This window comes from Nostoc sp. CHAB 5836, from assembly GCF_020829445.1.
In the GTDB taxonomy this organism is placed as follows: Bacteria; Cyanobacteriota; Cyanobacteriia; order Cyanobacteriales; family Nostocaceae; genus Nostoc.
The window spans coordinates 1-57,671 of sequence record NZ_JAIVFV010000015.1; the positions used below are offsets into that span (position 1 = coordinate 1).

Here is a 57,671-nt window from a genome sequence, read left to right on the forward strand (position 1 = left end):
ATGCACGTCAATGCGTTTTAAAAGTCAAAACCGAAACTGAACAACAGCTTCAGTATCTACAACGACAACTAAACGAACTTCAAAAAAATGAAGTTAGCCAACAGCAAATATCCATTACTCAAGCTGAGGTAGAAAAAGCACAGCAGGATGCCAATTTACAACTTGGACAAGTTATTAATCTCTTGCAAGAACTTAATCAACAAAATATCCCTGCTCAATTACGCATTCTAACTGAAAAATATCTGGCAACACAATCAAATATTTGGGAGCAGCCGCAAGAATTTTCAAATCAAGTCAATTATTGTGTTATTTCCATTAGTCAGCTTGAAACCTTAATTTCATCATTAGAACCTTTTGCTGTGTTGGAGATAATTCAACATTCTCTAAACGAGCATTTATCAAGCTTACAAGACAAGACTGAAACTTCTCTAGAACAACTTCAAAAGCTACAAACCAATCTACGCGAACTAGAACAAAAATCACAACCTCAGCCGGCAGAAAATTTAATAGAAGAACGAAATTGGTGGTTAACAGAATGGCAAGAAATACCCGATCAATTCAAACCAAAAAATTTTCAAGGCGACTTGTTTAATCTAGAGTTTTTACGCCATATTAATATTCAGTTTGAATCTTGGCAAGAGCAACTTCAAAAAGACGAAATTTATCTCAATAAATATCAGAATTTTGTTCAAGATTGGATAGGAAAACTAAGACAGCCAAATGAGCGCGACCGCGACGATTTAAGGCGCATTTATTTAGACAATGCTAACGTCGTTGGTATCACCTGTGTGCAAGCTGCAAACAGAGGTTTTTCTGAAGAATTCAAATCTTTTGATGTTGTCATTATTGATGAAGTTAGTAAGTGTACTCCACCAGAGTTACTAATCCCCGCATTGAAAGGCAAAAAGTTAGTCATGGTAGGCGATCATCGGCAACTACCACCCATGCTTGATACTAGCACCTTAGAAGAAGTTGCTCAAACAATTGGTAATACACGAGACGAACTACAATTTTTAGAAGAATCCCTGTTTAAAAGTCAGTTTGAATCTGCTGATGAAAGTATTAAACAAATGCTAACTACACAATATCGAATGCATCCATTTATTATGGGAGCAATCAATCAATTTTATGACGGTAAACTAGAATCTGGTATTTTGGAACCTGACACAAAACGCGCTCATCATTTAGCAGATGAAATCATCCAAGAATCTCAGCATCTTCTTTGGGTAAAAACGCCCATAGAGAATCAGTTTCTAGAGCAACGAAATGGAACTTCTTACTTTAATACTCCAGAAATTGATGCAATTGAACGTTTGTGTCAGCAGTTCGAGACTACTTGGGCTTCTAAGGTTGCTAGTGGTGAACCAAAAAAAGAAATTGCCGTAATTACATTTTATGGCGCTCAATTAAGAAAAATTGATGAACGTCTGCAATCTGAACTTTTCCCTTCACTAGAAATTCGTACTGGTACAGTAGACAGATTTCAAGGGATGGAAAGACCTGTTGTAATTGTCAGTATGGTTCGCAACAATAGCAAAGGAGATGTGGGATTTGCTAAGAAGCCAGAACGGGTTAACGTTGCATTTTCCCGCGCTCAAGAACTGCTGATAATTGTGGGTTGTCATAATTTATTTACCCATCAATCAGGTAAAGTCGGAAGTATGTATTCTGAAGTTTCAAATATTGTCAGTCTTCATGATGGTTTCGTTGATGTTTCTCGCCTCTTCAGCTAAATCTGTGGTGTGCTTACGCATACGCCGCAGGTATTGCGCGAATCGACAAAAAACCTAAATTTCATAAACCGTAACTTGGGCTAAGTATCTTAACGGAATTTGCTCTTGGAGATATAAGTATCGTATTTTCGCGGTCGATAAAGTAGCATTTGATAGCTAATATAAAAAAAGCACTGAGACAAAACAACGCTGAGTAATCAGTTAACTTCTTTATGCTTTACCGTCTAGCGTTAACCTCTAGCCTGGTGCTGGCAAGTGCATTAAGCGTGCAAGCATTCGCTCTACATCAAGCTGTGCTAGCTCAAAATGCAGATGTTCCTTTCAGTGGAACAGTTCCAGTTGAAGCTACGTTTTTCTCCAACCTTTATCTATTTTAAAAGGATTTAAAAATGATTCGTCGTTCTTTATTAACTGCTGCTTTAATCATTGTTGGTTCTGCTGCTGTCGCGCCCAAAACAATGGCACAAACGGCTGATGTTCCCTTTACAGCGAATGTCGGTGGTTTCTGCAACTTCGATCAAATTATTCCTGGTAAATTGGGACTCAACCAGCCGACTAACGCAACTGCACTAGCAGGAGGATATGCTGGAGGGCAATTTGCTAAGGTTTTTGTTAGCTGTAACCAAGGTGCCAGAGTGAGTATATCTAAGCCACAGCAGACCGATGGCCCTAGCTTTACACCCATTTTCTCTGCCGGACATATCAACTCATCTTTTGGTAGTACGAGTTCTCAGGGTGGTAATCCTGTGTTACTGCCCCCTGGTAGCGGTTTGCCTTTGGATATAGACATGATTGTAGATAAGGGCAGTCCCCTTCTTCCTGGAAGCTACAGCTATGTAACAACTTTGACTATCGTGCCATAGTCTAAAATTTTTCCAGTTTACCTTCAGATTGGTTGAGAAAAATAGTTGCTGAATATCTTGTTGCTAAAGACTAAATCTTCAAGCGGCAAGATATTTTTCTGATTACCCAGAGATCAAATAAGTATCTAGGCATAAATAAATTTAAAGTTTGTAGTAAGGACTTTAGTCCTGATAATCCCAATACGGTTCCGATAAGATAATTTGTCTATCGATAACGCTTGTCTTGACGTTGCAATGCAACGTCTCTACACACCATAACACCTCACCAATAACCTTAACCGAACCGTATTGCTGATAATCCTTGCTCTGAGCGATAAATCGCTCACTACAAACTAGGAGTAGAGACGTAGCACTCCTACGTCAAGACAAGGGTTCTGGATAACCCATATTTAATTTCTACCAGATGTCTATTTTATATTTAATTATGTCTACCTACTTAAGTCTGCTTTTGGGAACTATAAATCAGGAATTAAATTTACAATCCTGCCATATTTATAAATATGCTCAATAATAATTGGCGCTCTCTAGCTGCTGGCTTATTCGCCCTAGTTTTGTTTCCTGGTGCTGCTAAAGCACAAATGAGCGTTTCTCCTCTGGTAATTGAAGCCAAAGCGGAACGTGGACAAGCCCAAGGAATGATCACGATTTCCAATACCAGTAAGACCCCTTCTCGGATTCGGATTTATGCTCAACCTTTCACATATAGCCGTGACGCAGGGTTTCAAACCTTATCCTCTAGTCCTAGTGATCTGACAAAATATCTGCAATTCTCACCGCGTGAGTTGACTGTCAAACCAGGAGAGGTTCGGCGGGTACGCCTTATCAGTCGCTTGGCTCCTAATTTACCTGACGGGGAATATCGAGCGGTAGTGTTTAATGAAACTCTCAATGAATCCAAAGATGCGGCTGGTAATAACGTTACTTTGGTAGCACGAATTGGCGTGACCTTCTATGTCAGAAAAGGTAACCTTTCTCCCCAACTAGCAATTGATAGTGCCAGCTTTAACCCAGAGCAAAAACAAATTCAAATTTTAGTTCGCAATAACGGTCAAGCAACTGTTCTCCCTAGTTTAAATTGGACTTTACGTCAAGGGCAAACTGTTGTCAAAACTGGGCAGGTAGAGGCTAATGCTGTGGTGGCAAATAGCGATCGCAATTTCTTATTAAGTTACCCTAACAAAGACCAACCAGCCCTAAATCCTGGACAATATCAGCTAAGTGGTGAGTTGTTCTGGGGTGAAGACAATAATAAAAGTAAGTTACCCTTCAATCTAAATATTACTATTCCCACACAAACGGCTGCATCACAGAATAAATAGCTTGTGTAACAATTAGTAATTCGTAATACTCGCCTCCGGTGAGAAGCAAGCTAGGTAATTTGTAATTAATAAATTCAAATTCAATTTGGCATCTGTAGCCTGATTTTGGATAATTCTTATTGCTGTAAATTACAGCAGTAATATTACGTGAATTCGACGAACCTCTCCCTCCCAGCCTCCCTCTGGGAAACGGAAAGGGAGGAGCAACGAAAAATTCAGCTTTTGCTCCCCTCTCCGTGTCGGAGAGGGGTTGGGGGAGAGGTCAAATAATACTTGTCGAACTCACGTTAATATTGATAATTTTGCTTGGTACGTGGGAATTATATGTTTGTAGAGACGTTGCAATGCAACGTCTCTATTTTTATAAGAGATTTTAGTGGGAACTAAAAAACTTGTGCAACTTCGGTTATTAACTAGTAGAGGCAAATATCTGCTAGCTGCGATCGCTATTATCTATCAAATTATTATCACCCCAGCGAAAGCAGATACGCCTGAGATTTCAAATCCACAAACGCCTACTACCCAATTAGCTAAAAATTCCGAATTTAAAGTTTTTCCCGTAGGATTGAATGTCGGCAACCGCAATGTCAATCCTAGCGTTTTAGTGCGTGGTCAAGAAGATGGTTCCCAAGCAATTGATTTTGGAAATTGGCTGTTACCCTATGATGCTGTAATTCAAGGGTTGAAATTAAATGTTACCACTTTACCTGATGGTCAATTAGAAGTGCGATCGCCTGGTGTTGTAACTCGCATCGACCCAACAAAACTTCGCACCGATCCAGAATTAGGATTAGTCTTGACAATTCAAGATTTACAAACTCTCTTTGGCGTAACGGCAAAGTTTGATATCAATGAATACGCCATAGTTTTAGATGTTCCAGAACTAGATCAATCTAGTGGCAAACTAGCAGAAACGGAAACTCCAATTCAACTAGAAGGATTACCACACATTGCACCTCAAAATTTTAGTGTCACTGCAATTGAACAAAAGGTAAATGCTAGCGGTAGCGCTACCAGATCAACAAACTATAGAGGTGATTTCCTTGCTGTTGGTAGTGCTTTCGGTGGTTCGTGGTTCATCCGCACCGATCAACCCAATTTACAAAATTCGCAAACTTGGAATATTGCTGAAGCGCAGTTTCTTCGACAAACTAATTCAGCTGATTATTTTGTGGGTTCCCAGCCAACGTTTTGGCAAACTCAAGGAACAGGAGACTATTGGGGTTTTACATCCATTCAACGACAGGGGTTTGTACCACCTCAACCCTTTAGTGGTGGTTCTTCTGATCCTCGCCAACGTTTACAAGCAGATTCTATTGGACGCACAATTTCTGGTAAAGCTGAACCAGGTACATTAGTGCGGTTAGTGCAAGGTTTTGGCGATCGCATAATTGCCGAAATTTTAGTTGATTCTTCTGGCATTTACCGCTTTGAAAATATTAAAAGCCAAAATCAATTTTTGGGCAACAATTATCGCGTCTTATTGTATCCTCAAGGGCGACTCACCGCCCAACCAGAAATTCAAGAGGCTACTTTTTCTACAGTTCCAGGACAATTACCAGCAGGTGCTTCAGGATTAATCGTTTCTGGTGGGTTACGACGGGATTTTGTGGGAAATCAAAGTCTGTTGGGCAATTTTTCTGACTTTCGGGGCGGAATTGCTGGGCGTTGGGGTTTATCGGAAAATCTGACAGTAGGCTTAGGTGGAGTGTATGACGAATCGCCTAAAGCCTTAGCAGAATTATTTTGGCGTGCTAGAAATTTACCTTTGCAGGTAACAGTTTCAGCACTGACGGGTAATAAGTGGGATGTGAATACAGATATTCGCTATAATCCATCTTCAAGTTTGAGTGCTGCATTTACTAGCGATCGCTTGTCTAGCCGTTTTAATCTAGATTGGCGAGTTTTGCCTCAATTCACCTTATTCACTAGTACTGACACAGCTGATGCAACATCTGGCGGAATGCAAATTAACTTGAGTGGCAAAGATGCCTTTACCTTTGCCCGTGTCAGCTTTGATACTAAAAACCGCCTGCGCTGGAATTTGCTGCAACGTCTTGGGAGATTAGAATTAACGCAACGCGGTAACGAAATTGGTAGTTTGTCGGAACTGACTTACAACTTTTCTAAAAACCGCTTTTCTAATACTGGCAGCGCAGTGCTGTTAAATTATGAAACACAGAATCAAAATCGCAGCGACAACTTGCTAAGTGTGAGTTGGCGCTATCGTTCACAACAACAGGCGATTGATGGTAGCTATCAGTGGGAAGCACAGTTGGGTTATGGCATTGGTTCTCAAGGTAGCGGACTACTAGCCACATTATCAACAACGGTTTTACCCGGTTTGCTATTACGGGCGCGTTATCAAGGTGTATCGCCGAGTTCTGATGAAGCAACTTTCAGCATAGATTTAGCTTCTAGCCTGAATCTACAAGGGGGTATTAGTCCAGGCGATCGCCGTTCTAATTACTTCCGTACACAAGGCGGACTATCGATTAAGGCATTTTTTGACGGAAACAATAACGGCAAACAGGATGGAGGGGAAGAAGTTTATACAGATAGGTCTGATTTATTGTTGACTCTGAACAATAAACCGCTTAAGTCATTTTTACCACAAATCCAAGGCGACCGCACTTTAGTAAGAATGTCTCCTGGCATTTATCGCCTCGACCTCGATCCAGCCGGTTTACCCCCTGATTGGCAGGCTGCGGCTGAATCCTTAGCCGTTGATGTGATTGCTGGAAGTTATACCCCTGTAATGATTCCGCTAATTCGCTCTTACACGCGATCGGGAGTAGTCACAGATACTCAAGGCCAAGCGATCGCAGGCGCACGGGTAGAAGCTATACAACCAGATAGCGGAACTCGGCGTTTTTCTGTTACCAACGGTGCTGGAGTCTATTATTTAGAAGGCTTACCACAGGGTAAATACACTCTACAAATCAACGGTAAATCTGCTGGTAGCTTGAAATTAGAAGAGTCTTCAGAACCATTCCAAGAGCTTAATTTACAACAGCCGTCACCCCCCTAAGTACAATATTTCATAAATTCGTAGCGAATTCTCTGCGAACCTACCCTACGGGAAGGCGAACGCGAGTGCGTCTCCAAGAGTTGCGCCTATGCGCTTCCCTTTGCGCCCCTACCCTGCGGTTCGGCGAACGCGAGTGCGTCTCCAAGAGTTGCGCCTATGCGTTTAAATTTCAACCCTCAATTCGCCACGATTTTATGCTGCATCTGTACTAAGAGACTTCCAAAAAATAAATTCTCCCAAATTATTTGTACATTATCTGTACAAAGAGAATCTATGTTTATTTGTGGTTAATTATATTGATTGTCACAAGCAATAATTAAAATTTCAAGGGGAATACGGTAAAATCCAGAGGAACTTTTATTGTTACCAACGCGGGTTAAGGATGGAAGCAAATTTTCTGACGGCTGTTTTTCTGCCCCTAGCTCTATTTATTATCATGTTAGGCATGGGGTTAACCTTGACCCTAGAGGACTTTAAGCGAGTTGTAATCTATCCCAAAGCGGTGGTGATTGGCTTAGTCGCGCAGTTGATCGTGTTACCGATTGTGGGCTTTGGCATTGCGTCGGTGTTTCCTCTTGACCCACAATTAGCAGTAGGTGTGATGATTTTAGCAGCCTGTCCCGGTGGCGCTACTTCTAATATGATTACGTTTTTGGCTGGGGGTGATGTTGCTCTTTCTGTGACGCTAACAGCTATTAGTAGTTTCATTACGGTTTTTACGATTCCTCTGGTAGTAAATTGGTCAATGCAGAGATTTTTGGGAGAAGGAACAACGCTACAGTTACCTTTCTTAAACACTGTTTTGCAGATTGCGGTGATTACACTTTTACCCATAGCAATTGGGATGATAGCCAAGCGGTATGCACCCGGATTAGCAGATAAAGCAGATAAACCTGTGAACTGGCTGTCTTTATTTTTCCTGGCGGTGGTAATTACTGGAGTGCTGCTGCGAGAACGGAATAATTTTGTTTCTTATGTCATAGATGTGGGCTGGGCAACTCTAGCTTTGAATGTGGTTGCAATGGCTTTAGGTTTTGCGATCGCTACCTTAACCCGATTAGGAGAAAAACGTGTTACAGCAATTACAATAGAAGTAGGAATTCAAAATGGGACACTGGCGATCGCGATCGCTTCTACGCCTACGCTACTGAATAGTCCCACAATGGCCATTCCTGGGGCAATTTATGGTCTGCTAATGTTTGTGACTGGTGCTGGATTTGCTTGGTGGGCTAGTCGTCGTCAAGCCTTGTTGAAAGCATAAAAGTAGTTTGCCTCATGGGTTACAAGTATTTGTAGAAATTGAATTATCCAATCTTGTTATGTTGATGTTTCTCGCCTCATTTGAAAATTACTCTTTTTTAACTTAATATAGCGTTTCCTAGTCTGCTGAGGTACAGATATCTGCGTACCTCTGCGCTTTACTTTGCGTCCCTACCCTACGGGAAGGCGTTCGCGTAGCGTCTCGTAGAGAAGCGCCTATGCGTTTCAAAATATTATCTGTACCTCACGTAACTGGGAATTGCTATACTGTGCATAGCTGATTATCATTCAAATAGTGAATTAAATATTTATTGACCAGCTTTGAAAATTTCTTCTGCCGTCAAAATTAACTCAGGGAAACTAGGAGATATAATGCGATCGCTACCCAGAAACTGACTGACTTGGTATTCTCCATCAATTAGTTGATAAACTGAAATAGTGGGTTGTTTGGGATTACCAATAAACTTCCTAGCCGCCAATGCTGCATAGTCAACAATCCAATATTCGGCGATACCCATTTCTTCATAATCGGCAAGTTTCAGATAATAATCATCGCGCCAATTAGTACTGACAACCTCAATCACTAAAGGAATTGATGCACCCTTCGTAACAGTAGAAGATTTTTCCCAAAGCGGTTCATCAACCAAAGCAGCGTCATTTAGTATTAATACATCTGGGAAATAACCTGATTCTCTTTCCGGTGGTCTTACAATTGCTTGATTGGGAATAAAGTAGGGGAGATTTAATCGTCTAAACTCTAAAGTCAATTCAGCTGCCGAAAATCCTTTTATCCTTTCATGTTTCCCCGTAGGCTGTGACATTTCGACAATTTCCCCATTGTGCAATTCATAGCGTACCCCAGAGTTTTCAGGATACCAGGTGATAAATTCGTCAAAGGTAACTATTTTTGGTAAGGCTTGGGTCATAACAATTGATTACTGTGGGTTTGCTTTTATTCTAAAATTGCTGCACCTTCCTCGGTTTCTTCCTCCCCTGACAGCAACAGCGTCAAAGCCTCTTTTTTTTACGAACCACAGAGGCGCAGAGAACACAGAGAGAAGAGAAGAGAAGGAGGAAATGCTTAACCCAAGTGTATTGGATTATAGTCCGTTAAAACGCAATACGCTTGGGTTAAGGCTAAAACTCTTAGTAAAAGTCAGTTTTTTTAACGAACCGCCATCGCGTAGCGTCTCCCCCTGGGAGAAGGACGCAAAGAGAAGAAAGAAATGCTTAACTGAACTGTATTGCGTTAAAACGTACTTTAGCTATAAGAGAGGAACTTCAGTTCCGGGTGGTTTATGTCTAGAATGAAGTAGCCCTGGTGCGTCTATATGGAGGTTTCGTTGATGTTTCTCGCCTCTTCTGCTAAACCTATTGATGACAATCTCAAAAATTTGGTAGAAGAAATTGAAGCGCAAAGTTGTAGTTTATCAGTTTTAGCAGCGCGTCAATTTCGTTATAGTTTGCGTCAAACTCCGGTAGAAGTAAACATCAAGGAACCCCGCCAGTTTAACGTACTCGAAGAATTTATTATCCGCGCTGCTATTGAATTTCAACCTGCGCCAACAGAGGATGAATTAGCCTCTGTACTTGGGCTTGATTCTGTATTTATTAAAACTACTACTGCAACTCTTCGTTCCTTACAAACTCTATCAGCAGCATCGCCACTAACAGTTACTCCTGAAGGTCGCTCGTTTTATGAAAAAGGGTCTGTACCACAGCCACCATATCCTATACAAATTAATGCTATTACAGACCCTTTAAGCAACAAGATAACCTTTCAATCTGAATCCTTAAATGAGACAGCGATAGATTTGCCTGACTTGGCAGACTTTATAACTATTGATCATACAATTGCTGATATTGCTTCCTTACCCCTTGAGGAAATCCAAAAAAATATTCAAGCTTCAGGTTTAGCACTTCATGTTCCAGAAGAGGGAAAAATTGTCACTTCCTTTAAGATAGTGGCTTCCACTCAAAAAATTTGGAGAAAGATATCGCTTTTCATTATCTTCGATGCCCTTGAAGATAAATTGAGTATTCAAATAAGAAATGGAAAGCAAATTTTAGAGTCAGCATCAAATTGGTTAGAAGTGCTACACAATGAAGGTAAGATATCCTTGCAAACATTATGTAAATTGTCAACTGAAACCATAATTTTTGAACGTGAAGCCATTCTCAAGCAGAAAAATACTGAAATAGAAGCTAGGCTCGAAAAGATTCGCAAAAAGGCGTTAGAAGCTGCCACAGCAACCAATGTAAAAATAGATAATTCTACAGTGGTCGATGAAGTTATACAGTTACGCGATGGGCAAATTTCTCAAGCTTTTATAGAAGTTTTAAATTCCGCTAAAAGTCAGGTTATGATTTACTCTCCGTGGGTGAATCAGACGGTTGTCAATGAAAAATTTCTAACTCTGTTACAGAAATTAGCTAATCGCGGAGTCTGGATTTTAATTGGATATGGAATTGCACGGCGACAAGAAGATGAAGATAAACCAATTCCACCAGAAGTAGAGAAAAAGCTTCGAGCGATAAGAACACCTGATGGTTTACCATCTGTACAGGTTTTTTGGTTGGGAGATTCTCATGTTAAAGAAGTAATAGTTGATCAGAAAATGCATCTTTGTGGCTCTCATAACTGGTTATCCTATCGCGGCGATTACCTACCACGAGGTGAGTCAGTTTATAAAGTTACAATTCCTCATCAAGTCCAGGAAGCTTATGAATTTTTGGCTAATCGCTTCCAAAATCACGCTCAAAAGTTATGGAAAAATGCTCTAGAAAACCGCGATTATCAACTTGCTGTAGAGTCTTTATGTGTGTGGGGTGCGCTAGGTATGGAAGATATTGCACTCAAAGAGATACAGCAAAATAGTTGGTTTGAACTTCTGCCTGTATGGTTAAATATAGCAATACAGGCATTAAAGTCAAAAAATTTATCAGGTGATTCAGCAAGTTTTAAAACTGCACTTTCGTTGCTGAATCAGGTTTCTCTTGAAGATGCTTTTATCGAACCATTGCAGCAGGGATGGCAAAAAATTATCGGCGCGATCGCAATCAATAACCCCAAAACTGCTTTCAACTTACTTACTGATGAAGTCTGGGAACAGTTTCTACGTCTCAATATTGCCCAGAAGAGTGATTCACCTGATAATTTTGTCTCGCAATATACATAACTCAAGACCAGAAGCCCCCAGCATCAAACTCAAGGCTTTTACTATTAAGTTATTTATATTTATCTCTTCACACTGTCTTGTTATTAGGTAAGTACAGGACTTACGCAAAATCATGAAAAAACGAACCGCAAACGCGAGTGCGTCTCCCCTTGGGAGAAGGACGCAAAGGAATAAGGTTTCAGAGAGTTATTGCGTAAGTCCTAAAGTATAAATACCAATGTCATGAGAAAAAAGATAACTTCTAGAAAAAGTATGATAGCACTAACATTATATTTGAAATCTGCCATCCTGATTTGGTGTGAGTTGGCAATTCAACGATTCTTAACTTTTGATTGACTGAAAGATAGATCCAGGAAATCGTCTAATTCGATACAATTTATAGGCAGAGAGAGCCGAGGAGAAGAAAGTGGTCTTATTAAAAGGCTTTGAGATTGAGATGTATACTGGCACGCCTCAAGGTGAAATCGTCGGTCTCTCCGACAAAATTGCTGCGGCTTTGGATGGATTTATGCGGGAACCAGATAGCCGCAACGTTGAATACATAACCCAACCATCCCCTAATTACGAAAATTTATTGTGTGCTTTGCTGCGTCCCCGGCGGGTGTTGCGAAACTACCTGAATCGTTTGGGCGATTACACCCTGATACCGGGAAGTACTTTATCTTTGGGTGGGAGCGATCGCTTTCTCCGTTCCGATCCAGCAAACCCCTATCATGATTACATTGAGAATACCTACGGCACAAAAGTAGTCACCGCCAGCGTACACATCAATGTCGGTATCAGCGACCCAGAAGTATTAATGCGGGCGTGTCGGGTGATCCGTATGGAAGCACCTCTATTTCTCGCCCTCAGCGCTTCATCTCCCTTCCTGGATGGCAAAGCCACTGGCTATCACTCCACCCGTTGGGGCGTATTTCCGCAAACGCCTAGCCATGTGCCGTTATTTGCTAGCCACGCTGATCATATCCAGTGGGTAGAAAATCAACTCCTTACCGGAACTATGCAAAACGTGCGGCATTTGTGGGTATCAGTGCGACCAAATGGCGATCGCCGTCCTTATGACCTAAATCGGCTAGAATTACGAATTTGCGATTTAGTCACAGATCCCATTGCTTTGCTAGCCATTACTGCCTTATTAGAAGCGCGTTTGTTGCAATTAATCGAAAATCCCACCATCGATCCCTTAACCCAAAGTACCTTCTCTGGCGAAGAACTCGTCACCTTGACTGCTGAGAACGAAGCTGCTGCTGCTGCTGGTAGTCTCGATGCTCATTTGAGGCATTGGCAAGATGGTAGAAGCATTATAGCCAGAGATTGGATTGCCCAAATGTACCAAGATGTTTGGGCGATCGCTAAACAACAAGGCTTTAGTTGTTTCCTTTCCCCTTTGCACAAAATCCTCCGCGAAGGCAATGAAGCTCAACAGTGGCTGCAATTACACGCAGTCGGTTTTGATAGTCAGCGCGTCATCACCCAGGCGATCATCGCCACCCAAGAGCGCGAAATCGAACTCGAAGACAAATTGTGTTCGTCCCTGCTGGCTTAACTCAAGGAACATTGGGCATGGGGCATTGGGAAAACACATTAGACATCTGGTGAAATTAATTATGCGTTACCTGAAACCCTTGTAGAGACGTTGCAATGCAACGTCTCTAGATTCGTTTTCCGAGATGTCTATTATTTATTCTCACTTCTACTTCCTCATCTCCCCATTCCCCACTCCCCTCTTCAGACTAAGAGGGTGTTTATAAATTCGGCAAAAAACCTAATTTGTCATGCTGAACGGAGCGATAGTGCAGTGAAGCACCTCTGAACGGAGCTTCAAACCATAGATTCTTCGTTCCTCAGAATGACAGATTTTATTTATAAACACCCTCTAAGTAAGTTGGCGCGAAAAAATCAAAGTATGTTACGAAACGTAGATAGCCTTAAAATCTTTACTATTGACCAATGACAAAGGACAAATGACAGCCTTAGCCAGTTAACTTTAATTGCGCCGGCCTACTTAATGGCAGATTTTCTTGGAGACGCAAGCACTTAGCTTTTCTACACAAAACTTAATATTTTTTGATATTAGCCAAATATCCTCTCAGGCATTGCTCTGGGAGGGTTTGTACTTAGTTTTAAAAACCTAATCTATAGAGGATGCTTGATTCTTATTAAGAAAACCTATGAATAGCCTCTACCCTTTGGTAGATTTAACATTAACAATAGATTGTTTTATACAATACGTAAATTATACGGACAATGCCTCAGGTAGTTTTAGTTAACCCACAAATCCCTCCGAATACAGGTAATATTGCTCGTACTTGTGCAGCTACTGATACAGAGTTGCATTTGGTGGGCCCTTTGGGGTTTGAAATTAGCGATCGCTACCTTAAAAGAGCTGGCTTGGATTACTGGCCTTATGTCAAACTACACTATCACGAATCCCTAGAAGCCTTTAAAAACTTACGTCAGGAGCGGGGAGGCAGATGGTTGGGTTATACGGTTGGTGGAAATTGTAATTATGTAAGCTTTCAGTTTCAACCTGATGATTGGCTGCTGTTTGGTAGTGAAACCACGGGCTTACCACCAGAAATTCTGTCAGATTGCGATGCTACCCTGTATATTCCCATGAGCCAACCAGGGGTTCGCAGCTTGAATCTGTCGGTGAGTGTGGCAATTGGCTTATTTGAAACCCGTCGTCAGTTAGGCTACTTACAATAGTTCTCTATCCGGACAATCATACGTGTATTTACGTAGAAGATCTCCAGGAATCCATAAGACGATTTATTTTTGGCAGGAAAAACTTTCTTGGTTACTGCGATAATATGTAAAACAAGATACCTAAAATTAGGTTTATCCGTAAATTGTAGTGGAAGATACTTACAAATATGGGAAAGTTATTATAAGAAATTTGTATATAAAACTTGGGATATTGCCAAATTTGAATGATAGATTTTGATGAATTTCAAACATCCTAAAGGAGGGAACAAAATCGCTACAACCAAGTCATATTGGTCATTTGAGCCATTGTGGCTCCATGAATGCCAGAAAGCAGCCCAAAAGTAGCCGGTAGTTCATACGGTTGTTTTTTAGGGAATAATCAACGTAAAGTCTCGTGTTGAGAAGACGGATTGGGTAAAAATATCTTGAAGATATCTACAGTAGGGGGCATCATTTTTCCAGAAGTCGCAGCAATTTAATTCTCAACAGCGACTATCGACTTGGCAAATCCTTTGTCCAGTCCCCGCGATTGACGCAAGACAAGCGCGGATAATGGTAAAGAGTAAAACGTCCTAAGTGGTGTTAGGAGTGGTTCGGACAAGTAAACACAACAAACTCTAAGTTTTGTTAACACGTGTAAACTTGTCTAAATCAGAGAAGCAGGTTAATCTTGCGTAAGCATCTCTGGTGAATGTGATCTTGATCTATCGTTGGTTGTGATCTAAATCATTGACTAGTATCCAACAGAAAAATCGAGGTCAGTTAAGCGCTAGTGATCATAGGAGGTCGTCTTTGAAACGAGCATTAAAAAAGAGAGTAAAAGCTGTGTTGAACAATAACCCCAGCAGCGATGATGCCCCGGTGGAACTGCTAAATTTGATGAATCCAAAAGTTAACCGCCGGGTGCGGACAAAAGCCGCCATGATTGGCTTGGCAATCTCTATGGGAGCAACCAGCCTTTTGGTGACTCGACAAAGCGATCAAGCCCAAGCAGCAGTGCCTGTAGGCAGCCAAAAGGCAACCTCAGCGATTCCTGCTGTTCCTGACACTGAGGTGAAATTCGCCTCCATAAAGCTGGAGTCCCAAGCAGTCTCATCAGCGAGCGTGCCGGAAAATCCTGTGATCGTGGAACCAACGGCAGTCTCACAAGTGCCTGGGCTTGAAGCTAAATGGCAAGTTGCGGCAAATGGGATGTCTTTGCAACTTCCTGCATCCAATACATTTTCCCAAGCAACAGTCGGTTATAAAAATTCCACCAACCTGAAACCCCAAGTAGCACAGGGATTGAACAATACCTTAGCCAAAACTAGTTTCCCAACAGTCAATAATCTGTCTGACTATAGTGCTGATGGTGTTGGTAGTATAAATGCATCACTAACTGCCCAGCCACAAACAGTGGCAACATCTGGAGTAGTCAACAGTGAAATAAATGCACAACTTAAGGCGCAACAAGAGTTCGCACTAAATCGCTTACAAGAAAAATCGACACGTTTAAGAAAGAGTCTGGCACAGTCGCGCTCTGGGGAGACCAAAAATTTATCACAAGCTCATATAGAGTTGACGCAGCCGACAACTGTGGTTGAGAAGACTGTATTAGGCCAGTCAGAGACTTCTAACGATACAAGCAAAGCGAACCTGATATCGAAGTTAAAACAGAAGACACAGACGAGTGCATTAGTACCAGCTCAACCAACAGTTATTGCCTCCTCAACTCGAACCGCATACGAAGTTAAGCCTGGAGATACCCTAGCAGCGATCGCCAGCAGACACAATACTTCCGTATCAGAACTTGTGAAGGCAAATAACCTCAATAATCCAAATGAACTGCAAATTAGTCAAAAACTAATTATTCCTGCTGTTCAATTTGAGGCAACTGTAGCGAGTCAGCCCACTTTTATCGAGTCCAGCAAAACTCCAAAGGTAGCCACCTCCCCGATCAATATTGGTAGCGCTAACTCATATCTACCTAGTTCACAATCACCAACTATTGCCGACAAAAGTAGCATTGCCGTCCCTACAGCAGTAAATATTCAGATTCAGGCAAATAGTGCGACGGACTTAGAAACAGCCCTCCCCACAGCTAATTCTGATGGCGTCGGTGGTGACATTCCAGTGCCACAAGCCTTTGCCGAAATGCAACAGCCTAAAACACCAACAAATAGGGTAGCAACGGTAAACAACAATAATAATGACCGTTTGCGGGGCTTACAAGCGGAAATCCAAAGGTTGCAGCAGAAATATCGCGCTCAACAGTCTGGGAACTTAGTTGTGCCACCAGCAGCTACGGAAACTAATAATGCTGCGATCCTCACTCCTATTTCTACCCCTAATAATTTCACAGTACCTAACTCTGCTGCTCGACCGAATAGTGTAGCGATCCCAATAGCAGTTCCTACACCGATTCGGCCTAACTATACTGCTCAACCAATTAACACCCAATTCCGTACTACTGTACGTCCTAACGAACCAGTAAACCCAGAGTTCTTGCCTAATCTAGGTTCTGCCAGTCAGTGGACTCCCTCTCGCACTCCATCTCCCACAAGAGTTGCAACACCTGGTAGAAGAGTAAATGCCTCTGACTCTTTAGGAAAGATGCGAGGAACCACAGTTTCTCCCCAGATCCTACCGCCTTTGGCAGCAGTGGATCAATATCTGCCCAGACCCATTGACGAACTTATACCTCCTCCATCTACTTCAACCTTAGCTTACACATGGCCAGCGAAAGGCACCCTCACCTCTGGCTATGGCTGGCGCTGGGGTAGAATGCACAAAGGAATTGACGTTGCTAACTCCACTGGCACGCCAGTTGTCGCCTCAGCCGAGGGGACGATAGAAAAAGCTGGTTGGAACAATGGTGGTTACGGCAACCTTGTTGAAATCCGCCATCCTGATGGCAGCACAACTCGCTATGCTCATAACAGCAAAATTCTGGTGCAACCTGGTCAGCAGGTGAATCAGGGAGAAACAATTGCTTTAATGGGTAGCACTGGTCACAGTACCGGGCCACACACCCACTTTGAAATTCATCCATCAGGCAAGGGTGCTGTTAACCCAATAGCTATGCTACCGGCTCGCCTGTAATTATTGGCTGTCTGTAACTAAATTATTGCCTTGTTCGTTGAGGGAGTTTACCTCCCTTTTTTGCTTTCTACTGCCTCAACAAATCTGAAAGCTGTAATAAAATTGCAAAAAGGGCTAGCCTTGAGCAAATTTATATGCTATATTAGCAGATGATTTGGGAAAACATGGCTCAGTAGCTCAGTTGGTTAGAGCACGGGACTCATAAGCCTGGGGTCGTTGGTTCAACTCCGACCTGAGCCACTTTTAAAAGACGATAATATACGGGTTTTAGCTTCTAGTCATAAATAGTACTAGGGATCTGGATTTATATATAAGGCAAAACGCTAAGGCGGACACAGAGATAGGACTTAGTACAGATGCAGCATAAAATCGTGGCGAATTGAGGGTTGAAATTTAAACGCATAGGCGCCTCGCCTTCCCGCAGGGTAGGGGCGCAAAGGGAAGCGCATAGGCGCTTCTCTACGAGACGCTACGCGAACGCCTTCCCGTAGGGTAGGTTCGCAGAGAATTGGCTACGAATTTATGAAATATTGTACTTAGGCAATAACTCTCTAAAACCTTATTCCTTTGCGTCCTTCTCCCAGGGGGAGATGCACTCGCGTTTGCGGTTCGTTTTTTCATGATTTTGCGTAAGTCCAAAGAGAAGAAAGAAATGCTTAACCCAAGTCTATTGTGATATGACCTCTCACCGATGGACTTTGAGAGGTTTTTGCCCCCCTTTTCAAGGCAGGGAGGGCTGTTTCATTCCATTTCAAACAGGATTTGTCAAAATAGTTAGCGATCAAATTGTAGGTAAGCGTAAGGATGAGATGAACATTTAAGCACTTAAATAGCAGTAAAATAGTTCATTTTCTTGGTACGCTGGTTACAAAATAACCATTTTTTAATTCCTAGAACCCTTGATTTTTAAAGTTCTTGGGGGAATGAAACAGCCCTGGGATAAATTGGGGAGTTGGGGGATCTTTCGGGGCAAAATATCACTAATACCAAGTCGATTGGTTTGAGAGTAGGATTTTAGGCGCTAAAGTATTTTGCTAATGGGTGGTAAGCAATAATCGCAGTGGTAGACTGTTCTGGATAAAGTTGTTCACTTTCATCCATATACAAGTTAATCCTGTCAGTCTGCAATAACTCCAGTTGTTTGTACTGATCCTGAATATTTGGACAAGCTGGATACCCAAAACTATACCGGGAGCCACGATAGCGTTGTGCTAATATATCCCGAATATTGTCGGGTTCCTCAGCAGCAAAACCTAACTCTTGGCGAATTCTGGCGTGTGTCCATTCAGCGATCGCCTCGGCCACCTGCACCGCCATGCCGTGGAAATACAGATAATCGGTGTATTGATTCGCTGCAAACAGCTTTTGAGCGAATTCTGTCGCAATCTCCCCCACAGTCACCGCTTGCATCGGGAAGACATCAATAATTCCCGACTCCTTCGGTGCAAAGAAATCTGCGATGCACAGCCGTCTTAAAGACTTTTGTCTGGGAAACTCGAAAGTTGCAACTTGTTGTGATTGGTTTTCTGAGTCATATATATGTAGAGAATTCCCCTCAGATTGACAAGGGAAATACCCGTAAATCACTTGTGGATGTAACAGATTATCCTCAATAATTCGCTGTTTCCAAGTTTCTAAAACTGGGTAAACTTTCTCAGCTAAGAAGGCCTGATATTCTTCCTTAGATTGTTCCTTGGGTTTGCGGAATTGCCACTGTCCAGCAATTAAAGCTTGTAAATCTAAATGCCAGAATATTTCCTCAATGGGAATATCACTAGGCTGCAATAACTGTGTTCCCCAAAAAGGTGGTGTGGGACGTTCAATATCTATCTCCACAGCCTCAGAAGGTCTGGTATCTATTACTTTTGCTTCAGCAGATGTTTTTTGGGCAATTGTAGTTACTGATTCTTTGTTATCATTTGTCGAAACTTCAGCCGTTTCAACTTCGTTCAAAAATCCCTGCAAATCTTCCCAGTTACCAGCGGCCTTTGCTGGCATTAATTTATCCATGAAATGCAAGTCAGAAAAGGCATCTTTGCCATAAACAACTTTACCTTTGTAGGTTTTTTGGCAATCTTCATGGACAAATTTGGGAGTCAGCGCCGCACCACCTAAAATTACGGGGACACTAATTCCCTTTTCGTTGAATACCTCCAAATTCTCTTTCATGAAGGCGGTGGATTTTACTAGCAAACCACTCATGGCTATACAATCAGCTTTGTGCTGTTCGTAAGCGTTGATGATGTTTTCCACCGGCTGCTTAATTCCCAGGTTAATCACCTTGTAGCCGTTGTTGGATAAGATGATATCCACCAAGTTTTTACCAATGTCGTGGACATCGCCTTTGACTGTGGCAATGATAAAGGTTCCTTTACCGTTGTTGCCAGATTCAGATTTTTCCATGAACGGTTCTAGATAAGCAACCGCCGCTTTCATGGTTTCCGCAGATTGCAATACGAAGGGTAATTGCATTTGTCCAGAACCGAATAATTCCCCGACAACTTTCATCCCATCTAGCAAGAAGGTGTTGATAATTTCCAAGGGGGGATATTCTTCTAAGGCTTTTGTCAGATGTTCTTCTAAGCCAATGCGTTCGCCGTCGATGATGTGACGTTTGAGACGTTCTGGGATGGGGAGACTTTCATCTAAGGAGCGATCGCGCTTAGTTGTCACCCCGGCAAACTCTGTGGTAAGCTCTCCCAAAGGATCGTATACGCAAACATCACCCTCAAATTTTCGCTGATCATAAATTAACTGGCGACAAATTTCTTGATGGCGTTCTTCAATCTTCGAGAGTGGTAAAATCTTGTTAGCACTGACAATGGCTGCATCCATTCCCGCCGTCGTCGCTTCGTGCAAAAACACCGAGTTCAGCACCATCCGCGAGGCTGGATTTAAACCAAAGGAAATATTGGAAACACCCAAAATCACATGACATCCAGGCAATTCTTCACGAATCCGCCGGATGGATTCAATTGTGGCTTTACCGTTTTCTCGATCTTCTTCAATCCCGGTGGAAATTGGTAACGCCAGGGTATCAAAGAATATTTCAGTGGGTGGTATGCCGTATTCTACAGCTTGATGGTATGCACGTTGTGCGATCGCAAACTTTTTGTCTGCTGTCCGTGCCATGCCATCTTCATCGATAGTACCAATGATTACACCAGCACCGTACTTTTTCGCTAACTCCAACACTTTCAAAAAGCGCGGTTCCCCATCTTCGTAGTTGGTGGAATTCAGCAAACACTTACCACCGGCAACCTTTAAACCGGCCTCCATCTTTTCCCATTCGGTGGAGTCAAGCATTAAAGGCAATGTCACATTATTAACAATGCGCGAAACTAATTCGTGCATATCCCGCACACCGTCGCGTCCCACATAATCGACGTTGACATCAAGGATATGTGCGCCTTCTTTGACTTGCGCCCTCGCCATTGAAACGAGTCCATCCCAATCTTCCGCATTGAGTAAATCGCGGCACTTCTTGGAACCACTGGCGTTGAGACGTTCGCCAACAATCAAGAAAGAATTATCTTGGTCGTAAGGCTGAGTGGTGTAAATTGATGCTGCTGCTGGTTCTAAGCTAGGTTGTCTAACTTTTGGCTTCAAATCTTTGGCGACTTCTGCCAATTGTTGAATGTGTTCTGGACGCGTCCCACAGCAACCCCCAATCACTTGGACACCCAAATCTTCAACAAAATGCATCAGCGACATCCGTAATTCCAACGGTGTCAGGCGGTAGTGTGCTTGACCGCCGACGTTCTCAGGTAAACCCGCGTTAGGAATACAGGAAACAATAAAAGGTGAATGTTCTGCCAGATACTTGATATGTGGTTTCATCAAGTCTGGGCCAGTGGCACAGTTTAGACCGAGAATGTCAATTGGGTAATGTTCCAGAATTGTCAGCACAGCACTAATTTCTGAACCTACCAACATTGTGCCCATGCTTTCCATTGTCACAGACACCATCAACGGCCGGCGATCGCCCTTCTTAACAAATACCTCTTCAATCCCATTCAGCGCCGCTTTAATTTGCAGCACATCTTGGCAAGTTTCCACCAGAAATAAATCAACACCACCATCCCACAGCGCTTCTGCTTGTTGAGCAAAAGTAGCTTTCATGGTATCAAAGTCAATATGTCCCAAGGTAGGAAGTTTGGTTGTGGGGCCGATAGAACCAGCCACAAACCGGGGTTTTTCTGGCGTGGAAAATTCCGCAGCCACACCCTTGGCTAATTCTGCGGCTGTCTTGCTGAGGTAATAGGCTTGGTCTGCTAAGTCATATTCTGCCAGCACCAGGGACGTACTACCAAAGGTATCGGTTTCAATCACATCAGCACCAGCAGCGAGAAAGTCACGGTGAACCTTAGCCACAGCTTCGGGTTTCGTGTGGACTAAGTATTCGTTACAACCTTCATACTGTGGGCCGCCGAAGTCTTCAGCAGTCAGGTTTTGGGTTTGTAAATTGGTTCCCATCGCCCCGTCGAAGACGAGGACTGGGCTATCTGGACTACGCAGGCGTTCAAGGAAAGGATGAGTCATGTTTTCCTAGAAGAAATGAGGAAATCAAGTGAGTCTTGTGATACTCAACTTACTTTATTATTTTCCAAAATTTTGAGAGTTTCCGCAGTATGTAATGGAAAAATTTTGATATATACTGAAGCGACTGATGTACTTACATTGTCAGTATACATAGTGAGCTAGTTCATATAGAGGTCGTTCTATGGAAAGAAGGAAAATTTTGATTGCAACTAAAACATACCCTTCAATTAGCACCAAATATCAAGAAACAGTCTGTACAGCAGGAGTTTTATTAGATGATGACGAAAAACCAGTTCAGTGGATTCGCATTTAGCAAAAAAGATTTATACTTTATCATGGGAAACCTAAAAAATCACAAAAATAGCTTTATGATTATTGGGATATTTTACCCACCATTAATAAAAATATAATATTTAAACTTGATTGGTTTTAGGAATGAAAAATGACAGTTAAAGATATTGCTAAAACAAGATGTATACTTACTTTCGGATATGGCAATCGCAAAGATTATGATACCTTCTTGGAATACCTGCAAAAGTTTGATGTGGAATGTGTTGTTGATGTGAGGATGGTTCCTCGTGCTTGGAGCCGTAAATGGTACGGCGACAAAATTAAAATATTCTGTGAATCAAATCATATTGAATATATTTCTAAAACTGCTCTAGGTAACACATCTGGTAAGGAAAATTGGATTCCAGTAAATAAAGAAGAAGCAGATAAGGCTCTACATGAAATTGCACAAATTGCTCAAACGGGTAATGTTTTACTGTTGTGTGCTGAAATGAACCCGAATCGGTGTCATCGGAAAGAAGTTGCTGATTGCTTGGGAAATTTGGTATCAATGCCTGTTAAGCATTTAGAGTAGTAAACTACAATTTTTTCACTACTTAGGGAAATTTACCGTTTTACGCGTATTAGAACAATGAAGTTTAAAGACTGGGCGACTAGGGTGCTACTAATCTCGCTGATGTTCATGGCTTTAATTGTAGTGCTGCTAATTGGACGAGCGACAAAATTACACAATCATCCGACAACATCCCATACATCCAATCCACAGGTTACAGCCTGGAGTCAATATCCCCAGGCCCAATTCCAATCAGCCAAAGAGCCAGAGAATAAATCTCAAAATGTGATCAAGTCCCCAGTCAAGACTAGCAAGCCTGTAGCAAGGTATGTAACCAGTCAAGCTTTTGCACAGTATAGACCTAATTATCAAGTTGTCTCAGTTAACCCAACTAACTATGGAGAACGGTACTCCCAAGATGTTAACGGTATACCTGTCAACAATCAACCAATTATCGTCCTCCATGAAACTGGTTATTCTGCTTCTAGTGCGATCAATTTCTTTCAAGTAGCCCATGATGATGAAAATGTGCAAGCAAGTTACCACGCTTTAGTCAAGTTAGATGGAACAGTGGTTTATCTAGTACCGCCAGAAAAGCGGGCTTTTGGTGCAGCTAACTCAGTATTTGATGGTTCCCAGGGAGTGGAAACTGTGCAGACTAATCCAAATTTGCCTGCGTCTGTGAACAATTTTGCTTATCATGTTTCTTTGGAAACACCGCCAGATAGTTATGACAGTAGCAGTCAACAAACCCATAGCGGTTATACGGAAGCTCAATATAATTCTCTTGCTTGGTTAATTGCTCAAAGTCAAGTCCCGGACGATCGCATCACTACGCACCATCTAGTAGACCGTTCTGGTAAAAAAGTTGACCCGATAAATTTTGATGGTCATAAATTTCTCAGCTTACTTAATACTTATCGTCAGGTTAAACCAATTGCTCGCGTCAGCCAATAATTCAGGGTTTATGCAAATTTAGGAAGAAACGAACCGCAAAGGGCGCAGAGTACACAAAGGAAGAGAAGGAAGAGAAGGAAGAAATGCTTAGTACAACATTTCATTAATTCGTAGCGAATTCTCTTTGCGTTCCTACCCTGCGGGAAGGCGAAGCGCCTATGCGCTTCCCTTTGCGCCCCTACCCTGCGGGAAGGCGAACGCGAGTGCGTCTCCAAGAGTTGCGCCTATGCGTTTAAATTTCAATCCTCAATTGGCCACGATTTTATGCTGCATCTGTACTTAGTTTAGCTTTTAAGGTTGCTCAAGGAGGCGCGATCGCGTCAAAATAAGAGTTAAGACGCTGTAACCTAACTTAACAATGGCCATAACGCAGCTTGAGCAAACTCTTTCCCCCCAACCAACACCGCCAAATGAGCGGGGATATGAATATGATTTGGTAATTGTCGGCGGTGGGATTATTGGGTTAACTCTAGCCTCTGCTTTAAAAGATTCTGGCTTGAGTGTCTTGCTAATTGAGGCGAAAGTCGCATCGGTGGCGGTAGCCAAGGGACAAGCCTATGCAGTTCATATGCTTTCTTCGCTAATTTATGAAGGAATTGGCGTTTGGGACAAAATGTTGCCTCAAATCGCTAAATATTGCCGAGTTCGTCTTTCGGATGCTGATTATCCCAATGTGGTGGAATTTACCACAGATGATATAAATACACCAGAGTTGGGTTTTGTGGCGGAACACCAAGCGCTGTTGCAGCCATTGCAAGAGTTTGTCCAAGATTGCCCAAATGTGACTTATCTGTGTCCGGCGGAAGTGGTAAATACGCAATACCAGCAAAATATAGTCGCGATCAATATAAAAGTTGCCGATCAGTTAAGGACAGTTCGCAGCAAATTAGTTGTCGCAGCAGATGGATCGCGATCGCCAATTCGCCAAGCTGCTGGAATTAAAACTTCTGGCTGGAAATATTGGCAGTCTTGCATTGTCGCCTTTGTCAAACCAGAAAAACCCCACAATAACACCGCTTACGAAAGATTTTGGTCTAGCGGGCCCTTTGCGATTTTACCTTTACCGGGGAACCGTTGCCGCATTGTCTGGACAGCGCCCCATGAAGAAGCAAAAGCTTTGTGTGCTTTAAATGACGAGCAATTTTTGGCAGAACTAAGCCGCCGCTATGGCGATCAGATGGGGAAATTGGAATTACTAGGCGATCGCTTTGTTTTTCAGGTACAACTCATGCAAAGCGATCGCTACGTTCTCCCCCGACTAGCATTAATTGGTGATGCGGCGCACAATTGCCATCCCGTCGGCGGACAAGGTTTAAATTTGGGTATTCGAGATGCAGCAGCTTTGGCGCAAGTAATTCAAGCAGCGCACAAAGCGGGTAAAGATATTGGTGACATTCAGATTCTCAAAGGTTATGAACGCTGGCGCCAGCTGGAAAATCTGACGATTTTAGGTTTCACCGATTTGTTAGATCGAATGTTTTCTAATAATTTCTTACCTGTGGTGGTGGTTCGTCGCCTGGGTTTATGGTTTTTGCAGCGAGTACCTATATTAAAGGTGTTTATGCTGAAATTGATGATTGGCTTGAAAGGGCGAACTCCAGAATTAGCAAAACAAAAATAAAGAACCCCACCCCGCCAAAGCTACGCTTTGTCTCCCCTCCCCGCAAGCGGGGAGGGGTTGGGGGTGGGGTGTTAGGGACTTTTGCAAGACGTGTAAAGGAATAAGAGTTTCAGAGAGTTATTGCATAAGGGACTAACAACAAATAAATTACCCAATCTTGTGGGGTGGGCGACACGAGGGCCCATACACAAGGGCGGGCGAGACGCCATTGGTGTCAACTTAAGCCTGGGCGAATGGAATTCGCGGCTACACAAACAAAGTCCGCCTGCGCGGACTAAGAGAAAATTAATATTTTTAACCCGCGCAGGCGGGTTTCGTCTGTGTAGACGCGGTTTCTAACCGCCCTTTTAATGTCAGTCCCTAAGTCCTAGTCTTTTGATGTGCAATGGCATTGTCTTGGCTAACAATGGCATTGTCTCGGTTAACAATGGCATTGTCTTGGCTAACAATGGCATTGTCTCGGTTAACAATGGCATTGTCTTGGCTAACAATGGCATTGTCTCGGTTAACAATGGCATAACAACTACCTATGAAACGATCGCGATCGCTGATATGTTGATTAAATATATATAGGGTGTATCAGCAGTTTTACCAGACTGGAGGTAAGAATGGCTAAACATGAGTCCAAACAGCACTCAAAAAAACACGTCTCTAGCAAAGGTACAAAACTTACTGAAAACTCCTTTCAGGCACAACTGCAAGAATTGGTCAAGCAAGAAAAATATCGGCAAGCATTAGAAGAAATCAGAAAAATTCAGCGATCGCATCCTGATATTGAATTCACTCCCAAAGAATCAGAGATTTGCTTCCTCTGGGGTCAGCAGCAATTTCAAAAGCAAGATTTTAGACACGCAGAAAAATCCTTTGGACGCTCTCTGGTCTTGGGTTTTGGAGGAGATGCTTACTATTGGCAAGCAAGGTGTTTGATGGAGTTAAATCAATTAGATGTAGCTTTGAATTTGCTCCGTGAGGCATTTGAGGCAAACAACCTCACCAAAGACTACAGCATATGTTATCTCAAACTCTTATTACTCAAAGGAGATATCGCCACAGTTGAGCAGTTAATCAACCAACAATCCAAACGCTTTAACGCGGCTCAACTCCACTGGATACAAGGAGTCATTGCTCTCAAAAATGAACAACCACAAGCCGCTTTGACATTTTTTGAGAAAATTAAGCACCCCATCACCCCAGGAGATTTACCAAATGCTTGGCTTGTTTTCAGCCAGCAAGTCAGTGGGAATTGGAATGGTGCTGCTAATCTGTTGGGTTTGGAATCATCGGAAAATACCTTTGCCAAACCAAAGTATTTGGAGCATCCAATTTTAAAGCGATTGGCAATTTCCCAACAAGCAAAGACTGGAGAACTTCCCCTCAATCCCCAAAATCTAGAACAAAAAGATCAGGTGATCCAGGATGCAATATCAGCATTGATGATTGTACAGCTAATTGACGATGGCAACCATCATGATGCCGCTCATGTATTGCTCCGAATGCAAAGGTGTGCAACTTCTTTCCCGGAACTAAATAGTCTCCGAACATCGCTTTTAACCCTTGCAGGTCAACAGGCTTTTAATCAACGACAACTAAACTGTGCAGAGCAATTTTGGCAGCCTTTGTTAACAGAAAAACCCTTTAACCCGCAGTTGGCAGTTAACCTATTAGAAGTCTTTGAACTTAACGATTCTGAGCAAGAACGCCAACGGCTGTTGACTCGGTTGTTGAAGTGGTTAGAGCAGGAAGCCAAAGAAAAGCCTCAAGAATGGCCAGAGGAACGATTGAAACCAACCTTAGCTCACCTCCATTGTCGCATGGCAGATGCTGACATGGGAATGGGTCGGACTCGCGCCGCTTTAGGAGCTTTACAACAAGCAGAACGCATCTGTCCCACATCACCAGAATTATTGGGTCGCAAGGGACTTTTGGCGGCAATAAAAGGAAATTATACTGAAGCGATCGCACTGATTACCCAAGCGATTGAAGGTGGGTGTCGCTATGAAGAAATTTACCGTGCCTTGCTGAATTGTTGGGATGAGCTAGGAGACAAACAAGGACGCAACGAAGCTCGTCGTCGTTTTGGTAAGCACTTTGATGACTTCAGTATTGAATCGGAAGTAGAAGTATTGCCTTGGGTGGATGCCATTTCTACACTGAGTTACCCTTTCTTTAGTCGTCTAGTGCAGGGGAAAGATCCCAAAGATCCGGCTTTGCGTGCTTGTCAGATTTTTGTGAATGCAGTGCAAAGTCCTCCCAACTCTGGCGGACGAGTTTCCTTACAGCAAAAAGTAGCAGCCGAAGCATGGGACGCGCTGTTAAAAAAATTATCTGGAAATGAGCAAATTAGTGTATTGCAAGCGATCGCTCTTTCTATTCACCTCTTCGCCAAACGTGAAAAAGGCATCGCCGCTTTAACAGCTCAATATCTGCAAAAGTTGTTCAACCTATCAGCAGAACAACCAGAAGCCAGAGTTGCCCACTTAGTTGTCTTAGCCGTCAAAGAAAGTAGCCCCCAAAAACTAGAATCTCCTCTACGTAGCTATCTCGACACCATGCCCCAGCCAGGAAATGCTCTAGCAAATATTCAACTGCAAGCACGCCGTTTTGGCAGAATTACAACCTTAATTCCTGCCTTAGAAGAAGCACTACGTCGGGAACCTCAAAACCCTTTGCTGTTATTAGCTAGAGCCACCACTTACCCTATTGATCAACCAAAATATGAACAATTGAAGCAAGAGGGATTTGAACTAGCCCGTCGCCTACAAGATGCCAAAGCATTACAAGCATTTCGGGAAGAACAGGCATTTGTTTCCGCCAAAGAAACTCAAAGCATAATGCCAGACCCAGAGGAATTTGACAATCTGAATATGTCAAATATTGATGATTTATTAGAAAAGATGATTAAAAAATTATTTGCCAAGAAAATTCCTCAAGCTGACTTTGAGAGAATGCTTCCAGAACTCAAGCAAATGATGTTAAACAATATGCCTGACATCTTCGACGATGACGACTCAGAAGATGATGAGTCAGAAATAGACTTTATGTTTAGAAATTTACCACCTACCTCTAGAAAGCAAAAGGGTAGAAGAAAAGGAGGTTTTGACGAATTATTTTAAACCAGGCAGCAGCCCAATACACTTAGCTTAAGCATTTCCCCCTCCTCTCTCTCTTCTCTCTCTCTTCTCTCAGTGTTCTCTGCGCCTCTGTGGTTCGTAAAAAAAAAGAGTTTCAGCCCTTTTGTGAACCGTATTGAGCAGCAGCCAGATTATTTATTTGCCAATTAACGCCATGTGCAACTTTACTCTCAAACCTAACCCCCAACCCCTTCCCTACCAGGGAAGGGGAGCAAGAATCAAAGCCTCTCCCCGTTTCGGGGAGAGGAATGGAAGTGGGGTTTTTAAGAATAAGTTGCACATCGCGCCAATTACCAATTTTCATTTATGACTTCCGACTACGAACAGTTAGGAATTGCTCCAGGAGCCACCCCCGCCCAAATTAAAGCGGCGTATCACTCCAAGCTGCGTGAATTCCCCGCTCATACCTATCCAGAAGAATTTAAGACAATTCGAGGAGCTTACGAAGCACTTCGTAAAGGAGAGACAACTCAAAACGAGGATTTATTGAAGATTCGTCCCTTAAAACCAGAACTAAACCCAGACATACTAAAACAGGTACGAGAAAAAGCGATCGCTCAACTAGAAGTTAACCTAGATGATTTAATTCGTGCAACATTTTAAGAATAGGGCATTTGGCAGGGCTATTTCATTCTCATCTAGCCCGCCTCAGAATGAATTCTGAGTCTAATAGCGAAAGTCGTCTAAAGACGACTGAGAAAAGATTATAGTCCGTTTTAACGGACTTTAGCTATGAGCCAGGAACTTCAGTTCCGGGTGGTTTATGTCTAGAATGAAATAGCCCTGGGGCATTAGGCACGGGGAACAAACAACAAATGACAAATGACAAATGACAAACAACAAACAACAAATGACAAATGACAAATGACAAACAACAAACAACAAATGACAAACAAGCTTTATTTAACCAATTTTTAGATTATTTACATTCAGAACAAACACCACCTGAATATCTGGGTGAACCGCCAGAGTCAGCTAATTCCTTTGATGCCTATCAAATGGTGGCAGAATGGACTGCTTTACGCTATGAAGTTAAGCAACAGGGCAAATTGTTGCGTTCTACTCAAGATGCTCTAGTGCAAGCATTAGAAGTAACTCGTACAGATAAAGAACAGCTGCAAATACGTCTGGAAGAAAGCCAAAAACAGGCATTAGATAAATCTGAACAACAGCAAGAGAAACTACTAAAAGATTTGCTGGGTATCGTGGATGCTTTAGATCAGGCTTGTACGTACTGGCAAGCCGAAATAGAAGCATTATCTGCTACCTCAATCCCAAAATCTACCCCAGAAAAAAGCTTGTGGCAAAAGCTAAAACAGTGGTTTGCTGGTAAAGAAGTTCAATCAACAGTGTCTGAAAAATTACCAATATCAGAATCTTTAAGCGAAATTTTAACCAGCAATCAACAGGGAGTAGAGTTAATTAGGCGATCGCTTTTAGAAGTACTACGACAACGGCGTGTTGTTCCCATCGCAGCACAGGGCAAACCCTTTAACTCCCAAACCATGTATGCTGTGGGACGTGAGTCCAGAGCAGATATTCCAGATAATACCGTGATTCAGGAAGTAGTACGCGGTTATTTATGGGGCGACACCTCCGGTAACGACGGAACCATACGCGTTCTGAGAGAAGCACAGGTAATCGTAGCAGCACAAGGGAGTGATATCATGTCCGCATAATATCAAAAAGATTTGCCCTCATCCCCCAACCCCAGTATTGAGACCTAACCCCCAGCCCCTTCCCTACAAGGGAAGGGGAGCCAGAGTTTCAAAGCCCCTCTCCGCATCGGAGAGGGGTTTGGGGAGAGGTCTGCCAACTTGTGTATACACGGTAGCCCCTTGGGATTCAGTACTTACTCAACTGAGAACCGCTATAGTTTGGAGAGTTTGTAGTAAGCACAAAGCGTGCTGATTCTAATATTTTTTAAATTTGCAAAAAGTTAGCGATCGCCTGCGGTAGTGGCAGAATAATTACAACCAACAAAGCCATTGCTAGTAATCCCCAAAGGTCACGTCCGTTATCCAATTCACTGACATCATTCAGCGCAGGTTCATCAACCAATGGCATAAATAATAAGATAATCGCCCACACTAAAAATTCTTCCCGAACCAAAGAAAGTAATAGCAACAACACGCGAGCAATTTGACCAATCACCATTGCAGTTCGTTGTCCAAACATCGCATGGATAATGTGACCTCCATCTAGTTGTCCCACAGGCATTAAATTTAATGCTGTAACAATTAGTCCTAGAAAACCTGCTACTGCAACTGGATGTAAATCAAGGGCTGATTTTGCTGTTAACTCACTTCCCAAGGCTAACTTCGAGAGTAGCGCCACTAAAATTGAATACTTAGGATTCAGGGCATCAGGATTCAAAAGTCGGGTTTTTTCAGTGATGGAAACCACATCAGAATTAGCCAAGCCCCAGATTAAAAATGGCAAGCTAACAACAAAGCCTGCAATTGGCCCAGCAATACTAATGTCAAATAAAGCTTTGCGGTTGGGAATGGGACTACGCATTTGAATAAATGCACCAAAAGTTCCCAAGAAAAAAGGCACGGGAATAAAATAAGGCAACGTCGAGCGAATCTTGTAAAATTTAGCCGTCAAATAATGCCCAAGTTCATGAATGCCCAAAATAGTCATCAGTGCTAAGGAATAAGGCAATCCTTTGAATAGGACATCTGGGTTAGATAGAACTTTGAACAAAGAGCTAATTTCCCACAGAGGCGGTAGAGAAACACCAGCAATTTCCATTCCCACCAAGGTAGTAGTTAGCAAAGTAGCTACTAATAGTAGAAGTGCTAACCCTGGTCTAGCTAACTGTTCCTGGTCGCGTCGTGGCGTAACTGTCTGTTTAGCAGCTTGAGTGTTGGGAACCAGCACAAAGAAAGGTTTGCCATTGAAACCTTCTTGAAAAATCAGCACGAAGCGATCGCCAAATTCTGCTTCAATATTAGTCTTAATCTGCTGGTAGGCGTTGCTAGCTTTAGTTCGCAACTGACCACGGCAAATCACGGCTTGTGGTCGATACTCAATATTTTGAACGTAGTATACAGACCAAGGAAAACAATTTCGCAGTTGGGTTTCTTCCGTTAGCTCAATGGGACGCGCTATTGGCTCTGCGATCGGCTGGATAGTCTGCTCTGATTCCGAAGCTTGAGCTTGAGCTTGGGCTGGCGCTTGGGTATCTCTTGGCACTCCACGCCCCCATTGGAACAACATCCAGTACAACAGTGTGCAGACAAATAACGACGAAATAATCAGCCCTGGCGGTGGAGGTTGTTTGGGGCCGTACAACAGCGTCCATCCACTCAGCAGAAATGCTGGTATCATTAAAACCAGCCACAACAACCATACTGGCGTTCGGGTGATGTGAGCGACACTGTGCTGCACCATTAGATAAGTCGCTAGCCCCAGTAGAATGATAAAGAGAAACCAAAATACCATGTTATCTTCAGTAATTTTGACCAAACGCCCCGCCAGTAGCTTTAGCACCATAGCATTAACTACAAGGCAGACCTCAAATCCCGATTTTTTTCACAACGGTTAACAGTGCTGCTTAACGCTCAAATTTCCATTTTTGAGAATTTCCACACTGTAACGAGATTGTCCACAACTCCTCCGTTTCGGTTCTTTGATCATGTGCCCTTTACCACAAGTGCCAAGTCATACAACTAAGCCACCACGGGCTGTCTTCCCTGACGAAGTTCCTAGCGGAAGTTCTCTGCAATCGGACTTCGCACAAGAGAGCATTTTTGCCTTTCCACCCAATCGGGACACATTAGGCGCAACCTCTTATTTCATTGTAAGAAACGAAGGTAATATCCTGATAGATTGTCCGGCCCTAGACCAAACAAATCAAGATTTTTTCAGAGCGCATGGAGGGGTGCGTTGGTTATTTCTCAGCCATCGAGGCGCTATTGGCAAAACTGCTGAAATTCAGCAAACCTTTGGCTGCGAGGTGCTGATTCAAGAGCAAGAAGCTTATTTATTACCAGGCTTAACTGTAACTACCTTTAGGCAGGAATTTACTCTCGATGCAACAACACAAGTGATTTGGACACCGGGCCATTCTCCCGGCTCATCTTGTCTCTACTACAGTGAGCTTGGAGGTATATTGTTTTCTGGTCGCCATTTAGTCCCTAACCAGCACGGTCAACCAGTACCATTACGGACAGCGAAAACCTTTCATTGGCCTCGACAAATTAACAGTCTTCGGCTGTTATTAGAGCGTTTTACACCAGGAACTCTTCGCTATATTTGTCCCGGAGCTAATACAGGATTTCTTAGAGGAAAGGGTGCTATAGATCAAGCTTATCAACACCTCGCTTCCCTAAATTTACCAGTTTTGCTAGGGATACAGTCCCTATTTTAGAAGCAAGGGGCGAGGTCACTCAACCATATTGCATAAAAATATTAGGCGATCGCTATTACATATTTGCCTTTTTCATGACAAAGAGAGTTGCGATCGCCTAATATTTTACTCTTGCAAGAGTCTATCAAAAGTTTAAAACCGAGTACTAATGGAACACACTTGAGAAAACATTATTAAACTTTCTTATTAAAATGTCAATATTCTTCTACTTTCTTAGCAAAACTTGCCATTAGATATTGCCACTTCCCTTAAATTCTCAGGCTGTGCTGACAAACTGTTGTCACCAAAATGTTGATTCATGACTGCGGGGACAAGTGAGGCTTGAATTCGGCTATGGCGCGTTTTATCTGGCATTACTAAGTTGGGCCCAGCTTTACAGTTCTTCATACAACCAGTGCCCTTGATTGTAACTTGGTCTTCTAAACCGCGATCGCTTAAAGCCGCCTCCAGCGCCTGACAAACTGCTTTCCCACCACGTTTCATACAATCAGACTTTTGACACACCAAAATCGTGGCTTTAGCCTTAGCTGGTTTTACCTTGACATGATCGATAGATGTGGGTTCTTGTGCTACGGCGATGGTTTGAACTTTCCCCATTTCAGAACGCGCCGCCATCACACGTTCAGCTTTGAGCGTAACTTTGTCTTTTTTTAGATCGTATTCTTTATAACCAACAACTTGTAGCCAAGTACCTGCTGGTAGCCGCAAATCAAAAGCAGCTCGTAAATTTTTCGCAAGTTTAACGTAGCACTCACCCTCATGAGTACCCAGCAGTAAACCTTTGAGCTTATAGCCATCTTTAATAACAAAATCTATAAATCTACCCTCAAGACAAAATTCTGATACTTCCATACTGTGAGATGCACCCATTTTTTAACCTCCTTTTAATTAATACGAGTTGTCTACTCTGATATTTGCAGCACGAGGGTTAACACTGGCGATGTAGATTAAAACTTTTGGTCACGACTTTTCCAGCAGCATTCAAGAGTCCAAATCTGGTCTTGACGAGAAGCTGTAAATCGGCGGATCACACTCCAAACCTGAACAGCCACAGTCGGATTGCCAATTTCAACTTTCAATGGCTGGTTAGCCGCACAACTACAGGGAATGTCTAACTCCTTTAGGCGTTGATAGACTTGCCAGCGATCTGTCCAATTCACCTCTACAAGGTGGTTTATTTCTATTTCTGAACTAAACGATTTCAAGATAATTGCCCTCAAAGTGCAACAAACTTGTACTAACTACCGCGATTTAACTCCCTGCTTTTTGAAAGTCTTAGGAGTTTAGCCTCTTAAAACCAGCATACCTTAAGTGCAAAGAATTCTCATTAATTTTAAAAAAAAATTTTGCACTCATCCGATGAGCGAGAAATCAATTCAAAATTAGACATCTTGCAAAAGTCCCTAAGAGGTTGTTTGAAAAGTATTTGACTGTGATTTTAGGCACTTGGTGATCCCCCCTAACCTTCCTTAAAACAGTTAGGGATTACCAAGAAATAAATTATCCCATCTTGTGGGGTGGGCATCTTGCCCGCCCATAGTCAAGGGATCTCGTGTCGCCCACCCCACAATAAATAGTTGGATATTTATTTATTTGGAAGTCCCTTATCAAGTATCCGCATTATCAGTCTGTCGTTAGACAAACCCAGAGAGGCTTTGAAACCCCCATTCCCTTGTGGGCTAGGGCAGGGTGGTTTCATACAAGCAGAGAAAAACAACAACTGGGTTTCAAAGCCTCTCTCCCAAACATGGGAGAGGAATGGAAGTGGGGGTAAAAAGCCATGCCACAAAACGAGAAACCAAGACTTATGTATTTTTCTTTCTTCGTATGAAACCACCCTGCATTCCCTTGTGGGCTAGGGGGGGGTTAGGTTTGGGAGGCTTTAGTCTGACGAAAAATACTTTTAAAACATCCTCTAAGGATTATTTTGTATTTTTAATTTTATTTAATTGTGACGCTTCAAATTCTTAAGCTTTTGCAAACCTTTATTATTTAAACTGATAAAGCTTGGAAGTGGGGATTGATTGTGGCATATATCTGTAAGTTTATTCAGCATACAATAGATTCCTCAGATAAAAATCTATCTCAACTAGCTAATTGCTAAATATTATCTACGTCAAATATTATGTAAATATGTTTACTTATATTAAAAATCAATCCGCTTGGGTTAAGGCTAAAACTCTTTGTGAAAGTTAATTTTTTTAACGTAGACGCAAAGCGTCTTGCCGCAGGCTACCGCAAACGCGAGTGCGTCTCGTAAGAGTTGGACGCAAAGGGCGCAAAGAGAAGGAAGAAATGCTCAACCCAAGCGGATTGTATTAAAAATGGCAGATAAATAGGGATGCCATTCTCTGCCATTGTTTATAATATTTTAACAGTTAGTGTTGCCAACTTTTTCTTTCAGTCTAGGTAGAAAAATCTAGATTATGAGAGTTTTAGCTTTGAGCAGCTTGGACAAATCCTAATGTTAAGCTGTCTTTAGCCAGGAAGTGAGACAGATGATAAGCACGTTCCTCAGTTTTCAACAAAATCTTTTCGTAGAGATAACGTGTGCCACGATCGCCTAAACTCTCTGCTTGAGCCGCTTGACGGCGAATTACGCCAAGAATAGCTTGTTCTGCGGCCAAGTCATTTTCCACCATTTGGCGAGAGGAATATACCCCTTCAGATTCTTGTTCAAAACAGGTTAATTCTGCGAGTTTGCTGAAGGTTGCTACTGGCACACCACCTAGTCCATCTAAGCGTTCTCCAATTTCATGGATATGGTCTTGTACTTGGTTGTAGCTTTCGTTAAAAAACTCATGCAGAGAGTAAAATTCTGAGCCTTCAACTACAAAATGATGCTTTTGGTACTGCAAGTATAGTGCCTGGAAACTAGCTAATACAACGTTAAATCCTTCTGTAACTGGAGCCGTTACGCTTTGATCCAGTAATACGGGATTGTCATATACATGACCAAAATTACGTAACAAAGTTTGCGTTTCAGACATTGTTCTCCTCGCTTTTTAACAGTTATAGATTTTAACTGCTTATTCTTTACATCTTAACATCTTAACAATAAAAACAAGCTAATTGGCCATCATAATATTTTGTATTTTTGCTTACTAAAAGTCTCAATTTTCTTGTTTACTGGATGAACTATACTCATCAAGTTGCGTTTATTTATCATTATTGTTGACATGAAAACTTAAGTGTGTATAATTTTCATGAGAGTGGGGAAACAGGGTAGAATTTTCCCCCTCATCTTTGACTCTGGTGGGAGCATCCCAAATGTGCAAAAACCTTGATAGCCCTCCTGACAATTTAGGTCATCTGGAAAACCTCACTTCTATTTCTCTCTTCCTTTAAGGCTACGGTGTATACACAAGTGACTTATTTTGCTCAAAGCGCTCTCAGACCTAACAAGAACATTCAAGAGTTGGGGAGTCAACCTTCAAAGCCCCTCTGTGCGTCGGAGAGGGGTTTGGGGAGAGGTCTGCCGACTTGTGTATACACGGTAGCTCCCAAACATGGGAGAGGGGCTGGGGGTGAGGGAAAAGATTTAAGCTTGCATTGGGATGCTCCCGACTCCGGTTCCCCCCTTCCTGTCATCAAACTTAGAAAACTTAATAATAAAAAGTACGACAGGGGGTAAAGACCCTTAAAATAATCAGGATTTGTATTCTCGTATTCCAAGGCAACTACTATGCCCCGCCGTGATGACCTCCGGAAGATTCTACTGTTAGGCTCTGGCCCAATTGTGATTGGACAAGCCTGTGAGTTTGACTACTCTGGCACTCAAGCCTGTAAAGCGCTCCGAGAAGAAGGCTATGAAGTGGTTTTGGTCAACTCCAACCCTGCAACGATTATGACCGACCCGGAAACGGCCGATCGCACTTACATTGAGCCGCTAACTCCAGAATTGGTCGAAAAAGTCATTGAGAAAGAACGCCCCGATGCTTTACTACCAACGATGGGAGGACAAACCGCTCTCAACCTCGCCGTTACTTTAGCCAAAAATGGGGTGTTGGAAAAGTACGGCGTTGAGTTAATCGGCGCTAAACTACCAGCGATCGAAAAAGCCGAAGATCGAAAACTTTTTGGTGAAGCAATGGCCAGGATTGGGGTAGCGGTGTGTCCCAGCGACACAGCCGAATCTTTGGAAGAAGCCAAAGCTGTCGCCCGCCAAATTGGTAGTTATCCCCTAATTATTCGTCCAGCTTTCACAATGGGTGGAAGTGGCGGTGGTATTGCCTATAACCAAGAAGAATTTGAAGAAATGGCACAGGTGGGTATAGATGCTAGCCCTGTTTCCCAAATTCTTATTGACCAGTCCTTACTGGGCTGGAAAGAATATGAACTCGAAGTCATGCGTGACTTGGCAGATAACGTGGTGATTATCTGCTCCATCGAAAACCTTGACCCTATGGGCATCCACACCGGGGACTCCATTACCGTCGCTCCCGCGCAAACCCTCACTGATAAAGAATATCAAAGGCTGCGGGATATGGCAATTAAAATCATCCGCGAGATTGGTGTGGAAACTGGCGGTTCTAATATCCAGTTTGCTGTTAATCCCCTGAATGGGGATGTGGTTGTAATTGAGATGAACCCCCGCGTTTCCCGCAGTTCAGCTTTGTCTTCCAAAGCCACAGGTTTCCCCATCGCCAAAATGGCCGCAAAATTGGCTGTGGGCTACACCTTGGATGAAATTAAAAATGACATCACCAAGAAAACTCCCGCGTCTTTTGAGCCGACAATTGACTATGTGGTGACCAAAATTCCCCGCTTCGCTTTTGAAAAGTTCCCCGGTTCTGACCCGGTGCTGACAACTCAAATGAAGTCTGTCGGGGAGGCAATGGCAATTGGACGGACTTTCAACGAATCCTTCCAAAAGGCACTGCGATCGCTCGAAACCGGACGCGCTGGTTGGGGTTGCGACAAAGCCGAAAAATTACCCAGTGGTGAACAAATCCGCGCCCAACTGCGGACACCTAATCCCGATCGCATTTTCGCCGTACGCCATGCCTTGCAGCAAGGGATGACTATTGAGGAAATCTACGAACTCACTGGTATTGACCGATGGTTTTTGGATAAATTGCACCAATTACTAGATGTCGAAAAATTCCTCAAGCGAACACCCTTGGAGCAATTGACAAAAGAGCAACTTTATGAAGTTAAGCGGGACGGATATAGCGATCGCCAGATTGCTTATGCCACCAAAACCAGCGAAGATGAAGTTCGCGCCTACCGCAAGTCACTAGGGATTATCCCAGTTTATAAAACCGTAGATACCTGCGCTGCTGAATTTGAAGCATTCACCCCTTACTACTATTCTACTTACGAAGAAGAAACAGAGGTAATGCCTGCAACCAAGCCAAAAGTGTTGATTTTGGGTGGTGGCCCCAACCGCATTGGACAGGGAATTGAGTTTGATTATTGTTGTTGTCACGCCGCCTATGCGTTGAAGGATGCGGGGTATGAGACCATTATGGTCAACTCTAACCCAGAAACAGTTTCCACAGACTACGATACCAGCGATCGCCTTTACTTTGAGCCTTTAACAAAAGAAGATGTCCAAAACATCATTGAAACTGAAAATCCAGTTGGGGTGATTATCCAGTTTGGCGGACAAACACCACTAAAATTGGCTATCCCATTACAAGAATTTCTGACCAATAACACCTCTGGACTAACTACTAAAATTTGGGGTACATCACCAGATTCCATCGACATGGCAGAAAACCGGGAGCGGTTTGAAAAGATTCTCGAACAGTTGAATATTGCCCAACCGCCTAATGGGATTGCTCGGACTTACGAAGATGCGCTGATTGTCGCCAAGCGCATTGGCTATCCGGTGGTGGTGCGTCCCAGCTATGTGTTGGGGGGACGGGCGATGGAAATCGTCTATTCTGATGCTGAGTTGGAACGCTACATGACCTTTGCGGTACTAGTGGAACCAGAACATCCGATTTTGATTGATAAGTTTTTAGAAAACGCCATTGAAGTCGATGTCGATGCGATCGCCGATCATACCGGAAGGGTAGTGATTGGTGGCATCATGGAACACATTGAGCAAGCGGGGATTCACTCAGGAGATTCAGCTTGTTCTTTGCCTTCCATTTCCCTATCACCAGCAGTTCTCAATCAAATTCGCACTTGGACGGTGCAGCTAGCACAAGCGCTGTCAGTGGTAGGGTTGATGAATATTCAGTTTGCTGTTGTCGGCGCTAGCAGCTATTCTCCCCAAGTTTACATTCTAGAAGCTAATCCCCGTGCCTCTCGCACTGTACCATTTGTATCTAAAGCAACAGGGGTACAGTTGGCGAAATTAGCATCCTTAATTATGTCAGGGAAAACCTTAGAGGAGCTACACTTCACCCAGGAAGTCATACCAACCCACATTGCTGTAAAAGAAGCTGTATTACCCTTTAATAAATTCCCAGGAACTGATACAATATTAGGCCCAGAAATGAGATCCACTGGTGAGGTGATGGGAATTGATAGCGACTTTGGCCGTGCCTTTGCCAAAGCAGAATTGGGTGCTGGCGAGCGTTTACCACTAACGGGAACTGTATTTGTATCAATGAGCGATCGTGATAAAGCGGCTGCCGGTACTGTGGTAAAGGAGTTTATCGATTTGGGCTTTACAGTAATGGCTACCCTTGGTACACGCCGAGTTCTTATGGAACAGGGATTAAATATTGAGTTGGTCTTAAAACTCCACGAAGGTCGTCCCCACGTCCTAGATGCAATCAAAAACCAAAAAATCCAACTTATTATCAACACACCTTCAGGGGAAGAAGCCCAGACTGATGCTAGGTTAATCCGCCGCACAGCCTTAGCTTACAAAATTCCCATCATTACTACCATCGCTGGCGCGAAAGCTACCGTCGCCGCCATCCGTTCCTTACAAAATACGACTTTGGACGTAAAAACCATTCAAGAGTACTGCGCGATCGCGAGGGAGTAGGGAGTGGGGAGTGGAAGATGAAGGGGACAAGAGAGATAAAGAGAATAAGCTGTTACACATTTAAATTGTACATCTACTCGTGAGGTTGTCATTAGTCATTAGTCATTTGTATTTCAAAGGACAAATGACCAACAGGACTTACGTAAAAACTCTCTGCAACTCTTACTTCTTGGCGTACTTGGCGTACTTGGCGGTTCGTTTTTTCATGATTTTGGGTAAGTCCTAACCAATTGACTTAGCACAGTCTTAACGATCGCAATGTAGAATCTAGACGCGCATCAGCTTAACCAGTTCCCCATTCCCCATTCCCAAGGAAAAATTAAGTAATTGTTACAAGAGAATGAATATAGTTCTCATTAGAGATATTTTAACAACTATGAGGAAGCTGATGTTAACCAAATAATTTCTGAAATTGACTTCTACTCAGCCCGGAGAGAAAGGGCGACGTTGCATGAACTGGAACAGCCAGGAAATTTAATGTCGCCATATAGCCAAAATATTCTCATAAATGTTACAATTGTTAACGAGGCTCCAATAGAGAAATGTTTAAAAAGCGACTTTTTATCTAACTCTAGATACTTGTAAAAAGTAGGAAATAACTGTAAGTTCTAGCAATTAAGAAGCCTAAATTTGATTATTTATTATAAGCATCCGAGTTGATCGGGCGCGTAATTTGTAAACCATAGTATGAGTTCCCAGGCTGACTGGGTAACACCTTAACAAAGCATCTATCCCTTAATGACCCTATCGCCAAACCCATCATTACCAAAGAGTAGCGCCATGAAGACCGCTCAGACAGCCACAGACCTCGTGCGGACTTACCTGCGTGAGATTGGCCGTGTACCACTCTTAACCCACGAGGAAGAAATTTTTTATGGGAAACAGGTGCAACGTTCTTGCACTTTGCACGAATCAAGGGAATTTCTTGCGACCGAGTTAGGTCGTCAACCAACTCTAGAAGAGTGGGCCAAAGCAACCAAGCTAGAACCAGCAGAGTTGAACGAAGCGATCGCCGATGGTGAAATTGCCAAGCGTAAGATGGTAGAAGCCAATTTGCGCCTGGTAGTCTCCGTTGCTAAAAAGTACATCAAGCGCAACGTCGATTTACTGGACTTGATCCAAGAAGGTAGTATTGGTATGCAACGGGGCGTAGAAAAGTTTGACCCCACCAAAGGGTACAGATTTTCTACTTATGCCTATTGGTGGATTCGGCAAGCGATTACTCGTGCTATAGCCGAAAAAGCCCGCACCATTCGCCTGCCCATCCATATCACCGAAAAATTAAATAAGATTAAAAAGGCACAGCGTCAATTGTCTCAAAAATTGGGACGCGCCCCCACAGCTGGTGAGCTAGCTGAAGAATTAGAATTGACCCCCAAACAAGTACGAGAGTATTTAGAAAAGGCGCGTTTGCCTCTTTCCTTGGATTTGCGGCTGGGTGACAATTACGATACCGAACTCGGAGAAATGTTAGAAGATCCAGGAGCATCTCCCGAAGAGTTCGTTATGCAATCTTCTCTATCTTATGACTTAAATCGTCTGATGGGTGATCTGACGGCACAACAGAGGGAAGTGATCACACTGCGCTTTGGGCTAACTGACGGACAAGCGCTGACTCTGGCTAGAATTGGCGAAATACTCAATATCAGCCGAGAACGAGTCCGGCAAATTGAGCGGGAAGCCTTAACTAAACTTCGCAAGTCTAAAGCCAACATGGATGAATATTTGGCAAGTTAGGGAAAAGTTAGGAGTTAGGAGTTAGGAGTTAGGAGTTAGGAGTTAGGAGTTTGGAGTTAGGAGTTTGGAGTTAGGAGTTAGGAGTTTGGAGTTTGGAGTGATGAGTTAATTAAAAACTCATCACTCATTACCTTAAGTAAGTTGGCGCGAAAAAATCAAAATATGTTACGAAACGTAAATAGCCTTAAAATCTTTACTAGTGACCAATTGACTTAGGACAAATGACAGCCTTAGCCAGTTAGCTTTAATTACGCCGACCTACTTATTTATTGGGGTGAGAGTACGCTGACTTTTGTACGGTTACACCTACTTCCACTCTGACGCTAGGCTGTTACATTAGTTGACAGGAAGACAAAATAACTAAGTCAAATCCAAAACAGGCATTTAATATTCAGATCACAAGCACCGCAGCCAGTAGTGGTAGTTAAGGAGCTAAAAAATGAGTAATCCATCCAATCGTGTCTCAGAATTTTTTAATAGCGAATCAGAAACCAACGATTTACTATGGCAGTACGTTAAATCTTTGAGTCCAGAGACAGTTACGCAGCTATCTAAACCCACATCTGCTGAAGTCTTTCAGGTGATGGAACGGAATATTACAGGGCTATTGGGTAATCTACCTTCAGAACATTTTGGGATCACTGTAACCACAAATCGGGAAAATCTGGGCCGGCTTCTCGCTTCTGCGATGATTAGCGGTTATTTCTTGCGTAACGCTGAACAGAGAATGAATTTTGAAATGGCCTTACAAGGGACTGAAACCGACAACAGCGAAGTTGACTAAAAATGCAAAATTTGATAAAATATACTATGTTTTTGGGCTAAAAGCTAGTAAGCTGTTATAGCGATACGAATTTAAAATAAGCCTCTGGGAAATCTTTGCTCCTATTTTCCAATCGTCCATCAGCTAAATTTTTTTTAAAACATCTAAAATAGTGACTAACAAATCTAAACTCGGCAGACTGGTTTTAACTCTGCCGAGTTTTGTTATTAATCATTAGACATCTCCGAAAAAGAATTGTTTTGACGTAGCACTGCTACGTCTCTACAAGGGTTCTGGGTAACGCATATTTAATTTCTACCAGATGTCTATTAGTCAAGAGTCAAAATTCAGAAATTCTTCCCCTAGAGACGCGACGAGTAGCGTCTCTCCCCATTCCCCCAATTAACTATGAGTGAAACCAGTTCTTTCCCACCCCATAAAATCATTGGTGTTGCAGTAATTTGGAATGACCAAAAGCAAATTTTAATCGATCGCCGTCGTCCAGAAGGAGTCATGGGCGGTTTGTGGGAATTTCCTGGTGGTAAAATTGAGCCTGGTGAAACTATCCAAGAGTGTATTAAACGGGAAATTTCCGAAGAACTGGGAATAGTAATTGAAGTGGGAGAGCATCTGATTACTATTGACCACAGCTATACAAACTTGCGCGTTACCCTCACAGTACATCACTGCCGCCATCTTACAGGTGTTCCCCAACCTTTGGAATCGGATGAAATTCGCTGGGTAACTTTGAAAGAACTGGAGCAGTTTACTTTTCCGAAAGCCAATTTTCAAATTATTGCTGCCCTAAAAGGGAGATGAGGGAGATGAGGGAGATTAGGGAGATGAGGGAGATGAGGGAGATTAGGGAGATGAGGGAGTGAGGGAAGAAAAATAACTAATAACTAATGACTAATGACTAATGACTAATGACTAATGACTAATGACTAATGACTAATGACTAATGACTGATCCCGTAACAATCTATTAATTGCATCAGGTTGAGTCCCGCAATTTTCTACAATAGGCAAGGGACTTTGATTAAAGGTATCAGCAAATAAATGCCTAAAACCGTTGCCGATGTGATGAGCCGCGATCCTATTGTCGTCCGAGCGGAAACTCCACTGAAGGAAGCTATCCAAATTCTTGCAGAACGCCACATCAGTGGACTACCTGTTGTGGATGATCTCGGTAAATTGGTAGGTATTATCTCGGAAACCGATTTGATGTGGCAAGAAACTGGTGTTACTCCACCTGCGTACATTATGTTTCTTGATAGTGTTATCTATTTAAAAAATCCTGCAACATATGAACGTGACTTGCACAAAGCATTAGGGCAAACTGTTGGGGAGGTGATGAGTAAAAATCCGATCGCTATTTCCCCTGATAAAACTTTAAAGGAAGCAGCTACAATCATGCACGATCGCAGCATTCACCGCTTACCAGTAGTTGAGGGCGCGGGTCAAGTAATTGGTATCCTCACTCGTGGTGATATTATTCGGGCAATGGCTGCTAGTCAAGATTAGTCATTTGTCATTAGTCACTTGTACTGAGCGTAGTCGAAGTAAGTAATTCGGCAAGAATAAACCAAACTATATTCCGAAATGGAAATACACCTTAAACCCTTATAAATGACGAAGGACAAATGACAAATGACAGCCTTAGTCAGTTAGCTTTATTTACGCAGCTCTACTTATTAGTCATTTGTCCAGAGTTTTTGATTGTTGACTAATGACTGTTTTTTATACATTTGAAAATCAAGGATAACTAAATGAGTATTACTCCGGAGTCTGTTAGGCAATTGCTCAGTTCTGAGGATTTAGGCGATCGCTTACGTGCAGTAAATCAAATCCGCGAATTGGAACCTGCCATCGGCTTTGAATTAATTCAAAGTGCCATTGGCGATCGCAATTCCCGTGTCCGTTACTCAGCAGTGAGTCAAATGGATACACTCGGAACACAGGATTTACAATTATCCTTAGATATCTTGCGCGATCGCCTACTTCATGACTCCGAAGTAGATGTACAAGCCGCCGCCGCCGACTGTTTGGGCGCTTTGAAGTTACGCGAAGCTTTTGAAGATTTGCAGATGCTTTATCATACAACCGATGAATGGCTAATACAATTCAGTATCATTGCTACATTAGGAGAGTTGGGCGATCCACGAGCCTTTGAACTACTCAAAGAGGCACTCTCATCAGAAAACGAATTAGTCCAAACTGCTGCTATTAGTTCTTTGGGTGACTTGGGAAATTTACAAGCAGTTCCCTTGTTGACTCCCTATGCTACCAATCCAGATTGGCAAATTCGTTACAGACTTGTACAAGCCTTGGCTCGTTTGGGTAATGCAGAAGCCAAATCTATATTAGAAACTCTGGCTAATGATGAAGTAGAGGCGATCGCAACTGAAGCCAAAAATTCTTTGCAGTCAGCTACTAATAACCAATGACCAATGACAGCCTTAGCCAGTTAGCTTTAATTGCGCCCACCTACTTAGTACAACATTTCATTAATTCGTAGCGAATTCTCTTTGCGTTCCTACCCTACGGGAAGGCGAAGCGCCTATGCGCTTCCCTTTGCGCCCCTACCCTGCGGGAAGGCGAGGCGCCTATGCGTTTAAATTTCAACCCTCAATTGGCCACGATTTTACGCAAAGCTGTACTTAGTTCAATTACCTGAAAATAGCTGTAAATAAATTTGTCTAACATCATCAAAAATTCGATCTGGTTGGGAAAATTTGGGATTCCAGCCAGATCGAATAGATAAATTAGAGTTACTTTATATTTAGGATAAGTCTATTGAACGAAACTCTTGCGGCGGCGAGACATTGCCATTACCGCACCGACTGCACCCAAGCCTAGTAATGCAGCAGGTTCAGGAACTGAAGTTACCGCAAGACCTGTGAAACTTGCATTAATTATTCCACCATTATCATAAGTTGTTTTTGCGCCCTGATCTTGAGTAGCAAAAGTGATATATCCTTCTGCTTGACTTCCATCTTCAAAGAGTCCCTTAAAAGACAAGTTTATATCTGTTCCTCCATTTTGTGGAGTAAAAATTGCTGGGTTGAGACTGGTCAAACTAAGTAGTTTTATTCCGTCCAAAGTAGCAACATCAATAAATGCGGAAGGTGAAACAAATGGATTTGTTTGGAAGCTTTTGATAAAACCTCTACGATCAGATATAAAATCTCCTGTCTGGTGTGTAAGCAAAATTGCTCCAGGATTGGGAAGAAAGTTTACAGAGGTTTTGCTAACAGTGGCTTTTGTTACTTCATCAGAAGGGTTTCTATCAGAAGCGCTGTAGTTAAATGAACCAATGTATGCCTCAGCAGAACCAGCAGAGGTAAACAACCCAGCAGTAGCTAAGGGGAGTGCAGCAGCAAGAACTAAAGTTGCATTTAGTAATTGAGATTTCAAATTAATCATGATCATTTAAGAGTCCTAATAATAACTTTGAACAGAAAAATTGATTGCTTTACTTGTACTATCAGTAATTTATTTAAAATACTGTCAGTGAAAGCAAAACTTGTGTGACGCATTTCTTATTTCCATAAAATCACATAGAAACGAGGTATGCAATATTTACTTAGTTGTCTTCATTACTTCTTTAATTACTGAGTCATCTTCATAAAATTTTAATCCCTGAGTTCGATCAAATATTTTTGATAAAGCGTTCTCTTATATAGGAATCATATTTGATTTCTGAAAAAGTCTAAGTATTTGTAGGGTGTGTTAGACGAAAGTACGGCACTAAAAGCTTGAGATGTGCGTTACGGCTAACGTCTAACACACCCTACGTATATTTCAAAAATCAAATACTAGTCCTATAGCAGGGCTATTTCATTCTCATCTAGCCCGCCTCAGAATGAATTCACCTCTCTTATAGCGAAAGTAGTCTTTAGACTACTAAGAAAAGGTTATAGTCCGTTAAAACGCAATACACTTGGGTTAAGCATTTCCTCCTTCTCTTTCTCTCTTCTCTCTGTTTTCTCTGCGCCTCTGTGGTTCGTAAAAAAAAAGAGTTTCAGCCCTTTTGTGAACCGTATTGTCCTATAAGAGAGGAACTTCAGTTCCGGGTCGTTTAAAACTTTCAGTTAAAAAAACATCCCATCCTTGCGGGACGCTTTGCGAAGGTGGAGGCGCAAGGGCTTAGATCCCCTACTTGATAGGGCTGGCGACCAGCAGTAACCCCAGAATTGATAGAGAGACTGTAGAATAGAGAACGGTGTCTTTAAAGAAATTAAGAAATGTATGGCAAAAAAGAGCATGATTGAGCGCGAGAAAAAGCGCACCAGGTTGATAGAAAAGTATGCTGATAAGCGGGAAGCGCTTCTGGAAGAATTCAGAAGTGCAGCATCTCCTTTGGATAAGCTGGAAATTCACCGGAAGATTCAACAGCTACCCCGGAATAGTGCGCCCACCCGCCACCGCAACCGTTGCTGGCTGACTGGTCGTTCTAGAGGTGTTTACCGCGATTTTGGCTTGTCTCGGAACGTGCTGCGAGAATGGGCCCATGAAGGTCTTTTACCTGGAGTCGTTAAGTCTAGCTGGTAGTTAAGAGTCATTAGTCATTAGTCATTGGTCATTTGTAAAAAACAAAGTCCAAAAGACAAATGACAAATGACAAAAATTATTGACCACAACACTTATCAATTCCCAGGCTTTCTAAGAGTAGATCGCTGACGGCGTTGGCGATCGCAAACTCTCCATAGAAACTATTGGAAAAATCATAGGACTGCATCTCTGTGACAATGGCAATTACCAGAGAACCGAGATCGTTTTCTCCTTCCATCCGTTGACGCACAAAAATCTGTGCAGCTCGTTGGGCAATATTTTGGTTGACTGCTTCAGGGATAAATTCTGTATCTAGCCAGCGTTGTAAGCGTTCTCGTAACCATTCACCTTCGAGCAACGGATTTTCTGGGGGTGGTAGGGTGATGGGTGGAATTGGTTGGGTCATTTTTTTTTAATGTAAAGGGACGCGGAGGGAAACGCAGGGGAAACGCAGAGGTTGACTGTTAGCATCAAATTGCGTTTCTCTACTGTTTTTTATATTTATTTATGCAATATTATGATATCGCCGCCATTATTAAAGGCTATGCACAAGGCTATTTTCTCATGGCTGATGAGCGCGATCACTTGAGTTGGTACTTAAGTCGCGATCGGACTTTGATTCCTTTAGATGAACGGTTTCGCTACCCCAAGTCTTTGCAGCGCGTCTTGAATCAAGAGCGTTTTAGCGTGGCGATTAATCGGGACTTCTCATCTGTGGTGGCTGGGTGTGCTGACAGAGAGACAACTTGGATTTCACCGCAATTAGAAGAGATTTACTGGCTACTTTACGAAAAGGGATACGCTTATAGTTTTGAAACTTGGCAGGGCGACGAACTAGCTGGGGGAATTTTAGGGATTGTTATTGGCGGTGCTTTCATTGGCGAGTCGATGTTTTATCGCATTCCGGAAGGTTCAAAGGTAGCGATGGTCAAGTTGGTGGAAAGATTGCGTCAGAGGGAATTTGTCTTTTTTGATGCCCAAATGATGAATCCTCATTTGGAAAGATTTGGCGCTTATCGGGTTGGGGATGAAGAATATCAAGCTTTACTCAAGCAAGCGTTGCAACAGCCCTGTTCTCTAATAATTCCCTAAAGTCTGCGGCTATAGGAGTCCTATATAGTGGTTCTCCCTTGGATGCAATACAGTTTGACCTCTCTCCAAACCTCTCTCCTTTTAGGAGAGAGGCTTTGAACATTGGTGACAATTTAAGGGAAAAATATTTTTGTCAACAGTAATTAAGCGATAAATCAACGAGAATGTTGAGTATCAAATTTAGCTAAATACTCAGTTTTGAAGACAAGGGTAAACGATGCTTTTTTAGATGACGCGACGCCGAATAGCCCAACCACAGATCGCAGTGTAAAAAATTGTGCTTTTCAGCCTGATTTTGTCGAAATAATTAAGTATTATTGCTTATTGACAAATAATTGCTCATCTTAAATTGTCACCAATGGGCTTTGAATATTACTCCCCAACGCTAGTAGGGAAGGGGCTGGGGGTTAGGTCTGTATTGCACTCAACTGAGAACCGCTAAGTAAGTCGGCAAGAATAAACCAAACTATATTAAGAAACGTAAATACACCTTAAGCCCTTATAAATGACGAAGGACAAATGACAAATGACAGCCTTAGCCAGTTAGCTTTATTTGCGTCGCTTTACTTATAGTTTACTTTCCAATACAAAACTTGCTAAAAATTCTCTCTAAAACTGATTCTGTTACTTCCTCTCCGGTAATTTCTCCCAAAGCTTGAATCGCACCCCGTAAGTCAATTGTCCAAAAATCAAGCGGTAACTGCTGGGCAATTGTTGCTTGTACTTGTTCCAAAGAGATTTTGCCTTGAGTTAAGGCTGCTGCTTGCCTTTGGTTAATGGCTAAATCCATATCAGCAGCTTGCACTTTTCCAGATCGAACTATCTGTAAAATTGCTGTTTCTAAAGCATCAATACCTTGATTCTGGGCTGCGGCTGTGACAATTTGGGATTTTGGGTTGCAGCTTTGGTGCGCTTCCAGCGCAACTTCGATTTTGAATTGAATATTTTTCCTATCGTCTTCTTGTACTAAATCAATTTTGTTAATCACTATAATCAAGGGGCGGTGTTGCACCTGTTCGTAAATTTCTCGATCGCCTTCTGTCCAACCGACTGAAGCATCGATGGTCAGCAAGACTAAATCAGCTGCATTGGCGGCACGGCGCGATCGCTCGACACCAATTTTTTCCACTTGGTCTGTTGTCTCCCGAATACCCGCAGTATCTAGCACTTGTACAGGAATTCCCCCAACAACTAACTGGGATTCGACAACATCGCGGGTTGTACCAGGTAAATCAGTCACAATGGCGCGATCGCTCCGGCTCCAAGCGTTCAATAAACTCGACTTACCTACATTCGGACGCCCAACAATTGCCACTTTTAAACCAGTGCGTAGCAATTCACCTTGATCTTTAGTTTCCAATAACCTAGTTATTTCTGCCGCAATTTTTTCGATATCTGATATGATTGCCTTATCATCCAACGGAGGAAGGTCTTCCTCAAAATCGATCCGAGCTTCAATTTCTGCCAAAATATCCAAACACTTAGCACGTAACTGACGGATCGGATGAGCTAATTTTCCTTGTAAACCAGCCAAGGCACTTTGAGCAGCTTGGGGCGATTTAGCTCCGACTAAATCAGCAATCCCTTCGGCTTGAGTTAAATCCAATCGTCCATTCAAAAAAGCGCGGAGAGTAAATTCTCCTGGTTGCGCTAGTCTGGCCCCATTTTCCAAACACAGTTGCAACACCTGCTGCACTGCCATAATTCCCCCGTGGCAATGGAATTCCACTACATCTTCACGGGTGTAAGAACGGGGTGCTTTCATAATCAGCAATAGGGCTTCATCTACTAGTTGTTGCGTCTTTTGATGGCGAACGTAACCGTAGAGAACCCGGTGACTTTCCCAAACTTGTCGCCCTGGTGCATGAAAGAGACTTTGGGCGATTGCCATTGCTTGAGAACCGGACACCCGCACAATCCCAACACTACCCTGTTGGGGGACAACAGCAGTTGCGATCGCCGCTATAGTTCCAGTAGTAGCAAAGAGTTCCGACATGAGCGCCTTTTATAAGAGTTAGGAGTTTGGAGTTAGGAGTGAGGAGTTTGGAGTAAAAATCATAACTCATAACTTCTAACTTCTAACTCATAACTTCTAACTCATAACGTGACAATTCAGGTCATGTGGAAAAGCTAACGATTGACCTAACCCCCTAACTCCCAACTCGTCGCGGGAAGGGGGAAAATTCAAAGTCTCTCTCCTTTTAGGAGAGAGATTTAGAGAGAGGTTTTCCACATGACCTGAATTGTCAGACTCCTAACTCCCAACTCCCAACTCCTAACTCCCAACTCCCAACTCCCAACTCCCAACTCCCAACTCCCAACTCCCAACTCCCAACTCACCACTTTCTAAATGGTAAATATTTAGACTAATGAGATGGCAACTGGCAAGGTAAAATTTACCTGTAGGGTTATGCCTGATAGTGAAGAGTTAGGAATGCAGATTATAACTCACAACTTATAACTCATAACTTTTAGAGGGAGGAATTAACTGTGGAGCAAAAGATTAACTGCGCCCAAGCCTGTGTTAATGGGTGTGTTTTAGGGGATAAATGCCCCAATATCGAGTTTAGAGATGCAGCCGCAAAATTTATTGAAGAGACTCCTTTAGACAAAATGTTGGAGTTGGCACAAGAACGTCTGCAAAAAAAAATCACGGAACCGCCAAAATGGGTTTTTCCTGAAGATCCATAGGATTTGGGACAACAGGCACAAGCAAGATAGTGCAGAGGTTAAATAGTATCTGGGTCTATATTTAATTCTCGCAGTTTGGCTGCCAAGCGATCGCTGCGTTGCTTCTGGTGTTGTGCCACTTCTTCCGGTGTCGGAACCAGTTCTCCATCAGGAGTGTAAAAGCGTAACTTTTCTTGATCAATCCCTAAATATAAACTTAGCTGTTGACTCCATAACCAACCTTGGGGATTTTGTTCTAGTGGTTGATATTCACCATCCACCAAATGGAATCCTGAAAATTCTAACCTTTCTGGGTCAAACCAGAAGTAATCTGGTGTGCGAAATATATCTTGGTAAATTTGTTTTTTTAAGCCTTTATCAGTGTCGCTTGTGCTATCAGAGATGATTTCTATAATTACATTGGGATATTTGCCATCTTCTTCCCAGACAACCCAACTTTTACGGGGTTTGCGTTCAGTCCCCAGTACGACAAAAAAATCTGGCCCCCGAAAATTTTCTGATTTGCGCTGGCGTGGACTGTAGTAGATGGTGAGATTACCCGATGCATAAAAGTCTTGGCGATTTTGCCACAACCACTCCAAGCATTGGATGAGCAGTGTCATTTGCAACCGATGCAAGTCAGTTTCCAAGGGCGGTTCGTCACTATATAAATCCCTTGGGGGAAATATAACATCTTTTGGGGTTTCTAAATCTTGGGCGACAGACATGGCAGCAAGTGTCTCAGTGCTTTGACACTCTCCGACCTAAAGGTACGGAGATTCTTAAGAGATTACGCTCTTAATATCCTGATTTCTCAGGTTCCCAGGCTGACCACCTTTGCCCTATAGGGCGTAGTCATATCTCCTCAAGAGTTTTTTGGGCATAGACTTTCCCCCAGTCCGGGGGTAGGTTTTTAAATCTTGTACTGATTGGAGTATTTTACCATGTTCATCAACAAAATTGACTTAAGCCTAAAGGCTTGTGACTTGCTTTCATCCCGTGCCTGTTCGCGCAGCGTCTCCCCTTGGGAGAAGTACGAAGTTCGGACACTTGCGTGTCCTGCTTCTCACGGGTTTTCAGCATTTCCCTTATAAGTTTAGCGTAGCAGTCAGGGTTAAAGCGGCAACTTTGTGGAAATGTGTGTTGATCATCTTTTTAGCTCTTGAGAGTTGAACTTTGGTTTATGTAAAACTATAGGAATCCGGTTTGATTTTTGAACAACATTAAGTATTTGTAGGGTGCGTTAGCGACAGCGTAACGCACCATTCTTAAGGATTCGGTGCGTTACGCGAAACGCTAACGCACCCTACGTATCTGTTCAGAAATCAAATAGTAGTCCTATAGTTGCGCCATCGACTCACCAGTTTTTTGAACTCAGACGACGCTATTTATATCCCAATACCGTTCAGTTAAGGATTTTTGGTATTGATTTTAGGTATGTAGAGACGTTGCATTGCAACGTCTCTACAAAGGATTTGGGGCTTAACTGAACTGTATTGATTTATATATATCCCACATTCCGCACTTCAAGCTGTAATATACTAATACTTCAAAAAACTTTACACAAAAAATTATTTAATTAAGTATTAACACTTATCTTTTCTCGGCTTTTAGCGTAGGCGTAGCCCGCACTTCGACAAGCTCAGTGACCATCGTAGACATCGCTATTCAACTACAATTAGCCCCAAAAATGTAATACTGCTATACTACAAAACGAAGTGCGGAACGTGGGTTTTACGTCATGTGGAAAAGCTAACGATTGACCTAACCCCTCGTCACTGCATCCAAAAGCACATTGGCATCAAAGCGAACTACATCGGTGCAAGGTAGCCCAGTTTCTGCTGTTGTTTGAGCGATGCTTTCCTGGGCCGCAGACTCATCTAGATGGGCTGTGTTCAGCGCTATACCCACTACAGAAACACTTCCAAAAGCACCACCAGCGCTAGCAACAGTTTCATAAAGCCGAATCACCTCTGGTAAAGGTGGAATTAGTACATGGGGATGATTACGTACATGAACTTGTCCGGCGCGATGTACTAACACTAGTTGGGTTGGTTGAGAACCACGGATTAGGGGTAGGGTTGCTGTTGAACCAGGGTGTAGCAATGAACCTTGTCCTTCAATGTGTAAGATGTCGTAGTTATTGCCATAGCGCATAACCATCTGTTCCACAGCACCGGCGGCAAAGTCTACCCGCACGGCGTCTAAAGGTATGCCGTCCCCTTCTAACATCACCCCAGTTTGCCCTGTGGCGAGGAATTTAGAACGCCAGCCCCGCAGTTTTGATGCCGAATTTAACTCTAGGCTAGTTGACATTTTACCGATCGCCATGTCGGTTCCCACTGTCAACACCCGCCGACAGGGAAGGGTGCGTGCCATTCCACTCGCAACACTTATATTAGGCGGCTCTTTGCGCACATCCCAAATTAGTTGCCCTGGTTTTAACAGTGCATTTAACTCTGGGATGTTCGCCATTGGTGTATGTAAACCGTTCACCAAAGACATTCCAGCTTGTAGAGCGTCTTTGATTTCCAGCCAGTAATCATCTGGTACAGCGCCACCTCCTGGAGCAATGCCTATTACCAAAACTTCTGGCTTGTACTCTAGGGCTGCGGCTACAGATGCCACAATCGGCACATCACGCTTGATATTTGTTAATTCTGGTAAGGATTTGCCAGCACACTCGCGATCGATTACGGCTACAATTGGGGCTTGACTATAACGTAAAATAGATAACCCCGTTTTGCCCTGAGTTCCAGTAGTTCCCTGATGTAGCAAGATAGCTACTCGTTGATTAAGCGGTAGACGCACTGTGTTCTACCCCCAAACCTGGTAAATCCTTTGGCAAAACTCTCCCTTCTTTTAGGAATGCACCCGTGAAGGGGTCATCAATTAAGTTAAGGTGACTGTCTAAATCTAAATAATCAGCTAGTGGCGCTAGCTGTGCTGCTGCTGTATTAGCTAGGGAACTATCAGAATAGCAACCGAACATTACTTGTAACCCATAGGCTTGCGCCGTATGTACCATTCGCATTGCTTCTGTTAGTCCCCCTGATTTCATCACTTTGATATTAATGCCATCGACATAGTTTGCCAAATCGGGAATATCGGCGCTGGTGAAACAACTTTCATCGACAAAGATGGGTAGGGGAGAGTGTTGTTTGAGTTTTGCTAAACTTGGTTCCTGTCCCCGTGGCAATGGCTGTTCTACATACTTTATACCTAAATCAGCCAGCCAATTGCACATAGCGATCGCATCTTCTAAACTCCAACCTCCGTTGGCATCGACGAAAAATTCTGATAATGGTGCTGTTTCTCGCACTGCTAAGAGCATTTTTTTATCTGCATCTATGCCATCTGGACTACCTAGCTTCACCTTGAAAAGGCGGACATCAGTAAATTGTAACCAGTCTTGCGCTCTGGCGATCGCACCTTCAGGCGAATTAATCCCAATTGTGACAGAAGTCGGCACTATTTGATTGCGATCGAGTCCCCAAATTTGCCATAAGGGTAATCCTACACGTTTACCCAACCAATCGTGCATTGCCATATCCAAGGCTGCTCTTGCAGCAGAAGGAACCTGGTTTTGTATTAAAACTTGCTCAATTTGCTGCCGTTCTAAGGGGCTGAATGCTTGCAACAGTGGCACGACTTGCTGTAAAGCATCTTTGATTGTATCAGTTGATTGCCGATGATTACCCACACCGAATGGTGATGCTTCTCCCCAGCCTTCGATGCCATCGGATGAAATCTTCACCCATACATTCGTTGTCTGTGCCGTTGTGCCCCGACTAATAGTCAACGGAAATCTCTTATTGACTGTAAATAAATTTACACTTATTTGCATATTTTTATGCATATTATGTTACGCAAAAGCCAGTAGGGTGTGTTAGCGATAGCGTAACGCACCACAAGCCTGGAATGGTGCGTTACGCTCTGCTAACGCACCCTACTTAATTTTGTTCATAAATCAAATCGGACTGTTATATTATGTTACGCGAAAGCCAGTGTAAACTAATGCACCCTACTTTGAAAAGACTAAGATTTCACCGCCGGATACTGTTTCAACACCTGCTGTAAATATTTCCCAGTATAAGACCTGGGATTTTTTGCAACTTCCTCTGGTGTCCCCACAGCAATCAATTCTCCGCCTTTGTCGCCACCTTCTGGCCCCAAATCTATCACCCAATCAGAACAACGAATTACATCTAAGTTGTGTTCAATTACTAAAATTGAATTGCCTTTATCTACCAATCGTTGCAACACATCTAACAATTTATGGACATCATAAAAAGATAACCCTGTTGTGGGTTCATCTATTAAATAAAGCGTCTTACCTGTGGCGCGTCGAGATAGTTCTGTTGCCAATTTTACCCGTTGCGCCTCACCACCAGATAAGGTAGTCGCAGGTTGTCCTAATTGGACATAACCCAACCCGACATCAAATAAAGTTTGCAAACGTGCGATCGCTTTGGGAATATTTTGGAAAAAGTCCAAACTTTCCTCAACTGTCATTCTCAAAACATCAGAAATTGACTTATCTTTGTACTTCACCTGTAAAGTTTCACGGTTGTATCTTGCACCTTTACAAACTTCGCATTGCACGTAAACATCGGGGAGAAAGTTCATTTCAATAACATTCACACCCTGTCCGCTACAAGCTTCGCAACGTCCACCTTTAACGTTGAAAGAAAATTGTCCGGGTTTGTAACCCCTAGCTTTGGCTTCGACTGTTTGGGAAAATACATCCCGAATGGCATCGAAAATTCCTGTGTAAGTTGCTGGATTAGAACGTGGTGTACGTCCAATGGGAGATTGATCGATAACGATCGCTTTATCAATCGCATTTAATCCCTGAATTTTATCCAAATGTCTGGGTAAGGGAACTTTCTTAGTTAAATGGTGTTGCAGAGATGGATACAGTAATTCATTAATCAGGGTAGATTTGCCAGAACCAGATACACCAGTGATGGAGACGAGTTTACCTAGTGGAATTTCTACATCTATATTTTGTAAATTGTTGCGATGGGCATTTTTAATTCCCAAACTGCGCCCATTTCCTTCTCGGCGTTTTGCTGGTGTGGTAATTACTCGCCTTCCTGATAAATAAGCACCCGTCAAGGAATCTTCCGCCGCTAATAACGCCTGAAAATCACCTTGGGCGACAATATTTCCGCCGTGAATTCCTGCACCAGGGCCAATATCAACTATGTAGTTAGCTGCACGAATTGTTTCTTCATCATGCTCAACGACAATTAATGTATTACCCAAATCACGCAATTTTGTTAAAGTTTTGAGCAACCTGCTATTATCTCGTTGATGCAAACCAATACTCGGTTCATCTAAAACGTACAGAACTCCTGTTAAACCAGAACCAATTTGCGTTGCTAGGCGAATTCGTTGGGCTTCGCCACCAGAAAGGGTCATGGCGGGACGGTCAAGGGTGAGATAATCTAAACCAACATCTAACAAAAATTGTAATCTAGCTTTGATTTCTCTCAGGACTAAATCAGCAATTTGTAACTGGCGATCGCTCAACTCGAATTGCTCAATTCTCTCCCGACAATCCCGAATTGATACAGTAGTCAGATCCAAAATTCCATATTGTCCCAACTTCACCGCCAACGCTTCCGGTTTTAACCGTTTTCCTCCACAAACTTCACACGGCTGATCAATTAAATACTGCTCTAATTTTTGCTTAACTAATTCCGAACCACCCTCATATTGCCGTTGTAAAATTGGAATAGCACCCTTAAAACTCTGCTTCCTCTGTGCCTCTGCGGTTCGTTCATCTTTCTCGCCGTACAAAATAATTTGTTGCTGTTCTTCTGTTAGCTTGCTCCAATTTGTCTGTAACTCAAACCCATACATTTGTCCGACACTATAAAGTAATTCCAAATAATAAGAATTATCTTTTTCTGACCAAGGGGCGATCGCAGCATAAACTGGCGCTTCCCAGTCAGGTACGATCAAGTCTGGTGCAAATCTCCTTAAAGTCCCGATTCCATGACAGTGCGGACAAGCACCATAAGGCGAGTTAAACGAGAACAATCGCGGCGATAACTCCTCCATTACCGCGCCATGTTCTGGACAGGCAAAGTTTTCCGAAAATACTAATTCTTGTTCTTTGTCATTTGTCATTAGTCCTTTGTCATTTGTTGTTTGGTCTTGGTTATCACTAATGACAAATGACGAATGACTAATGACAATACTGGCAATCCCACCCGATTGCTTGAGACAGGTGGACAGGGAATCAACCAAACGCTCTTGAATATCAGCTTTTTTCACCAAGCGGTCAATTACCACTTCGATGGTGTGAGTAAAATTTTTATCCAATTCAATGGAATCTGACAGTTCGCGGGTCTCACCATTGATCCGCACGCGCACAAAACCTTGGGATGCCAGACTTGACAAAAGCTTACGATGTGTGCCTTTTTTCCCCCGGACAACGGGTGCTAGGATTTGAAAGCGGGTGCGATCTGGTAATTCCATGATGCGATCGCACATCTCATCGATTGTCTGGGGGGCAATACAGCGATCGCATATCGGACAATGGGGTTCACCAGCCCGACCAAACAACAGCCGTAAATAGTCGTAAATCTCCGTCACCGTCCCTACAGTGGAACGGGGGTTATGAGACGTTGATTTTTGGTCAATAGAAATTGCTGGACTTAAGCCTTCAATGGCTTCCACATCCGGCTTATCCAACTGTCCAAGAAATTGCCGTGCGTAGGCGCTGAGGGATTCCACATAGCGACGTTGCCCTTCAGCGAAAATGGTATCAAAGGCTAGAGAAGACTTACCAGAGCCAGAAACGCCAGTGAAGACGATTAGGCGATCGCGTGGTAACTCCAAGTCAATATTCTTCAGATTATGCTGCCTAGCACCCCGAATCCGAATGGTATTCTGGCTGTTGTGGCTGGGGTGGGGGAGGTGTCCATTCAAGGATGCTGCTAGCTGTTGGTCTGACATATTGGGCGGCGAAGAAGGAGTTTCTTATGAAACAGTCCTTAATAATACTATCTTTAATCGGTTTATTGTAGAACAATAGTACTGTTATGGTTACTTCTTCTTCCAGATTCATGCCGCAGACATACTTAAGCTGACAATTCAGGTCATCTGGAAAACCTCTCTTCTATTTCTCTCTTCCTTTAAGGAGAGAGACTTTGAATTTTCCCCCTTCCCGCGTCGGGTTAGGGGTTAGGGGGTTAGGTTAATCGTTAGCTTTTCCACATAACGTAAAAAATCAGATACTT

The 57,671-nt window shown here is 42.8% G+C and carries 41 protein-coding genes and 1 tRNA gene; 29 read left to right on the forward strand and 13 right to left on the reverse strand.

Translation table 11 applies throughout. The features are described from left to right. The 6 genes from LC605_RS05045 to LC605_RS05070 form a co-directional block, all read left to right on the forward strand. The coding region (locus tag LC605_RS05045; RefSeq protein ID WP_229546479.1) for a DEAD/DEAH box helicase at nt 1–1,733 on the forward strand (1,733 nt) is incomplete at its 5' end. Between the two features lie 212 nt (nt 1,734–1,945). Further along, nucleotides 1,946–2,110: a hypothetical protein gene (locus tag LC605_RS05050; RefSeq protein WP_229546480.1), complete on the forward strand. Its 165-nt coding sequence runs from the start codon at nt 1,946–1,948 to the stop codon at nt 2,108–2,110. Nucleotides 2,111–2,122: 12 nt separating this feature from the next. After that, the gene (locus LC605_RS05055) at nt 2,123–2,596 is read left to right on the forward strand and encodes a hypothetical protein (protein ID WP_229546481.1); all 474 of its coding nucleotides are present in this window, start codon (nt 2,123–2,125) and stop codon (nt 2,594–2,596) included. 500 nt (nt 2,597–3,096) lie between these two features. Further along, nucleotides 3,097–3,915: a P pilus assembly protein, chaperone PapD gene (locus tag LC605_RS05060; protein WP_229546482.1), complete on the forward strand. Its 819-nt coding sequence runs from the start codon at nt 3,097–3,099 to the stop codon at nt 3,913–3,915. A gap of 376 nt (nt 3,916–4,291) precedes the next feature. After that, a complete protein-coding gene (locus LC605_RS05065; protein WP_229546483.1) occupies nt 4,292–6,946 on the forward strand; it encodes a carboxypeptidase-like regulatory domain-containing protein in 2,655 nt (884 codons plus the stop codon). Nucleotides 6,947–7,328: 382 nt separating this feature from the next. After that, the gene (locus LC605_RS05070) at nt 7,329–8,207 is read left to right on the forward strand and encodes a bile acid:sodium symporter family protein (protein WP_229546484.1); all 879 of its coding nucleotides are present in this window, start codon (nt 7,329–7,331) and stop codon (nt 8,205–8,207) included. Between the two features lie 307 nt (nt 8,208–8,514). On the opposite strand, the gene LC605_RS05075 is transcribed toward LC605_RS05070, so the two are convergent. Then, on the reverse strand, nt 8,515–9,132 hold the full coding sequence (locus LC605_RS05075) for a Uma2 family endonuclease (protein WP_229546485.1): 618 nt from the start codon (nt 9,130–9,132) through the stop codon (nt 8,515–8,517). Nucleotides 9,133–9,552: 420 nt separating this feature from the next. Between LC605_RS05075 and LC605_RS05080 the strand changes: the two genes are divergently transcribed. The 5 genes from LC605_RS05080 (at nt 9,553) to LC605_RS05100 (ending at nt 17,415) form a co-directional block, all read left to right on the forward strand. Beyond that, nucleotides 9,553–11,385 (forward strand): hypothetical protein, encoded by a 1,833-nt coding sequence (locus LC605_RS05080; RefSeq protein WP_229546486.1) that lies wholly within the window; start codon nt 9,553–9,555, stop codon nt 11,383–11,385. A 406-nt stretch (nt 11,386–11,791) separates the two neighbouring features. After that, complete coding sequence (gene gshA, locus LC605_RS05085) at nt 11,792–12,931, forward strand: glutamate--cysteine ligase (RefSeq protein ID WP_229546487.1); 1,140 nt, start codon at nt 11,792–11,794, stop codon at nt 12,929–12,931. A gap of 701 nt (nt 12,932–13,632) precedes the next feature. Further along, nucleotides 13,633–14,094, forward strand: a complete 462-nt coding sequence (locus tag LC605_RS05090) for a tRNA (cytidine(34)-2'-O)-methyltransferase (RefSeq protein ID WP_229546488.1) — start codon at nt 13,633–13,635, stop codon at nt 14,092–14,094. A 792-nt stretch (nt 14,095–14,886) separates the two neighbouring features. Beyond that, on the forward strand, nt 14,887–17,175 hold the full coding sequence (locus tag LC605_RS05095) for a peptidoglycan DD-metalloendopeptidase family protein (RefSeq protein WP_229546489.1): 2,289 nt from the start codon (nt 14,887–14,889) through the stop codon (nt 17,173–17,175). A 166-nt stretch (nt 17,176–17,341) separates the two neighbouring features. Beyond that, nucleotides 17,342–17,415 (forward strand) — tRNA-Met (locus LC605_RS05100). Between the two features lie 774 nt (nt 17,416–18,189). On the opposite strand, the gene metH is transcribed toward LC605_RS05100, so the two are convergent. Further along, entirely contained in the window at nt 18,190–21,717 is a 3,528-nt protein-coding gene (metH, locus tag LC605_RS05105) for a methionine synthase (RefSeq protein ID WP_229546490.1), read from the reverse strand. Between the two features lie 181 nt (nt 21,718–21,898). Between metH and LC605_RS32805 the strand changes: the two genes are divergently transcribed. The 8 genes from LC605_RS32805 to LC605_RS05140 all read left to right on the forward strand — a co-directional run bounded on the left by LC605_RS32805 (nt 21,899) and on the right by LC605_RS05140 (nt 29,949). Beyond that, the gene (locus LC605_RS32805) at nt 21,899–22,030 is read left to right on the forward strand and encodes a hypothetical protein (RefSeq protein WP_267868417.1); all 132 of its coding nucleotides are present in this window, start codon (nt 21,899–21,901) and stop codon (nt 22,028–22,030) included. Nucleotides 22,031–22,159: 129 nt separating this feature from the next. After that, the gene (locus LC605_RS05110) at nt 22,160–22,582 is read left to right on the forward strand and encodes a DUF488 domain-containing protein (protein WP_229546491.1); all 423 of its coding nucleotides are present in this window, start codon (nt 22,160–22,162) and stop codon (nt 22,580–22,582) included. Between the two features lie 57 nt (nt 22,583–22,639). Next, the gene (locus tag LC605_RS05115) at nt 22,640–23,518 is read left to right on the forward strand and encodes an N-acetylmuramoyl-L-alanine amidase (protein ID WP_229546492.1); all 879 of its coding nucleotides are present in this window, start codon (nt 22,640–22,642) and stop codon (nt 23,516–23,518) included. A 358-nt stretch (nt 23,519–23,876) separates the two neighbouring features. Next, entirely contained in the window at nt 23,877–25,139 is a 1,263-nt protein-coding gene (locus tag LC605_RS05120) for an FAD-dependent hydroxylase (RefSeq protein WP_229546493.1), read from the forward strand. A 378-nt stretch (nt 25,140–25,517) separates the two neighbouring features. Continuing rightward, nucleotides 25,518–25,712, forward strand: coding sequence for a hypothetical protein (locus tag LC605_RS05125; RefSeq protein ID WP_229546494.1), 195 nt, complete (start codon nt 25,518–25,520; stop codon nt 25,710–25,712). A 35-nt stretch (nt 25,713–25,747) separates the two neighbouring features. Next, the gene (locus tag LC605_RS05130; protein ID WP_229546495.1) at nt 25,748–28,252 is read left to right on the forward strand and encodes a tetratricopeptide repeat protein; all 2,505 of its coding nucleotides are present in this window, start codon (nt 25,748–25,750) and stop codon (nt 28,250–28,252) included. A gap of 324 nt (nt 28,253–28,576) precedes the next feature. Continuing rightward, nucleotides 28,577–28,873, forward strand: coding sequence for a J domain-containing protein (locus LC605_RS05135; RefSeq protein ID WP_229546496.1), 297 nt, complete (start codon nt 28,577–28,579; stop codon nt 28,871–28,873). Nucleotides 28,874–29,127: 254 nt separating this feature from the next. Then, nucleotides 29,128–29,949 carry a nucleotide exchange factor GrpE gene (locus LC605_RS05140; RefSeq protein WP_229546497.1) on the forward strand — a complete coding sequence of 274 codons (822 nt, stop codon included), beginning with the start codon at nt 29,128–29,130 and terminating at the stop codon, nt 29,947–29,949. Between the two features lie 244 nt (nt 29,950–30,193). Here the strand turns inward: LC605_RS05140 and LC605_RS05145 are convergent, their stop codons facing one another. Further along, a complete protein-coding gene (locus LC605_RS05145; RefSeq protein WP_229546523.1) occupies nt 30,194–31,720 on the reverse strand; it encodes a site-2 protease family protein in 1,527 nt (508 codons plus the stop codon). A 193-nt stretch (nt 31,721–31,913) separates the two neighbouring features. On the opposite strand from LC605_RS05145, the gene LC605_RS05150 reads away from it, so the two are divergent. Beyond that, entirely contained in the window at nt 31,914–32,648 is a 735-nt protein-coding gene (locus LC605_RS05150) for an MBL fold metallo-hydrolase (protein ID WP_229546498.1), read from the forward strand. Between the two features lie 213 nt (nt 32,649–32,861). Here the strand turns inward: LC605_RS05150 and LC605_RS05155 are convergent, their stop codons facing one another. The 3 genes from LC605_RS05155 to LC605_RS05165 form a co-directional block, all read right to left on the reverse strand. Beyond that, on the reverse strand, nt 32,862–33,518 hold the full coding sequence (locus tag LC605_RS05155) for a (2Fe-2S) ferredoxin domain-containing protein (protein WP_229546499.1): 657 nt from the start codon (nt 33,516–33,518) through the stop codon (nt 32,862–32,864). A gap of 77 nt (nt 33,519–33,595) precedes the next feature. Continuing rightward, complete coding sequence (locus tag LC605_RS05160) at nt 33,596–33,853, reverse strand: Asr1405/Asl0597 family protein (protein WP_229546500.1); 258 nt, start codon at nt 33,851–33,853, stop codon at nt 33,596–33,598. Between the two features lie 1,230 nt (nt 33,854–35,083). Then, nucleotides 35,084–35,638, reverse strand: coding sequence for a Dps family protein (locus LC605_RS05165; RefSeq protein ID WP_229546501.1), 555 nt, complete (start codon nt 35,636–35,638; stop codon nt 35,084–35,086). Nucleotides 35,639–36,333: 695 nt separating this feature from the next. Between LC605_RS05165 and carB the strand changes: the two genes are divergently transcribed. From carB to nblB, 6 genes are all read left to right on the forward strand, one after another. Beyond that, nucleotides 36,334–39,600, forward strand: a complete 3,267-nt coding sequence (gene carB / locus LC605_RS05170) for a carbamoyl-phosphate synthase large subunit (RefSeq protein WP_229546502.1) — start codon at nt 36,334–36,336, stop codon at nt 39,598–39,600. Between the two features lie 780 nt (nt 39,601–40,380). Continuing rightward, nucleotides 40,381–41,337 (forward strand): RNA polymerase sigma factor, RpoD/SigA family, encoded by a 957-nt coding sequence (locus LC605_RS05175; protein WP_229546503.1) that lies wholly within the window; start codon nt 40,381–40,383, stop codon nt 41,335–41,337. Nucleotides 41,338–41,776: 439 nt separating this feature from the next. Further along, a complete protein-coding gene (locus LC605_RS05180) occupies nt 41,777–42,121 on the forward strand; it encodes a DUF760 domain-containing protein (RefSeq protein ID WP_229546504.1) in 345 nt (114 codons plus the stop codon). A gap of 387 nt (nt 42,122–42,508) precedes the next feature. After that, the gene (mutT, locus tag LC605_RS05185) at nt 42,509–42,919 is read left to right on the forward strand and encodes an 8-oxo-dGTP diphosphatase MutT (protein WP_229546505.1); all 411 of its coding nucleotides are present in this window, start codon (nt 42,509–42,511) and stop codon (nt 42,917–42,919) included. A 239-nt stretch (nt 42,920–43,158) separates the two neighbouring features. Beyond that, nucleotides 43,159–43,623 carry a CBS domain-containing protein gene (locus LC605_RS05190; protein ID WP_229546506.1) on the forward strand — a complete coding sequence of 155 codons (465 nt, stop codon included), beginning with the start codon at nt 43,159–43,161 and terminating at the stop codon, nt 43,621–43,623. Between the two features lie 245 nt (nt 43,624–43,868). Then, complete coding sequence (nblB, locus tag LC605_RS05195) at nt 43,869–44,546, forward strand: phycobilisome degradation protein NblB (protein ID WP_229546507.1); 678 nt, start codon at nt 43,869–43,871, stop codon at nt 44,544–44,546. 346 nt (nt 44,547–44,892) lie between these two features. Here the strand turns inward: nblB and LC605_RS05200 are convergent, their stop codons facing one another. After that, nucleotides 44,893–45,531, reverse strand: coding sequence for a PEP-CTERM sorting domain-containing protein (locus LC605_RS05200; RefSeq protein WP_229546508.1), 639 nt, complete (start codon nt 45,529–45,531; stop codon nt 44,893–44,895). Nucleotides 45,532–46,350: 819 nt separating this feature from the next. Here LC605_RS05200 and rpsN point away from each other — a divergent pair. Next, a complete protein-coding gene (rpsN, locus tag LC605_RS05205; RefSeq protein ID WP_012410383.1) occupies nt 46,351–46,653 on the forward strand; it encodes a 30S ribosomal protein S14 in 303 nt (100 codons plus the stop codon). Nucleotides 46,654–46,729: 76 nt separating this feature from the next. Here the strand turns inward: rpsN and LC605_RS05210 are convergent, their stop codons facing one another. Next, nucleotides 46,730–47,059 (reverse strand): hypothetical protein, encoded by a 330-nt coding sequence (locus LC605_RS05210; protein ID WP_012410384.1) that lies wholly within the window; start codon nt 47,057–47,059, stop codon nt 46,730–46,732. 101 nt (nt 47,060–47,160) lie between these two features. Here LC605_RS05210 and aat point away from each other — a divergent pair, with 101 nt between their 5' ends. Next, on the forward strand, nt 47,161–47,745 hold the full coding sequence (aat, locus tag LC605_RS05215; protein WP_229546509.1) for a leucyl/phenylalanyl-tRNA--protein transferase: 585 nt from the start codon (nt 47,161–47,163) through the stop codon (nt 47,743–47,745). A 574-nt stretch (nt 47,746–48,319) separates the two neighbouring features. Here aat and mnmE read toward each other — a convergent pair. Next, entirely contained in the window at nt 48,320–49,741 is a 1,422-nt protein-coding gene (gene mnmE, locus LC605_RS05220; protein WP_229546510.1) for a tRNA uridine-5-carboxymethylaminomethyl(34) synthesis GTPase MnmE, read from the reverse strand. Between the two features lie 494 nt (nt 49,742–50,235). On the opposite strand from mnmE, the gene LC605_RS05225 reads away from it, so the two are divergent. Further along, nucleotides 50,236–50,436 (forward strand): hypothetical protein, encoded by a 201-nt coding sequence (locus LC605_RS05225; RefSeq protein ID WP_229546511.1) that lies wholly within the window; start codon nt 50,236–50,238, stop codon nt 50,434–50,436. A gap of 38 nt (nt 50,437–50,474) precedes the next feature. On the opposite strand, the gene LC605_RS05230 is transcribed toward LC605_RS05225, so the two are convergent. The 4 genes from LC605_RS05230 to uvrA all read right to left on the reverse strand — a co-directional run bounded on the left by LC605_RS05230 (nt 50,475) and on the right by uvrA (nt 57,387). Further along, complete coding sequence (locus tag LC605_RS05230) at nt 50,475–51,143, reverse strand: Uma2 family endonuclease (RefSeq protein WP_229546512.1); 669 nt, start codon at nt 51,141–51,143, stop codon at nt 50,475–50,477. A gap of 1,036 nt (nt 51,144–52,179) precedes the next feature. Then, nucleotides 52,180–53,226, reverse strand: a complete 1,047-nt coding sequence (locus LC605_RS05235) for a DUF1611 domain-containing protein (protein WP_229546513.1) — start codon at nt 53,224–53,226, stop codon at nt 52,180–52,182. Further along, entirely contained in the window at nt 53,210–54,262 is a 1,053-nt protein-coding gene (locus LC605_RS05240; protein WP_229546514.1) for a dipeptide epimerase, read from the reverse strand. The genes LC605_RS05235 and LC605_RS05240 overlap by 17 nt, the downstream gene beginning before the upstream one ends. 191 nt (nt 54,263–54,453) lie before the next feature. Continuing rightward, nucleotides 54,454–57,387 (reverse strand): excinuclease ABC subunit UvrA, encoded by a 2,934-nt coding sequence (gene uvrA / locus LC605_RS05245; RefSeq protein WP_229546515.1) that lies wholly within the window; start codon nt 57,385–57,387, stop codon nt 54,454–54,456. Nucleotides 57,388–57,671: the final 284 nt, after the last annotated feature.

Coding starts and splice junctions, on each gene's coding strand:
- LC605_RS05135 (WP_229546496.1), top strand. CDS start 28,577: ATGACTTCCGACTACGAACAGTTAGGAATTGCTCCAGGAGCCACCCCC.
- mnmE (WP_229546510.1), bottom strand. CDS start 49,741: ATGTCGGAACTCTTTGCTACTACTGGAACTATAGCGGCGATCGCAACT.
- uvrA (WP_229546515.1), bottom strand. CDS start 57,387: ATGTCAGACCAACAGCTAGCAGCATCCTTGAATGGACACCTCCCCCAC.
- mutT (WP_229546505.1), top strand. CDS start 42,509: ATGAGTGAAACCAGTTCTTTCCCACCCCATAAAATCATTGGTGTTGCA.
- LC605_RS05145 (WP_229546523.1), bottom strand. CDS start 31,720: ATGGTATTTTGGTTTCTCTTTATCATTCTACTGGGGCTAGCGACTTAT.
- LC605_RS05120 (WP_229546493.1), top strand. CDS start 23,877: ATGGCCATAACGCAGCTTGAGCAAACTCTTTCCCCCCAACCAACACCG.
- rpsN (WP_012410383.1), top strand. CDS start 46,351: ATGGCAAAAAAGAGCATGATTGAGCGCGAGAAAAAGCGCACCAGGTTG.
- nblB (WP_229546507.1), top strand. CDS start 43,869: ATGAGTATTACTCCGGAGTCTGTTAGGCAATTGCTCAGTTCTGAGGAT.
- LC605_RS05210 (WP_012410384.1), bottom strand. CDS start 47,059: ATGACCCAACCAATTCCACCCATCACCCTACCACCCCCAGAAAATCCG.
- metH (WP_229546490.1), bottom strand. CDS start 21,717: ATGACTCATCCTTTCCTTGAACGCCTGCGTAGTCCAGATAGCCCAGTC.
- LC605_RS05115 (WP_229546492.1), top strand. CDS start 22,640: ATGAAGTTTAAAGACTGGGCGACTAGGGTGCTACTAATCTCGCTGATG.
- LC605_RS05240 (WP_229546514.1), bottom strand. CDS start 54,262: ATGCAAATAAGTGTAAATTTATTTACAGTCAATAAGAGATTTCCGTTG.
- LC605_RS05180 (WP_229546504.1), top strand. CDS start 41,777: ATGAGTAATCCATCCAATCGTGTCTCAGAATTTTTTAATAGCGAATCA.
- LC605_RS05090 (WP_229546488.1), top strand. CDS start 13,633: ATGCCTCAGGTAGTTTTAGTTAACCCACAAATCCCTCCGAATACAGGT.
- carB (WP_229546502.1), top strand. CDS start 36,334: ATGCCCCGCCGTGATGACCTCCGGAAGATTCTACTGTTAGGCTCTGGC.
- LC605_RS05140 (WP_229546497.1), top strand. CDS start 29,128: ATGACAAATGACAAACAACAAACAACAAATGACAAACAAGCTTTATTT.
- LC605_RS05075 (WP_229546485.1), bottom strand. CDS start 9,132: ATGACCCAAGCCTTACCAAAAATAGTTACCTTTGACGAATTTATCACC.
- LC605_RS05055 (WP_229546481.1), top strand. CDS start 2,123: ATGATTCGTCGTTCTTTATTAACTGCTGCTTTAATCATTGTTGGTTCT.
- aat (WP_229546509.1), top strand. CDS start 47,161: ATGCAATATTATGATATCGCCGCCATTATTAAAGGCTATGCACAAGGC.
- LC605_RS05060 (WP_229546482.1), top strand. CDS start 3,097: ATGCTCAATAATAATTGGCGCTCTCTAGCTGCTGGCTTATTCGCCCTA.
- LC605_RS05050 (WP_229546480.1), top strand. CDS start 1,946: ATGCTTTACCGTCTAGCGTTAACCTCTAGCCTGGTGCTGGCAAGTGCA.
- LC605_RS05080 (WP_229546486.1), top strand. CDS start 9,553: ATGTTTCTCGCCTCTTCTGCTAAACCTATTGATGACAATCTCAAAAAT.
- LC605_RS05155 (WP_229546499.1), bottom strand. CDS start 33,518: ATGGGTGCATCTCACAGTATGGAAGTATCAGAATTTTGTCTTGAGGGT.
- LC605_RS05110 (WP_229546491.1), top strand. CDS start 22,160: ATGACAGTTAAAGATATTGCTAAAACAAGATGTATACTTACTTTCGGA.
- LC605_RS05175 (WP_229546503.1), top strand. CDS start 40,381: ATGAAGACCGCTCAGACAGCCACAGACCTCGTGCGGACTTACCTGCGT.
- LC605_RS05190 (WP_229546506.1), top strand. CDS start 43,159: ATGCCTAAAACCGTTGCCGATGTGATGAGCCGCGATCCTATTGTCGTC.
- LC605_RS05125 (WP_229546494.1), top strand. CDS start 25,518: ATGTGCAATGGCATTGTCTTGGCTAACAATGGCATTGTCTCGGTTAAC.
- LC605_RS05070 (WP_229546484.1), top strand. CDS start 7,329: ATGGAAGCAAATTTTCTGACGGCTGTTTTTCTGCCCCTAGCTCTATTT.
- LC605_RS05200 (WP_229546508.1), bottom strand. CDS start 45,531: ATGATCATGATTAATTTGAAATCTCAATTACTAAATGCAACTTTAGTT.
- LC605_RS05230 (WP_229546512.1), bottom strand. CDS start 51,143: ATGTCTGTCGCCCAAGATTTAGAAACCCCAAAAGATGTTATATTTCCC.
- LC605_RS05130 (WP_229546495.1), top strand. CDS start 25,748: ATGGCTAAACATGAGTCCAAACAGCACTCAAAAAAACACGTCTCTAGC.
- LC605_RS05150 (WP_229546498.1), top strand. CDS start 31,914: ATGTGCCCTTTACCACAAGTGCCAAGTCATACAACTAAGCCACCACGG.
- LC605_RS32805 (WP_267868417.1), top strand. CDS start 21,899: ATGGAAAGAAGGAAAATTTTGATTGCAACTAAAACATACCCTTCAATT.
- LC605_RS05165 (WP_229546501.1), bottom strand. CDS start 35,638: ATGTCTGAAACGCAAACTTTGTTACGTAATTTTGGTCATGTATATGAC.